At 35.0% G+C, this 53,551-nt stretch carries 41 protein-coding genes and 2 tRNA genes; 28 read left to right on the top strand and 15 right to left on the bottom strand.

What is annotated here, in order from left to right; translation table 11 throughout:
• Both Q0845_RS17365 and Q0845_RS17360 read left to right on the top strand, forming a co-directional pair.
• Nucleotides 1–2,673 (top strand): T9SS type B sorting domain-containing protein (locus tag Q0845_RS17365; RefSeq protein ID WP_298515918.1); only part of this gene is annotated, 2,673 nt, incomplete at its 5' end.
• A gap of 33 nt (nt 2,674–2,706) precedes the next feature.
• Complete coding sequence (locus Q0845_RS17360) at nt 2,707–9,123, top strand: T9SS type B sorting domain-containing protein (protein ID WP_298515916.1); 6,417 nt, start codon at nt 2,707–2,709, stop codon at nt 9,121–9,123.
• Between the two features lie 298 nt (nt 9,124–9,421).
• Here Q0845_RS17360 and Q0845_RS17355 read toward each other — a convergent pair whose 3' ends face one another.
• Together Q0845_RS17355 and Q0845_RS17350 are read right to left on the bottom strand one after the other, a co-directional pair.
• Nucleotides 9,422–10,942, bottom strand: coding sequence for a UPF0164 family protein (locus Q0845_RS17355; RefSeq protein WP_298515913.1), 1,521 nt, complete (start codon nt 10,940–10,942; stop codon nt 9,422–9,424).
• 48 nt (nt 10,943–10,990) lie between these two features.
• On the bottom strand, nt 10,991–12,061 hold the full coding sequence (locus Q0845_RS17350) for a hypothetical protein (RefSeq protein ID WP_298515911.1): 1,071 nt from the start codon (nt 12,059–12,061) through the stop codon (nt 10,991–10,993).
• Between the two features lie 100 nt (nt 12,062–12,161).
• Between Q0845_RS17350 and proS the strand changes: the two genes are divergently transcribed.
• From proS to rpsT, 4 genes are all read left to right on the top strand, one after another.
• On the top strand, nt 12,162–13,640 hold the full coding sequence (gene proS / locus Q0845_RS17345) for a proline--tRNA ligase (protein ID WP_298515909.1): 1,479 nt from the start codon (nt 12,162–12,164) through the stop codon (nt 13,638–13,640).
• Nucleotides 13,641–13,718: 78 nt separating this feature from the next.
• Nucleotides 13,719–13,793, top strand: a tRNA-Glu gene (locus Q0845_RS17340).
• Between the two features lie 70 nt (nt 13,794–13,863).
• Nucleotides 13,864–13,935: transfer RNA gene (locus Q0845_RS17335), tRNA-Glu, on the top strand.
• Nucleotides 13,936–13,975: 40 nt separating this feature from the next.
• Nucleotides 13,976–14,227: a 30S ribosomal protein S20 gene (rpsT, locus tag Q0845_RS17330; protein WP_298515907.1), complete on the top strand. Its 252-nt coding sequence runs from the start codon at nt 13,976–13,978 to the stop codon at nt 14,225–14,227.
• A gap of 144 nt (nt 14,228–14,371) precedes the next feature.
• Here the strand turns inward: rpsT and rho are convergent, their stop codons facing one another.
• On the bottom strand, nt 14,372–16,123 hold the full coding sequence (gene rho, locus Q0845_RS17325) for a transcription termination factor Rho (RefSeq protein WP_298515905.1): 1,752 nt from the start codon (nt 16,121–16,123) through the stop codon (nt 14,372–14,374).
• A gap of 181 nt (nt 16,124–16,304) precedes the next feature.
• Between rho and Q0845_RS17320 the strand changes: the two genes are divergently transcribed.
• Entirely contained in the window at nt 16,305–16,718 is a 414-nt protein-coding gene (locus tag Q0845_RS17320) for a DUF4293 domain-containing protein (protein WP_298515903.1), read from the top strand.
• Between the two features lie 181 nt (nt 16,719–16,899).
• Nucleotides 16,900–17,754 carry a hypothetical protein gene (locus Q0845_RS17315; RefSeq protein WP_298515900.1) on the top strand — a complete coding sequence of 285 codons (855 nt, stop codon included), beginning with the start codon at nt 16,900–16,902 and terminating at the stop codon, nt 17,752–17,754.
• A 99-nt stretch (nt 17,755–17,853) separates the two neighbouring features.
• Here Q0845_RS17315 and Q0845_RS17310 read toward each other — a convergent pair whose 3' ends face one another.
• Nucleotides 17,854–18,351, bottom strand: a complete 498-nt coding sequence (locus Q0845_RS17310) for a metallophosphoesterase family protein (protein ID WP_298515898.1) — start codon at nt 18,349–18,351, stop codon at nt 17,854–17,856.
• Nucleotides 18,352–18,453: 102 nt separating this feature from the next.
• Here Q0845_RS17310 and truA point away from each other — a divergent pair, with 102 nt between their 5' ends.
• Both truA and Q0845_RS17300 read left to right on the top strand, forming a co-directional pair.
• Nucleotides 18,454–19,206, top strand: a complete 753-nt coding sequence (truA, locus tag Q0845_RS17305; protein WP_298515894.1) for a tRNA pseudouridine(38-40) synthase TruA — start codon at nt 18,454–18,456, stop codon at nt 19,204–19,206.
• Nucleotides 19,199–20,989 (top strand): ABC transporter ATP-binding protein, encoded by a 1,791-nt coding sequence (locus Q0845_RS17300; protein ID WP_298515891.1) that lies wholly within the window; start codon nt 19,199–19,201, stop codon nt 20,987–20,989. The genes truA and Q0845_RS17300 overlap by 8 nt, the downstream gene beginning before the upstream one ends.
• A 14-nt stretch (nt 20,990–21,003) precedes the next feature.
• On the opposite strand, the gene cdaA is transcribed toward Q0845_RS17300, so the two are convergent.
• On the bottom strand, nt 21,004–21,786 hold the full coding sequence (gene cdaA / locus Q0845_RS17295) for a diadenylate cyclase CdaA (RefSeq protein ID WP_298515889.1): 783 nt from the start codon (nt 21,784–21,786) through the stop codon (nt 21,004–21,006).
• A gap of 204 nt (nt 21,787–21,990) precedes the next feature.
• Here cdaA and Q0845_RS17290 point away from each other — a divergent pair, with 204 nt between their 5' ends.
• On the top strand, nt 21,991–22,155 hold the full coding sequence (locus Q0845_RS17290; protein WP_298515887.1) for a hypothetical protein: 165 nt from the start codon (nt 21,991–21,993) through the stop codon (nt 22,153–22,155).
• A 107-nt stretch (nt 22,156–22,262) separates the two neighbouring features.
• On the opposite strand, the gene folP is transcribed toward Q0845_RS17290, so the two are convergent.
• The gene (folP, locus tag Q0845_RS17285) at nt 22,263–23,087 is read right to left on the bottom strand and encodes a dihydropteroate synthase (RefSeq protein WP_298515885.1); all 825 of its coding nucleotides are present in this window, start codon (nt 23,085–23,087) and stop codon (nt 22,263–22,265) included.
• 135 nt (nt 23,088–23,222) lie between these two features.
• Here folP and Q0845_RS17280 point away from each other — a divergent pair, with 135 nt between their 5' ends.
• From Q0845_RS17280 to Q0845_RS17215, 14 genes are all read left to right on the top strand, one after another.
• Nucleotides 23,223–24,419, top strand: coding sequence for a BT_3928 family protein (locus Q0845_RS17280; RefSeq protein WP_298515882.1), 1,197 nt, complete (start codon nt 23,223–23,225; stop codon nt 24,417–24,419).
• Nucleotides 24,420–24,428: 9 nt separating this feature from the next.
• Nucleotides 24,429–25,505 carry an ABC transporter permease gene (locus Q0845_RS17275; RefSeq protein WP_298515879.1) on the top strand — a complete coding sequence of 359 codons (1,077 nt, stop codon included), beginning with the start codon at nt 24,429–24,431 and terminating at the stop codon, nt 25,503–25,505.
• A gap of 13 nt (nt 25,506–25,518) precedes the next feature.
• A complete protein-coding gene (locus Q0845_RS17270) occupies nt 25,519–29,622 on the top strand; it encodes a T9SS type A sorting domain-containing protein (RefSeq protein WP_298515877.1) in 4,104 nt (1,367 codons plus the stop codon).
• A 5-nt stretch (nt 29,623–29,627) separates the two neighbouring features.
• A complete protein-coding gene (locus Q0845_RS17265) occupies nt 29,628–33,581 on the top strand; it encodes a thrombospondin type 3 repeat-containing protein (RefSeq protein ID WP_298515874.1) in 3,954 nt (1,317 codons plus the stop codon).
• A gap of 4 nt (nt 33,582–33,585) precedes the next feature.
• Entirely contained in the window at nt 33,586–34,293 is a 708-nt protein-coding gene (locus tag Q0845_RS17260) for a hypothetical protein (protein ID WP_298515871.1), read from the top strand.
• Between the two features lie 17 nt (nt 34,294–34,310).
• On the top strand, nt 34,311–34,880 hold the full coding sequence (locus tag Q0845_RS17255; RefSeq protein ID WP_298515869.1) for a murein L,D-transpeptidase family protein: 570 nt from the start codon (nt 34,311–34,313) through the stop codon (nt 34,878–34,880).
• 1 nt (nt 34,881) lies between these two features.
• Nucleotides 34,882–35,370: a TlpA disulfide reductase family protein gene (locus tag Q0845_RS17250; protein WP_298515866.1), complete on the top strand. Its 489-nt coding sequence runs from the start codon at nt 34,882–34,884 to the stop codon at nt 35,368–35,370.
• Nucleotides 35,371–35,400: 30 nt separating this feature from the next.
• Nucleotides 35,401–36,150 carry a triose-phosphate isomerase gene (gene tpiA / locus Q0845_RS17245; protein ID WP_298515864.1) on the top strand — a complete coding sequence of 250 codons (750 nt, stop codon included), beginning with the start codon at nt 35,401–35,403 and terminating at the stop codon, nt 36,148–36,150.
• 5 nt (nt 36,151–36,155) lie between these two features.
• Nucleotides 36,156–36,995: a 50S ribosomal protein L11 methyltransferase gene (gene prmA / locus Q0845_RS17240; protein ID WP_298515862.1), complete on the top strand. Its 840-nt coding sequence runs from the start codon at nt 36,156–36,158 to the stop codon at nt 36,993–36,995.
• A 10-nt stretch (nt 36,996–37,005) separates the two neighbouring features.
• Nucleotides 37,006–37,281: an ATP-dependent Clp protease adaptor ClpS gene (locus Q0845_RS17235; RefSeq protein WP_298515859.1), complete on the top strand. Its 276-nt coding sequence runs from the start codon at nt 37,006–37,008 to the stop codon at nt 37,279–37,281.
• Nucleotides 37,282–37,504: 223 nt separating this feature from the next.
• Nucleotides 37,505–38,347 carry a M57 family metalloprotease gene (locus tag Q0845_RS17230; RefSeq protein WP_298515856.1) on the top strand — a complete coding sequence of 281 codons (843 nt, stop codon included), beginning with the start codon at nt 37,505–37,507 and terminating at the stop codon, nt 38,345–38,347.
• A 185-nt stretch (nt 38,348–38,532) separates the two neighbouring features.
• Nucleotides 38,533–39,375, top strand: a complete 843-nt coding sequence (locus tag Q0845_RS17225; protein ID WP_298515853.1) for an AraC family transcriptional regulator — start codon at nt 38,533–38,535, stop codon at nt 39,373–39,375.
• Between the two features lie 79 nt (nt 39,376–39,454).
• A complete protein-coding gene (locus tag Q0845_RS17220; protein WP_298515851.1) occupies nt 39,455–39,691 on the top strand; it encodes a hexameric tyrosine-coordinated heme protein in 237 nt (78 codons plus the stop codon).
• A 73-nt stretch (nt 39,692–39,764) separates the two neighbouring features.
• Nucleotides 39,765–39,908, top strand: a complete 144-nt coding sequence (locus tag Q0845_RS17215; RefSeq protein ID WP_298515848.1) for a hypothetical protein — start codon at nt 39,765–39,767, stop codon at nt 39,906–39,908.
• A gap of 131 nt (nt 39,909–40,039) precedes the next feature.
• Here the strand turns inward: Q0845_RS17215 and Q0845_RS17210 are convergent, their stop codons facing one another.
• The 6 genes from Q0845_RS17210 to Q0845_RS17185 all read right to left on the bottom strand — a co-directional run bounded on the left by Q0845_RS17210 (nt 40,040) and on the right by Q0845_RS17185 (nt 45,144).
• Entirely contained in the window at nt 40,040–40,249 is a 210-nt protein-coding gene (locus Q0845_RS17210) for a hypothetical protein (RefSeq protein WP_298515846.1), read from the bottom strand.
• Nucleotides 40,250–40,364: 115 nt separating this feature from the next.
• Entirely contained in the window at nt 40,365–41,243 is an 879-nt protein-coding gene (locus tag Q0845_RS17205) for an AraC family transcriptional regulator (protein ID WP_298515843.1), read from the bottom strand.
• Between the two features lie 33 nt (nt 41,244–41,276).
• Entirely contained in the window at nt 41,277–42,326 is a 1,050-nt protein-coding gene (locus tag Q0845_RS17200) for an NAD(P)/FAD-dependent oxidoreductase (protein WP_298515840.1), read from the bottom strand.
• Entirely contained in the window at nt 42,326–42,622 is a 297-nt protein-coding gene (locus tag Q0845_RS17195) for a carboxymuconolactone decarboxylase family protein (RefSeq protein ID WP_298515838.1), read from the bottom strand. Before Q0845_RS17195 ends, Q0845_RS17200 begins: the two co-directional genes overlap by 1 nt.
• 81 nt (nt 42,623–42,703) lie before the next feature.
• On the bottom strand, nt 42,704–43,453 hold the full coding sequence (locus Q0845_RS17190) for an SDR family NAD(P)-dependent oxidoreductase (RefSeq protein WP_298515836.1): 750 nt from the start codon (nt 43,451–43,453) through the stop codon (nt 42,704–42,706).
• 284 nt (nt 43,454–43,737) lie between these two features.
• Nucleotides 43,738–45,144 (bottom strand): MBL fold metallo-hydrolase, encoded by a 1,407-nt coding sequence (locus tag Q0845_RS17185; RefSeq protein ID WP_298515833.1) that lies wholly within the window; start codon nt 45,142–45,144, stop codon nt 43,738–43,740.
• Between the two features lie 116 nt (nt 45,145–45,260).
• Between Q0845_RS17185 and Q0845_RS17180 the strand changes: the two genes are divergently transcribed.
• Nucleotides 45,261–47,006: a hypothetical protein gene (locus Q0845_RS17180; RefSeq protein ID WP_298515831.1), complete on the top strand. Its 1,746-nt coding sequence runs from the start codon at nt 45,261–45,263 to the stop codon at nt 47,004–47,006.
• 1,434 nt (nt 47,007–48,440) lie between these two features.
• On the opposite strand, the gene Q0845_RS17175 is transcribed toward Q0845_RS17180, so the two are convergent.
• The 3 genes from Q0845_RS17175 to Q0845_RS17165 all read right to left on the bottom strand — a co-directional run bounded on the left by Q0845_RS17175 (nt 48,441) and on the right by Q0845_RS17165 (nt 52,021).
• On the bottom strand, nt 48,441–49,913 hold the full coding sequence (locus Q0845_RS17175; protein WP_298515829.1) for a hypothetical protein: 1,473 nt from the start codon (nt 49,911–49,913) through the stop codon (nt 48,441–48,443).
• Nucleotides 49,914–50,116: 203 nt separating this feature from the next.
• Nucleotides 50,117–50,629 (bottom strand): endonuclease V, encoded by a 513-nt coding sequence (locus Q0845_RS17170; RefSeq protein ID WP_298515826.1) that lies wholly within the window; start codon nt 50,627–50,629, stop codon nt 50,117–50,119.
• A gap of 60 nt (nt 50,630–50,689) precedes the next feature.
• Nucleotides 50,690–52,021 carry an alkaline phosphatase gene (locus tag Q0845_RS17165; RefSeq protein WP_298515824.1) on the bottom strand — a complete coding sequence of 444 codons (1,332 nt, stop codon included), beginning with the start codon at nt 52,019–52,021 and terminating at the stop codon, nt 50,690–50,692.
• 173 nt (nt 52,022–52,194) lie between these two features.
• Here Q0845_RS17165 and Q0845_RS17160 point away from each other — a divergent pair, with 173 nt between their 5' ends.
• Complete coding sequence (locus Q0845_RS17160) at nt 52,195–52,671, top strand: STM3941 family protein (protein WP_298515822.1); 477 nt, start codon at nt 52,195–52,197, stop codon at nt 52,669–52,671.
• The gene (locus Q0845_RS17155) at nt 52,668–53,453 is read left to right on the top strand and encodes a hypothetical protein (RefSeq protein WP_298515820.1); all 786 of its coding nucleotides are present in this window, start codon (nt 52,668–52,670) and stop codon (nt 53,451–53,453) included. The genes Q0845_RS17160 and Q0845_RS17155 overlap by 4 nt, the downstream gene beginning before the upstream one ends.
• Nucleotides 53,454–53,551: the final 98 nt, after the last annotated feature.

The following is a 53,551-nucleotide window of genomic DNA, read 5'->3' as shown; positions in this document are numbered from 1 at the left end:
CCAAATGCGATGGTAGCAGTACAAACGATCTTTGTATTGGCTACCAATGATACTACAGGTTGTCAAAACACCATTACTTTTGATATTCGTGTAAATCCATTACCGAGTCCAACCTTAGATCCAAACGGACTGCTCTTAGCAGATACCTGTGATGATGATAATGATGGTTTTGTAGGTACAGATTTAGATGCACTTGTCACTGCTATTGTGAACATGGAGCCAGATGTAGTCTATAGCTTCCATGAGACAGAAGCAGAAGCGATTGCTAATTTAAATGCGCTAACAAGTCCATATACCAACATTGTGATGGATAGCCAGACATTATATGTACTAGCCACCAATACGGTTACAGGCTGTTTTACAGTGACACCATTACAGATCAATGTGATTCCAATCCCAGAAGTTCCAATCAACATCACTGATTTAGAAGTGTGTGATGATGCAGCAAGTTTAGATGGTTTTGCGATGTTTGATTTGACGCAGACTCAAATGGAGATCTATGGCACACAAACACCAGGAGCTTTAACACTAACTTATCACGAGAGTGAACAAGATGCGATTGATGATGTGTCTCCAATAGTAAACCTAGCGGATTACATCAATATTACAGTGAATCAACAAACGATCTGGGTACGTTTAGAAGACAATGCTACAGAATGTTATGCTATCGGAAGCTTTGATATCATAGTTGTGCCACCACCAGTGCTGGTACAACCAACACCTTTCTCACTATGTGATGATTTAGAAAGTGGCGATGAGAGTGATGAGATCAGTAGTTTTGATCTAACAGATAAGTACACAGAGATCACAGGAGGAGATACTAGTTTAACACTTACGTACTATGCTTCATTAGCAGACTTAAACGCAGATACTCCAATAGCTGATCCAACGGCTTATCAAAACATAAGCAATCCACAGGTGTTATACATCAGAGCAGCCAATGCCGCAGGATGTACTACAGATATCACTATGACACTGAGAGTACTTCCAATTCCAACACCAAACACAATGCCTGCAATCTTAGAGGCTTGTGATGATGATACAGATGGAGATGCAACCAATGGAATCTTAATCTTTGATCTGACACAATCAGAAGCAGAGATTGTCAACAATGAGAGTAATGTAACGGTAAGTTACCATACCACACAGGAAGACGCAGATGCAGATATCAACCCAATAGCTGACCCAACAATGCATGCCGTAGACATGGCAACAGCAGATGTGAACGGACAGGTGATTATCTATGTACGAGTAGAGAGTGATATTCAGATTGATAGCAATATGTTACCATGTTACAAGGTGGTAGAGTTACCAGTAATTGTACATCCGTTACCAGAACTTACAGCAACCGCATTTACCTATGTATTCTGTGAGTATGACAATGACAATGTGGGACAATTTGAATGGGATGTAGTGACAGCTTCATTAGACTTACTAACTGCTCCACAGATGGTGGCTGACTTTACAGTGACCTATCACTTAACAGTGGCAGAGGCATTAGCGGGAACAGGAGCTTTAGTAAACGGTTTTGAGAATATGAGTGATCCACAGACAATCTTTATCAGAGTGGAGAATACAGCAACAGGATGTGTAAACACCAACAATATTGCTAGTTTAGAACTCAGTGTAGAACCAATCCCAACGGCAACGGCGCCAGACACGTATCAACTATGTGCAGTAGATGAGGCAGATCAAGATACAGCAGTGTTTGATCTAACGACTTTAGATTCAGATATCATTAATGGACAATTGAACATGGCGGTTTCTTACTATGAGACAGCAACAGATGCAGATACAGATATCAATGCGATAGCCAATGCAACGAGTTATACCAATACATCGAATCCACAGACCTTGTATGCAAGAGTGAGACAAACCATCACAGGATGTTTATCTGATCCAGTACTAGTGAACTTACAAGTGAACCCATTACCAGTCTTCACATTACCAGCAGATGATATCTTATGTGTGGATGCAGCTACAGGAACGACTCAAGATGGACCATTCATCGGAGAAGACCAAGGAGCAGGCTTTACTTATCTATGGAATACTCCAAATGGAATCTTTAACACCGCAACAGTACAAGTAACCACGGCAGGAACCTATAGTTTAGTGATTACTGACAACAACTTCCCAACAAACTGTAGCTATAGTGATAGTGTAACGTATGAAGCATCCTCAGCACCAGCTAGTTTAGATGTACAGATTACCACACCAGCCTTTGCAGATACACACAATGTAATAGCAACAGCAACAGGAGGATCAGGCGTATATGAATACCAATTAGATGATGGAGAGTGGCAAGAGACAGGAGAGTTCTTAGACTTACAACCAGGAGAGCACACCGTTACCGTGAGAGACACCAATGGTTGTGGAGAACTGGTAAGAACCTTTGAGCTGATTGATTATATGAAATTCTTTACTCCAAATGGAGATGAGTACCATCCAACATGGAACATCATAGGACTTAGAAACCAACCAAGTGCGAAGATTTACATCTTTGACAGATATGGAAAACTATTAAAACAGATCAGTCCAGCGGGAATCGGTTGGGACGGAACCTTCAATGGTTCACCAATGCCATCACAGGATTACTGGTTTAGAGTAGAATATGTAGATCCATTTGATGGTTCGCCAAAAGAATTTATCAATCACTTTACTTTAAAGAGATAATTTATCATATTTGTCTTATATAATTGTAGGACAATGATTTTAACAAAAAATAGCAGCAGGATAAAGAATATTGTACAAGTATTCTTTATCCTGTTTTGTATTCAGCTCAATGCACAATTAATGCCTTCATTGATTGGAGATACAGTTGATATAGGAGGTGATTGCTTTGAAATTACTCAAAATGTAAATAGTCAATCTGGAGCTGTGTGGTCAGGAACACCTGTGGACGTAACAGAAGATTTTGTAGTAGAATTCAGAGGTTTCTTCGGAACAAATGATGCAAATGGAGCAGATGGAATCACTTTTATTCTAAAAAATACACAAACTCCTGAAATAGGGAATTTAGGTGGAGGAATGGGATATGAAGGTATCGGGAATTCTTTGGCAGTCGAATTCGATACTTGGCAAAATAATGAATTAAGTGACCCATTTTTTGATCATCTTGCTATTGTAAGTCAAGGAAATAATAACCATACCGGAGCAACAAACTTAGCGGGACCTGTACAAGCTTCACCAACATCAACAAATATTGAAGATGGAGTAGAGCATATCATTCGAATAGAGTGGACCGCAGCTACAACAACATTAGAAGTATATTTTGATTGTTCGCTGCGTCTTTCTTACACAGGAGATATCATAAATAATCTTTTTAATGGAGTGACGCAAGCCTATTTTGGATTTACAGGTTCTACAGGTGGCGCTACAAACTTACAACGTGTATGTTTTGATTATGTATCTTTTGCAAACTCACTTGCTTTTGGAGATGAAATTATTTGTGGCGGACAATCTTTAAGTTCAGTGGACGCTACCGTTACAGGCGCTACTTCATATTCATGGACGCCAACGGCAGGAGTAAGTGATCCTGCATTGCCAAATCCGGTATTTACGCCAACAATGACCACAACATATACAGTGGAAATCTCAAATAGTTGTGCAGATATCATTCAAGAAAGTTTTACAATCACGGTTGAGCCTTCTCCAACAGCAGATTCAGTAGCAGATATTACAGTTTGTGATGATAACTCAAACGATGGTGTCGAAGAATTTGACTTTACTACACTAGATGCAACAATTTTAGGAACGCAAGATCCTACAATGTTTACGGTGACCTATCATTCAAGTCAAGCGGATGCCGATAACAATGCAAATGCACTAACTTTTCCATATACAAATACAAATCAATGTGAAGATATATTTGCTAGAGTAGGTAATAACTTAGGAGCTACTTGTTATAGTGTAACGAGTTTTGAAATATGTGTAGATGAGCAACCTGTAGCAAATCAGCCTAGTGATATGAATGCTTGTGATCCTGATGCAAATGGTTCGGAAGTATATGATTTTACCATGCAAGAAGCTGCAATTTTAGGAACACAAAATGCTGCCGATGTCAATATTACATTTCATGCCAATGCTACCGATGCAAATAATGATATGAATCCATTGCCAACTTCCTATACAGGAACTGATGGAGAAACAATATTTGTAAGAGTAGACAGTAATACAGCAGGAAATGATTGTTTTTCTATTACTTCTTTTCAATTGTTCTTAGATGCATTTCCAACGGCAAATCCAGTAGCAGATATTGCTGTTTGTGACGATGATACAAATGATGATATAGAAGAATTCGATTTTTCAACCTTAGACGCTACTGTTTTAGGAGCACAAAATGCAGCATCATATACAGTGACTTACCATACAAGTCAAGCAGACGCTGATAATGATATGAATGCGCTGACATTTCCGTACTCAAATACAAATCAATGTGAGCAAATATTTGTTCGTTTAGAAAACAACTCAAATTCAGTTTGTTTTGATACAACAAGCTTTGAAATATGTGTAAATACACAACCAATAGCGAATCAGCCAAACGACATGAGAGCTTGTGATTTTGATGCAAATGGTATGGAAATGTATGATTTCTCTACACAGGAAGCAGCAATTTTAGGAACACAAAATGCTGCTGATGTCAATATTACATTTCATGCCGATGCTGCTGATGCAACTAATGGTATGAATCCATTACCAGCCAATTATACGGGAAGTAATGGAGAAACTATTTTTGTGCGCGTTGAAAGTACAGAAGCTGGAAATGTTTGTATTGCAGTGACTTCTTTTCAATTAATAGTAGATACAGTTCCTATCGCAAATGTCGCTGCAGATATTGCAGTTTGTGATGATAACTCAAATGACGGTGTCGAAAATTTCAACTTTACAAACCTAAATACAACTATTCTAGGAACGCAAGATCCTACAATGTTTACGGTGACCTATCATTCAAGTCAAGCGGATGCCGATAATGACATGAATGCTTTAACGTTTCCATTTGTCAACACAGCACCATGTCAGCAAATATATGTACGTATTGAAAATAACATGAATACCATGTGTTATAGTACTACTGATTTTGAAATATGTGTGTACGAACAACCTATCGCTAATCAGCCAGATGATATGATTACTTGTGATCTAAATAGTGATGGTGTCGAAGATTATGACCTTACAACACAAGAAGCAGCTATCTTAGGAGGTCAAAATCCTGCTAATTTTAATATCTCTTTCCATAACAATCAAATGGATGCTGATAATGATGTAAATCCACTTCCTTCGATCTATTTTGGAGCTGACGGAGAAACTATTATTGTTAGAATTGAAAGTACACAAGCAGGAAATGACTGTTATGCTACAACGTCTTTTAATCTTTTGTTTGAAGAACTTCCTTCTGCAAATGCGCCTACCGATTTAATTGTATGTGATGATGAAACTGCGGATGGTTTTACAGCGATTGATTTAAATGTGAAGAATGATGAAATTTCTGGAGGAATTCCTGGGCTTTCTGTTCGATACTATTTAAACCAAATGGATGCTGAAAATGATACAAACTCGTTGGCAATTCCATATACTAATATTAGCAACCCGCAAACGGTTTTTGTACGTGTAGAAACTGCCAATACAGGATGTTATGTAATCACTACATTAACGGTTTCTGTAGTTGATGCACCGCAGGTTTTTCCAGCGACTCCTTTAGAATATTGTGATACAGATAATGACGGGTTTGGAATTTTTGATATCAGAAGCACTGAAAATCAGATTACAGGAGGAATGTTAACGAATGTTTCAGTAACCTATCATGAAACTCCTGAAGATGCAGATAATAATGTGAATACATTAGCAGATACGTATAGTAACATCAATCCATATAATCAAACCATTTATGTACGTGTTGAAAATGTCTTAACAGGCTGTTTTAATGTAGTTTCTTTAGATTTAATCGTTCATGATTCACCAGAGATTGCTGCTTTAGATGCGACAAGTTTGGCAGAATGTGATGATGTAACTGCTGATCAGATTGCACAATTTGATTTAACAGAAGCAGAGATGGATATTCTAAACGGAGAAGATCCAACCACACATACGGTTCGTTACTATAACACACAAGCAAACGCTGTGGTAGGAACGACGGTTGGAGAAATCAACAATCCAAATGCGTATAGCAACATCCCACCAAGTCCACAAGTGATTTGGGTTCGCGTAGAAGATCAAGTAACAGGATGTTTTAGTATTACGAATTTAACATTGATTGTCAATGAACTTCCAGTACTGATTCAATTACCAGGCTTAGAACTGTGTGATGCGATTACTTTAGATGATCAAATCGAAGTATTTGATTTAACCTCCTTGGCAGAAGACTTAGTCAATAATGTACCAGGCATTAGCTTAATATACTATGGAAGTGCAGCGGATTTAGCAAGTGATACACCAATACTTAATCCATCAGCCTATCCAAATGCGATGGTAGCAGTACAAACGATTTTTGTATTGGCTACTAATGATACGACAGGTTGTCAAAACACCATTACCTTTGATATTCGTGTAAATCCACTACCGAGTCCAACCTTAGATCCAAATGGATTGCTTTTAGCAGATACCTGTGATGATGATAATGACGGTTTTGTAGGTACAGATTTAGATGCACTTGTCACTGCTATTGTGAACATGGAGCCAGATGTAGTCTATAGTTTCCATGAAACAGAAGCGGAAGCGATTGCGAACTTAAATGCACTTGCAAGTCCATATACAAACATTGTAATGGATAGTCAGACATTATATGTATTAGCCACCAATACGGTTACAGGCTGTTTTACAGTGACGCCATTACAGATCAATGTGATTGCAATTCCAGAAGTTCCAATCAACATCACTGATTTAGAAGTGTGTGATGAAGATCCATCTGATGGTTTTGCGATGTTTGATTTGACGCAGACTCAAATGGAGATCTATGGCACACAAACACCAGGAGCTTTAACACTAACCTATCACGAGAGTGAACAAGATGCGATCGATGATGTATCTCCAATAGTAAATCTAACGGATTACATCAACATTACAATAAACCAACAAACCATTTGGGTACGTTTAGAAGACAATGCTACAGAATGTTATGCCATTGGAAATTTTGATATCATAGTTGTTGATGCTCCGAAACTAGTGCAACCAACGCCATTTTCTTTATGTGATGATTTAGAGAGTGGAAGTGAAAGTGATGAAATTAGCAGCTTCGATCTTACAGACAGATATTTGGAAATAGTTGATGGAGATAATGGACTCACTTTAACATATTACGCTTCATTAGCAGACTTAAACGCAGATACTCCAATAGCTGATCCAACGGCTTATCAAAACATTAGCAATCCACAAGTATTATACATCAGAGCAGCGAATGCTGCAGGATGCACTACCGATATCACCATGACACTTCGAGTACTTCCAATTCCAACACCAAACACAATGCCAGCTATTTTAGAGGCTTGTGACGATGACAGCGATGGAGACGCAACCAATGGAATCTTAATCTTTGATCTGACACAATCAGAAGCAGAGATTGTAAACAATGAGAGTAATGTAACGGTAAGTTACCATACAACACAAGAAGATGCAGACAACGACACCAATCCAATTGCAGATCCAACAATGCATGCCGTAGACATGGCAACAGCAGATGTGAACGGACAAGTGATTATCTATGTACGAGTAGAGAGTGATATTCAGATTGATAGCAATATGTTACCATGTTACAAGGTAGTAGAATTACCAGTTATAGTACATCCATTGCCAGAACTTACAGCAACGGCATTTACCTATGTATTCTGTGAGTATGACAATGACAATGTAGGACAATTTGAATGGGATGTAGTGACAGCTTCATTAGACTTGTTAACTGCTCCACAGATGGTGGCTGACTTTACAGTAACCTATCACTTAACAGTGGCAGAGGCATTAGCAGGAACAGGAGCTTTAGTAAACGGTTTTGAGAATATGAGTGATCCGCAGACAATTTTTATCAGAGTGGAGAACACTGCAACAGGATGTGTAAACACCAACAATATTGCTAGTTTAGAACTCAGTGTAGAGCCAATTCCAACAGCAACAGCGCCAGACACGTATCAACTATGTGCAGTAGATGAGGCAGATCAAGATACAGCAGTGTTTGATCTAACGACGTTAGATGCAGATATCATTAATGGACAATTGAACATGGCAGTTTCTTACTATGAAACAGCAACAGATGCAGATGCGGATATCAATGCGATAGCTAATACAACGAGTTATACCAACACATCGAATCCACAGACCTTGTATGCAAGGGTAAGACAAACCATCACAGGATGTTTATCTGATCCAGTACTAGTGAACTTACAGGTGAATCCATTACCAGTCTTCACATTGCCAGCAGATGATATCTTATGTGTAGATGCAGCTACAGGAACCACTCAAGATGGGCCATTCATCGGAGAAGACCAAGGAGCAGGCTTTACCTATCTTTGGAATACTCCAAATGGAATCTTTAATACGGCGACAGTGCAAGTAACCACGGCAGGAACCTATAGTTTAGTGATTACTGATGGAAACTTCCCAACAAACTGTAGTTACAGTGATAGTGTGACGTATGAAGCATCCTCAGCACCAGCTAGTTTAGATGTACAGATTACCACACCAGCCTTTGCAGATACACACAATGTAATAGCAACAGCAACAGGAGGTTCAGGCGTGTATGAATACCAATTAGATGATGGAGAATGGCAAGATACAGGAGAGTTCTTAGACTTACAACCAGGAGAACACACGGTAACAGTTAGAGACACCAATGGCTGTGGAGAACTGGTAAGAACCTTTGAACTGATTGATTATATGAAATTCTTCACTCCAAACGGAGATGAGTACCATCCAACATGGAACATCATAGGACTTAGAAACCAACCAAGTGCAAAGATTTACATCTTTGACAGATATGGAAAACTCTTAAAACAGATCAGTCCAGCGGGAATCGGTTGGGACGGAACCTTCAATGGTTCACCAATGCCATCACAGGATTACTGGTTTAGAGTAGAATATGTAGATCCATTTGATGGTTCACCAAAAGAATTTATCAATCACTTTACTTTAAAGAGATAATTCACATCAAACAAATAGAAAAGAAAAATATAAAAAACCGGAGAAAATTAGCTTCGGTTTTTTTTATGATTTAGATGAAGTCTTTAGAAATGTATATATAAATAGGTCAAGAAGAGTAGAAGTGGAGAGTGAATCTGAGCAGATTCAAGAATGCTGAAAAGTGCATTTATTCGTTTATATAACTTTTAGCAAAGCATTATATCTTATCATAATTCTTCACAAGACAAAGCATAAAAAAACCTCATTAATACTAATGAGGTTTTTTATGGTAAAATGAATCGGTTAAGATGATGTAATATTATAGTTTAAACGTTACTGAAAATGTTACGTTTGAATTTATGTTGTTGATGTTGATACGATCTGTTAAACCAGATTGGAAAAGTTGTGGATTTCTAGCTTGTTCGCTTCTATCATATGCTACATCAAATGACAAGCTTCCAAAATTATATCCTATTCCTAAAGAATATCCTTCTAAGTCTCCTATAGTTGAGTTGTCTTGGAATGGACTTTGTTCAAAACGATATCCTCCACGTAAACTAAATTGATTAATTCTGTATTCTCCTCCAACTCTATATGTTGAAGCAGCCTGTAGTTGATTGTCAATATCATTATTTGCAGCAAGAAAATCATTTGTTGGGCGTAATTTTGCGTTTGAATAGTCTTTTAAAGAATAATCAAAACTAATTAAACCTCTTTTCCCGAATATATAAGCAAAACTACCAGTTAGGCTTCCTGGAGTCACAATTCTATGTTCTCTGTATGCGTTTACTACATTTGGAAAAATGTCTCTTCGTAAAATTTCTGTTGGGCTTGCTGGATTTCTAAAATCAGTACTTAATCCTTGACTTAACTCATCATTTAAGCTGTACCAAGTTGGTGATTGGTATGAACCACCTAAACGAACATTTTGTAATTTTAAGATCGCACCGACTTGGAAAGAAATTCCAACACCATATGTGTATAGTTCGTTAGAAAACTCTGCATATTGCAGTCCAGAAGCAGTATTTACTGGAGTTTCTATCAATACTTTTCGTTCTCTATAGTCAACATCGTGCGAGTTAACATTTAGTCCTAGGTATAAGTTGTCTTTATATTTTGCACCTACATTGAATGTGTACTTTCTGTTGAATCCAGAAGTTTGAACAATATAATCGTGAATAGCGCCATTAGAATAATCAGCATTTGAATTATACGTTGTATTTGCATCATCATCTACATCTGGATTAATTACGAATCCTTCATAGCCTAGAAATCCTTGCTGTGCGTCGAAACCTATGTTTTCACCTAAAAATCGATATGTGTCACTATCACTTTCTCCTGGGAACTGTGCAATATCTCCTAATGCCTGTCCGTTGGCAAACGAAAGAAAATAATCTGCAATTCCTCTAGAAGAGTTTGTTCCAGTAGCAAAAATATTATTGTAATAATTGTCATTATTTTGAACATTCAATCCTAAAGAAATTTTTCCCCAGTCGCCACCTGCTGTGTCATTAAAGACAAATACAATTCCGGCTTGATTCAAATCAAATTCAGATTCGTTTCTGTTTGAAGTTGTTCCAAAATAAGAAACATCATTGTCGTTATTATAATTAGTTAATGATATGGTTACTTCGCTAGTATTAAAAACGGCAGAACCTGCTGGATTTATTGAAAAAGCTGAGAAATCTCCTCCAAGGGCTCCAAACGCTCCACTCATTGCTCTAAAACGTGCTGTCCCATTTAAGTTTTCGGTAGAATACCGAACGACATCATTTAAGTTTTGGGCGTCACTTACAGACATAGCAAGCAAACCTATGCATAGTATGAATACTTTTTTCATAATTTAGTATAGTATTATTTTTAGGGATATAAAAATGTTAATATGGGTTTAGTTTCTTCCGCCTCTTCTTCCTCCGCCACGGCTTCCACCACCAGATGATCTCGATCCACCACCACCAGACGATCTCATTGAAGAACCGCTTGATGATCTTGAAGAAGAGCTATTGACTCTTGATCTGTTATTAAAATTTGAACGTACTGGATTACTTCTAGTAGAACGTGTAGATCTTGTGTTGCGAGTATTTCTTGTTGATCTTACAGTATTACGTGTATTTCGCGTATTTCTTGTAGCGCGTGTTGATCTTGTGTTACGTGTGTTTCTAGTAGCTCTTGTGTTTCTAGTATTTCGTGTAGTTCGAGCATTTGTATTTCCTCTTCTAGAAGATCGACTCGTAGAGTAGCGATTACCATTTCTGTTTGTAGTTCTTGAATAGTAACTTGCTCTTCGGTTAGCTAGAGCTCTACTAGCATAACTTCTTCGTCCTCTATTGTATGCGTATCCGTAGTTTCTGTAAGGAGAACGCCAGTATGGTCCATAACCCCAGTTGCCTCCCCAGCCCCAGTTGTTAAAGCCTCCCCAGCACCAGTTGTTGTAGCCTCCCCAGCCCCAGTTATTCCAACCCCAGCGGTTCCAGCCCCAGTTATTAAAGCCTCCCCAGCCCCAGTTGTTCCAACCCCAACGGTTCCAGCCCCAGTTATTAAAGCCTCCCCAGTTGTTCCAACCAAATTGAGATCCACCATAAACATTTATAGTGATATCATCTGCGGTTTCTCCCCAAGGAGAATAGCTTTCTGAGTATCCAATTGCGTCAACGTCTGTTTCAGGTTGTGGTTCAACATTACCTTGACTAGAATAAGATTCTACATCTGTAAATACATCACCATAGCGATCGTCTGCTTCATACGATTTTTGCTCAAAATAATTTTGATATGCATTATTAGTATTACTATTATTATCGTAAACAACTTCTGCTGTTTCACTTCTTTGTTCACCAGTATTATAAATTCCGTCATCGTACGTGGCTTGCTGGTATGTGCCACAAGATGTTAATGTCAAAAAAGTTATTGCTAAAATATGTATAGCCTTGATGTTGTTTCGTAAATGGTAAATTACTCGCATATCTCCTAAAATTAATTGTTGAACACTACAAAAATAGTTAGTTTTGTCGAAACTATTTTTTATTTAACATATTCACAATATTTGTGCCAAACTACTAAGAATGAGTAAGAAATTAACAAAGAGATCTGAGGATTATTCAAAATGGTATAACGAATTGGTCGTAAAGGCTGATTTAGCTGAAAACTCGGCCGTTAGAGGTTGTATGGTAATTAAGCCTTATGGGTATGCCATTTGGGAAAAAATGCAAGCGCAATTAGATAAAATGTTTAAAGAAACTGGGCATGAAAATGCTTATTTTCCATTATTTGTACCCAAAAGTCTCTTTGAAGCCGAAGAAAAAAACGCAGAAGGCTTTGCAAAAGAGTGTGCAGTAGTTACTCATTATAGATTAAAAACAGATCCAGATAACGAAGGAAAACTGATAGTTGACCCTCATGCTAAATTGGAAGAAGAACTTATTGTTCGTCCAACTAGTGAAGCAATTATTTGGAACACATATAAAAATTGGATTCAATCGTATAGAGATTTACCTATTTTAATAAATCAATGGGCAAATGTAGTACGTTGGGAAATGCGTACACGTTTATTTTTAAGAACTGCTGAATTTTTATGGCAAGAAGGACATACTGCACATGCAACGAAAGATGAAGCTGTAGCAGAATCTTTACAAATGCAAAAAGTGTATGCAGAATTTGCCGAAGATTTTATGGCAATGCCAGTAGTTAAAGGAGCAAAAACTGAAAGTGAGCGTTTTGCAGGAGCATTAGATACGTATACTATTGAAGCTTTAATGCAAGATGGAAAAGCGCTGCAAGCCGGAACTTCACACTTTTTAGGACAAAACTTTGCAGAAGCATTTGATGTAAAGTATGTAACTAGAGAAGGGAAACAAGAATTGGTATGGGCTACTTCATGGGGAGTTTCTACACGATTGATGGGAGGATTGATTATGACACACAGTGATGATGCAGGATTGGTATTGCCTCCAAAATTAGCGCCAATTCAAGTTGTATTCGTGCCTATATATAAAAATGAAGAACAATTTGATGCGATTGCTGAAAAGGTAGCAGAAATTTCAAGTCAATTGAAAGAAAAAGGAATTGCTATTAAATTTGATAAAAGAGATACATTGCGTCCAGGAGCTAAGTTTGCGGAGTGGGAACTTAAAGGAGTACCATTGCGTATAGCTATGGGAGCACGTGATTTGGAGAATGGAACATTAGAAATAGCACGTAGAGATACTTTTGAAAAACAATCTGTAGCACAAGAAGACGCTGTAGCAACCGTTTTAAGCCTTTTAGAGACGATTCAAGAAGATTTATTTGCTAAGGCTAAGAATTTCAGAGATGAGAGCACTACAGTCGTTAATACCTTTGAAGAATTTAAAAATGTTATAGCAAATAAAGGAGGATTTGTTTCTGCACATTGGGATGGAACAGCAGAAACTGAAAACAAAATAAAAGAGCTAACAAAAGCAACAATTCGATGTATTCCATTAGATGCTTTGGAAGAAGAAGGAAAATGTGTATATTCGGGTCAGAAATCGACTAAGCGAGTTCTATTTGCCAAAGCATATTAAAAAAAAGTAAAAAAACTTTTAAAAATAGTTGGAGCATATAAAAATAGTTGTATTTTTGCATCCGCTAACAGAAATAATGGCCCGTTCGTCTAGGGGTTAGGACGCCAGGTTTTCATCCTGGTAACAGGGGTTCGAATCCCCTACGGGCTACCAATTTTTTCTGAAAGTTTTATTTGCAAATTTGAATTTATAGATTAAATTTGCATCCTCATTGAAAAATGATGGCCCGTTCGTCTAGGGGTTAGGACGCCAGGTTTTCATCCTGGTAACAGGGGTTCGAATCCCCTACGGGCTACTAAACAGATAAGTTTAAAAAAAGATAATTAAGAAGAGAGATGGCAAATCATAAGTCAGCATTAAAAAGAATTAGAAGTAACGAGACGAAGCGTCTAAGAAATAGATATCAGCATAAAACGACTCGTAACGCTATTAAGAAATTGAGATCTGTTACTGATAAGAAAGAAGCTGAAGCTTTATTCTCTAACGTAACTTCTATGATTGATAAGTTAGCTAAGCGTAATATTATTCACAATAATAAAGCTGCAAACTTAAAATCAAAATTAGCAAAGCACGTAGGTACTCTTTAAGAAAAAGTACTTATCTAAAATATATAATTAACTCCAATTTAGTTGGAGTTTTTTTGTACCCTATTTTTACCTAATATCTCAAAATGAAAAAGCTGCTCAATATGTATTGAGCAGCTTTTTATATTTTATGATACTATCTTTTAATTATCCATTCATGGAAATTAAAAACTCTTCGTTGTTTCTAGTTTGTTTGATACGTTGATTAATGAATTCCATCGCTTCTACAGGATTCATATCAGCTAAATATTTACGCATTACCCACATACGTTGAATCGTGGTTTCATCAAGTAATAAATCGTCTCTACGTGTGCTTGAAGAAGTAAGATCAATAGCAGGGAAAATTCTTCTATTAGAAATCTTACGATCCAATTGAAGTTCCATATTACCAGTTCCTTTAAATTCTTCAAAAATTACCTCGTCCATCTTAGAACCAGTTTCTGTCAATGCAGTTGCAATGATAGATAATGATCCACCCCCTTCAATATTACGAGCCGCTCCAAAGAAACGTTTTGGTTTGTGTAGTGCATTTGCATCCACACCACCACTTAATATTTTACCAGAAGCAGGTTGTACTGTGTTGTATGCTCTGGCCAATCTTGTGATAGAATCTAATAGAATAACTACGTCATGACCACATTCTACCAAACGCTTTGCTTTTTCTAAAACAATATTTGCCACTTTTACGTGATCAGAAGCCTCTTTGTCAAACGTTGAAGCAATAACTTCTCCTTTAACATTACGTTGCATGTCGGTAACTTCTTCCGGACGCTCATCAATTAATAAAACTATTTGATATACTTCAGGATGATTTGCAGCAATAGCATTTGCAACATCTTTCAGTAACATAGTTTTACCTGTTTTTGGCTGCGAAACAATCATTCCTCTTTGTCCTTTCCCGATAGGAGAAAACAAGTCCATGATTCGTGTAGAAATTGTACTTTGACGTTCAGCCAAATTAAATTTTTCATCTGGGAACAATGGAGTTAAATGTTCAAAAGCAACACGATCTCGTACTACTTGCGGATCTAAACCATTTATTTTGCTCACTTTAATTAAGGGGAAATATTTTTCTCCTTCTTTTGGAGGGCGAACAATTCCTAATACAGTATCTCCAGTTTTCAACCCGAACAAGCGAATTTGCGATTGTGATACATAAATATCATCTGGAGATGATAAATAATTATAATCAGATGATCTTAGGAATCCGTATCCATCTTGCATGATGTCAAGTACACCTTCGCTTTCAATAATTCCGTCAAACTCAAAATCAGGTTCGCGGTAACGATTACGTTGGTCTTTATTCCCGTTATTTTTATGTGAATGATCTTTCTTGTTGTGTTTATTCTGTTGTGAATGATCTTTCTTATTGTTGTTATTGTTGTTTTTGTTGTTATTGTTATTCTGTTGCTTCTTATTATTATTGTTATTATTGTTGTTATTGTTTTTTGCAACAGTAGCAGTATCTGAATTATCACTTTCAGGTTTTTTAGAATCTTCTTTTTTAGCCTGTGGTGGATTATTTTTTTGATTCTTATCAGATGTCTTACGAGCAGGTTTGTTTTGTTTAGAAGCCGGTTGTGGATTAGGTTTTTCAGAAGGAGTAGGCGTAGGTGTAGGCTTTTTTTGTTGCGGAGCTGCTGGTGGAGTCGCTGGTTTTTTATCGGCTCTTTGGTTAGGCTCTCTTTTAATACGCTTTCGTTTAGGTGCTGGATCTTCTGATTTTGATTCGGTTTTTGTAATAGGTGCAACCGACTCAGGATTAGTAGCTTGAAGGTCTAAGATTTTATAAATTAAATCTAATTTTTTTAAAGTTCTATATTTTGGAACGGATAAAGCCTTGGCTATCTCCTGTAATTCAGGAAGTTTTTTACTTTTTAATTCTGATATTTCTAACATGTATTGGCTTGTAATGAATTGTTTTTTGAAAAATGAGTAGTGATGATACTCGCTAAGAAGTGTGTAAATCTATTAATAACAATAGATTATGAATTATCTATGCAATAATACAAATTTATTTTAATAAACAAAATAGTATTTTATGAAAAGAACTATTATTTTTGTGATCCAATTTTAAGATATGATCCAAAGGATACAAAGTTTATACATGTTATTAGTCGCGGCAATTGCGGGTGGTCTTACATTTGTGTTCAGTTTATATACATTAGAAAATGAAGTAGAAGTATTTGCCAAAGATGACCTTGTGTATTTAGGTTTATTTATGGCGTCTGCTGCATTGGCTTTGATCACCATCTTTTTATTTAAAAATAGAAAATTACAATTTGTGTTGAATCGTTTCAACATCTTATTTCACCTTATTTTATTAGGGATATTTGTATATCGAATGCTAAACGTATCTGGAGAGATTGAAAAAATCTCTGAGAAAGGTATTGGGGTCGTTCTTCCTCTTATTTCTATCGTTTTATTAGTGCTCGCAAACCGAGCAATTAAAAAGGATGAAGACCTTGTAAAATCTGTAGATCGATTACGATAAACCTAACATCTTAGTAATCTTAGTGCGTAAAACTCCAAAGTGTCAAAGCTTTGGAGTTTTTTAATTTAAACAAACCAAGTAAAAATACGTACATCTAAAAATCAAGAAAAACACGTTAAAATATCCACCAAATCGATTGTAAGTTTATGCAACTTATTAACCTAACATAAAAATATTAATTATGGGACTTACAGCATCAATTTATGGAGGTGGACCTTTTTACCCAGGTGACAACTCTGCTTTGCCAACAATTAAAGAATCAGGATTTACAACAGTAGTTTGTTGGGCGCTTCATGTGCGACCAAATGGCGACATTGCTTATAATGATACGCTTATAATAACAAACGGTCAGTATGTTGGCGATTCATCTTGGGGAGATCAATTAGAAGAAATAAAAAAAGGAGGAAGCGTTAATAGAATACTTTTCTCAATAGGAGGATGGGAAACCAATGATTTCTATCATATCATGACTTTATTAAATACGCAAGGTGACGGACCTTCAAGTATTTTATATAAAAACTTTGAAACATTACGTCATGTGATTCCAGCAATTGACGGAATTGATTATGATGATGAAGGAAATTATAATATCAATACAATTACAAGATTTAGTCGCATGTTAGCAACAATTGGATTTGAAGAAATTACATTCTGTCCATATACAAATAGCCCATTTTGGATTAACTGTTTGGTAAGTTTAGAAAAAACAAATCCAGGATTGGTAACAGGATTCAATTTACAGTGTTATGCAGGAGGAGCTTATAATATTGGAAACGTAAAAAGTGGTTGGATTGCACCTTTGCAAGCCGCTATGGGGAAAGGTTTTGACGCAGCAGGTTTTGTAGACCCAGGATTATGGTGTAAGCACGGAGATGGTTGTACGCAAGGAATGGACCCAAAACAAATTAATAGCCAATTCACAAAGTGGAAAAAAGATAAAATCACAGGTGGATTTATCTGGTTATACGACGATATTGAAAAATGTGGAAACGATCCAGCAGCATATTCAAATGCAATCTTAAGCGGGTTAAGTTAAAAATACGAGTATATATAACGATAAAAACCTCAGCAACATGCTGGGGTTTTGTTTTTAAGAATGAGCTGTATTTAATATAATTACAATAAGAACTAAAAATTAATGTCTATTTGCGAGTTCAATAATCTCTAAATCTTTGATTTTATCGTTATCAATCACAAAACGTAGCATGGTACGTACTTTATGAAAACCGTGTTTTCCGCAGGCACCAGGATTCATGTGTAGTAAATTCAGTTTTTTGTCAAACATTACTTTTAAAATATGCGAATGCCCACAAATAAAAAGCTGTGGCGGATTTTGACGAATTTCATCGCGCACACGCACATTATATTTATTCGGGTAACCGCCAATATGTGTTATCCAAACATCAACACCTTCACACATAAAACGATTATGTTCAGGAAATTCCATACGCGCTTTATCATTGTCAATATTTCCATACACACCACGCAATGGCTTTAATGCTTTAATAGTATCTGTCACAGACAAATCGCCAATATCACCTGCATGCCATACTTCATCTGCATACTTTACATGTTTTAAAATCTGATCGTCAATATGACTATGCGTATCAGATAATAATAAAATTTTCTTCATGAAATTTCTCCTTAAAAGTTTGCTAAATAATTCAGAATTCACACAAACTAATGAATTATAACTTATCTTTGTGAGTCTGAAACAAAAGTAGCAAATATTACCTTGAGATACTTCATTGAACTTTCTTATAATGGCAAAAATTATCACGGTTGGCAAAATCAACCGAATGCTATTTCAGTACAAGAAGTTATCGAAAAAGCCTTGTCTACTTTATTACGATCAAGCATAGCAATTGTCGGTGCAGGAAGAACAGATGCAGGTGTGCATGCCAAACAAATGTATGCGCATTTTGATACCGACATACCGTTTGATCCTTCAGAATTAACATTTAAGTTGAATTCGTTTTTGCCAAAAGATGTAGCAATTCATAAAATTCATTCTGTTCATGAAGAAGCACATGCGCGATTTGATGCCACAGGAAGAACCTATGAATATTGGATTGTTTCACAAAAAAATCCGTTTCACATTCAATCAGCACATACCGTTTTTAAAGAGTTGGATATAGATGTAATGAACGAAGCGGCAAAAGAATTATTCAACTACAACGATTTTAAATGCTTTTCAAAAACACATACAGATGTAAAAACCTATATCTGCAAAATTGAAAAAGCAGTTTGGGAACAAAAAAATGAATTACTAGTATTTACCATTTGTGCCGATCGTTTTCTGAGAAATATGGTTCGCGCCATCGTTGGAACACTATTAGAAGTCGGATTAGGAAAATTATCCATAGCAGAATTTAAACAAATAATTGAATCGAGAGATCGAAGCAAAGCGGGAACTTCGGTGCCTGGAAAAGCTTTATATTTAACCGCGGTAACATACCCAACAGAAACCTTTACAACCAATGGCTAAAGTAACAGGAAAAGTATTTGATATTGGTCTTTTTAAAAGATTATTGACCTATACATATCCTTATAAAATAACCTTGTATTTTGTAGCAATTGCGGCAATACTTTTATCTGTATTTGCGGTTGGACGACCTGTTTTATTAAGGGTAACTGTTGATGATTATATTCTTACCAAAGACAAAGAAGGTTTACTCATCTATATCATATTGATGTTAGGTGTATTATTGTTGGAAGTAATTTTTCAGTTTTTATTTGTCTTCTATGCAAATTGGCTTGGGCAAACGATTATTAAAGATATTCGACAAAAATTATTTCATCATATGCTTCGCTTCAAAATGGCATATTATGATACCTCTTCGGTAGGACGTTTGGTAACACGTGCGGTAAGTGATATAGAAACCATTGCCAGTATATTTAGTCAAGGATTATTTGTCATTATAGCCGATTTGTTAAAAATGCTGGTCGTTATGGGCGTTATGTTGTGGATGAGTTGGAAGTTATCTTTAATTGTATTTGCGATTCTTCCATTGATAATCTATGCTACACGTGTATTTCAAAAAGCCATGAAATCTGCTTTTGAAGAAGTGCGTGCGCAAATATCGAATCTAAATTCTTTTGTGCAGGAACGTGTAACTGGAATGAAAATAGTACAATTATTCTCAAGAGAAAAAACAGAATATAACAACTTTAAAGAGATTAATGAAAAGCATAAAAAAGGGTGGTTAAAAACCATTTGGTACAACTCTATATTCTTCCCAATTCCCGATTTGGCAAATTCTATTGCTGTTGGTTTAGTAGTTTGGTACGGAGGATTAACGGCAGCAACCATTGTTACAACAGAATTAGGTAATGGTAACTCTGCAGAACTAGGAAATGTGTTGGCATTTATCATGATGATAGGAATGTTATTTAGACCATTACGTCAAATCGCAGATAAATTCAATACCTTACAAATGGGAATGGTAGCAGCAGGACGTATTTTTGAAATTTTTGATACCGATAGCAAAATTGAAGACAAGGGTACTATTGAAACCTTAGACATCAAAGGAAATTTAGCATTTAAAAATGTGCACTTTTCATATATAAAAGACGAAGAAGTGTTGCACGGAATTACATTTAATGTAGAAAAAGGACAAACCGTAGCAATTGTTGGTGCCACTGGAGCAGGAAAATCTACGATTATCAATTTATTGAATCGTTTTTACGAAATTGATGCTGGAACTATTACGATTGACGGAACAGATATTACAAAGGTGAAATTAGCCGCTTTGCGCGAAAAAATTGCGGTAGTATTGCAAGATGTTTTCTTATTTGCAGATACTATTTTGAATAATATCACGCTAAAAAATCCAGCGATTACGCGAGAAACTGTAGAAGAAGCTGCAAAACAAATTGGTGTGCATGATTTCATTATGAGTTTGCCAAACAATTACGAATACAATGTAAAAGAACGTGGAAGCATGTTGTCTTCTGGACAGAGACAATTGATTTCATTTTTACGTGCATATGTCACAAATCCTAGAATTTTAATTTTGGATGAAGCAACTTCATCGGTAGATTCGCACTCAGAACAATTGATACAAAACGCAACAGATACCATTACACAAGGAAGAACTTCTATTGTCATTGCGCACAGATTGGCAACGATCAAAAAGGCAGATACAATTATTGTGATGGATGCAGGAAACATTGTAGAGCAAGGTTCGCATGAACAACTCTTAAAAATTGATAACGGATACTACAAAAACCTATACGAAGTGCAATTCATTCAGCAGGAAGCGGTATAATTAAAGAGTTTATCCTAACTCAAATCATTCTGAATCATTTCTTGAAGCTTGTCAACATCTTGATACAAGACAAATTCTCCATCACGGATGTATGAAATTTGTCCAGTTTCTTCGGAAACAACCAATACCAAAGCATCTGTTTTTTCGGTAATTCCTACGGCAGCTCTATGTCGCAACCCAAAACGTTGTGGAATCATAGTTTCTTTAGAAACAGGTAAAATAACACGTGTTGCTGTCACACGATTTCCTTCAATAATAATAGCGCCATCGTGCAACGGACTATTCTTAAAGAAGATACTTTCTAGCGTAGGAACATTTACGTCCATTCCCATCTTATCACCAGAATTTTTTACGAAATCTAACGAGTTATTACGTTCTATAACAATAATAGCTCCTGTTTTTGTGGAAGACATTTTAGTGCATGCAGTAATAATAGCTTCTACATCAGTATCTGTATTAATCTCTTGTTTTAAGAATTTAAAATGTTTCACAAAACTACGTTTCGTAGCAAAGTTTGTAGAACCGACCATCAGTAGAAACTTTCGAATCTCTTGTTGAAAAACGATAAAGAGTGCAATAATTCCTCCTTGAATAAATCCACCAAAAATATTGCTTAACACTTTCATTTCTAGTGCTTCCGTAATCTTCCAAATCACAAAAATAATAACGATTCCGACAAAAATATTAATAGCAGCAGTTCCTTTGACAAGCTTATATACATAGTACAAAAGCACTGCAACGAGAATAATTTCGATGAAGTCTAACAGTCCAAAATTTAAAAAACTAAAAAAGTCCAATGTGAGTTTTTGCTATACTAGAAAGTAAAAATAACAAATATTATGCAATAGCAACGAAACTATAAAATAAAACGAATTATTTGTTTGAGTAATGGTGCAAATGCTATAAAATGTTAAAAACGAATCTATAAAACGAAAATACAACAGTTTTGGTGTAAAAATTCTTATCTTTAAATATCATTCAGTCAAAAAACATTTTACATTATGTTACACAAAATTTTAAAAATTGACGGAGTTTTAGCGCTAGACAAAGCGCAACAAGACAAAATTAACGGAGGTAAAAGACAATGTTACAGCAACGGGACTTGTTTCGATTGCGGACATTACTGCGCTGAAATTCAATGTTGTCTTTGTGATCCAGATCTTTAAAAACTAAGAAACACACTAAACAGCTGCCTAGAAGAAATTTTAGGCAGTTTTTTTATGGACAAAACCCAAAACCCAAAACCAAAGACCCAACACCAAAGACCTAACACCTAACCAAACATCCCTACCAACTTCACACATTCTACCGCTTCTTTCACGTCATGCACACGTAAAATAGAAGCGCCATTTTGCAAAGCAATCGTATGCAATACAGAAGTTCCGTTCAAAGCTTCTTGCGGCGAAATTTCCAGTACTTTATAAATCATAGACTTTCTAGAAACTCCTGCCAATACTGGACAATCTAACATTTCAAACAATCGCAATTCCTTTAAAATCGTATAATTATGCGCAATGGTTTTTCCAAAACCAAAACCAGGATCTACAATCAGGTCTTTAATCTTGTGTGAACGTGCCATCGCAACTTTTTCAGAAAGCTCGTGCAAAATATCTTTTACAACATGTTCATAACTAGGATTTTGCTGCATTGTTTTGGGAGTTCCTTGCATATGCATCATAATATAAGGCACGCCAAGTTTGCCAACGGTTTCCATCATTGCAGCATCTAAATTTCCTGCAGAAATATCATTCACTATAGCAGCGCCAATATTGATAGCAGCTTTGGCAACTTCGCTACGAAACGTATCAATAGAAAGAATGGTTTCAGGAAATTCTTTTAAAATCAATTCCAAGATAGGCAATAAACGTTGTTTTTCTGCTTCCAAAGAAACATGCGGCGCATTTGGTCGCGAACTATACGCACCAACATCAATAAACGCAGCGCCATCTGTCAACATTTTTTCTGCTTGTGCCAAAATAGAAGCGGCATCCTTATACATACCACCATCATAAAAAGAATCGGGAGTTACATTCAAAATCCCCATCACTTTCGGTGTTTCAAGCGATACTAATTTTCCATTACAGTTTATACTTTGCATACATAAATACCTTTAAAATGAACTTATGTCCTTTTCTTTTTATAAATTGGTAATTTTGGACGAAATTTACATAAAATCTTGCGCATCGCATAACAATTAGATGGTTTGCGTAAGAACTATCATAAAAAAATTACAATGGAAAATACAGGAGAAGCGCAAAATTCAAAATTTAAGCAAATTTGGCTACAAATTGTAAAATACAAAGTAGCTTTCTTCAATACAATATACGGAAAAGTACTCACGATACTTTCACAAGTTTTTGTGGGAGGATTGTTTATTTTTTCAGGCTTTATAAAACTCAATGATCCGGTTGGGTTTTCATTTAAATTGACAGATTACTTTGCAGAAGATGTATTAAATCTTGAGTTTCTTTCGCCATACGCCTTATGGATGGCTGTCTTTTTAGTCATTCTAGAAGTCATTTTGGGTGTGATGATATTACTGAGTTTGTTTAAAAAACCAGTATTATGGAGTTTATTAGGATTGATCGTTTTCTTTACCTTCTTAACGTTCTACTCGGCGTACTTCAAAAAAGTAACAGATTGTGGTTGTTTTGGTGATTTTTGGAAGTTGACTCCTTGGGAAAGTTTCTGGAAAGATATTATTCTGCTAGTAGCAATTTTAATTCTTTTCATGGGAATTAAGAATATCAAGCCAATTTTACCACAAAAAGTAAATATTGGAATCGCAGTCGTGAGTTTGTTGGCGTGTATTTTCTTTGGAAGACATGTATTAAATCATTTACCAGTATTCGATTTTAGAGCGTATAAAATAGGCACAAATATCATGGAGGGAATGACGTATCCGCCAAATGCTAAGAAAGATGTCGTAAAATATACATGGACATTTGATGTAAACGGTGAAGATGTCGAAGTGACTACACTAAGTGCCAATTATCCTGAAGTGGAAGGCGGAACCTACAAAAGTGTCACAAGTAAAGTTATAGAAGAAGGATACGAACCACCAATTCACGATTTCTCCATTGAAAGTTTGGATGACGGCGATGTAACCGAAATGATGATGGAAGAAGAAAAACTCATCATGGTTATTGTGTATAATTTAGACAAAGCTGATGAAGCAGGCTTCTTTAAGGTGAAATCATTTACAGATAAAGCGATTGATGCAGGTTATAAAGTCATTGGTTTATCGGCTGCAGATCCTGATGCTTTAAAAGATTTATCTGCGATTATGGAATTCAATTTTGATTTCTACTTAGCAGATGAAACAGCTTTAAAAACGACTGTGAGATCAAATCCTGGAGTTATGAAAGTTGAAAAAGGAACCATCACTGGAAAAGCACATTACAACGATTTTGATACTATCAAACTGTAAATACAATTCTTGGGAAGATACATATTACATAAAATTGGCTATGCATTTCTAACACTTTTCGGAGTGGTTACAGTGATTTTTTTCTTGTTCAATATTTTACCGGGCGATCCTGCAAAAATGATGCTTGGACAAAATCAAACTGAAGAACAAGTTGCTGTGGTGAAGAAAAAATATGGTTTTGACAAACCTATATTGACGCAATATGCATATTACCTCAACGATTTATTGCCGATATCTTTTCATTCTACACAAGAAGATGATTATACGTATTTGTCGGATAAAAAATACAGTGCTGCGAAACTATTTACTGTTGGGAATACAACGATGGCATTAAAACTTCCGTATCTGCGGGAATCCTTTCAAAAATCGGGAAAAAGTGTCGCACAAGTCATCAAAGAAACCTTGCCCAACACCATTGTGTTGGCAGTAGCAGCTATCAGTATTGCCATGTTGCTCGGAATCATATTCGGAATCATTTCCGCTTTGTACAAAGACACTTTCTTAGACAAAATGATTCAAATCATAAGTACTTTAGGAATGAGTGTGCCTTCTTTCTTTAGCGCCATATTATTTGCGTGGATATTTGGATTTCTATTGCATGAATTTACAGGATTAAACATGACAGGAAGTTTGTATGAGGTAGATGATTTTGGAGAATCTATCAGTATTCGTTGGAAAAACCTCATCTTACCAGCCATTGTTTTAGGAATACGTCCGTTGGCCGTTGTCATTCAACTCATGCGAAATTCATTATTAGAAGTCTTCAACCAAGATTACATTCGAACGGCACGCGCCAAAGGTTTGAGCGAATTTAAAATCATACGAAAACATGCTGTGAAAAATGCTTTAAATCCAGTAATTACAGCAATCTCAGGTTGGTTTGCTTCCATGTTGGCAGGAGCCGTTTTTGTAGAATACATCTTTGGTTGGAACGGACTCGGAAAAGAAATTGTTGATGCTTTAAACAGTCAAGACTTGCCAATTATCATGGGCTCTGTATTAATAATCGCTTCCATGTTTGTAATTATCAATATTTTAGTAGATATTGTATACAGTTACCTCGATCCCAAGATACGTTTAAAATAAAACAACCATTCCAATGAAAAAAATCACACTATTTATAGTGCTATTTCTTGGTGTCTATAATTTGCATGCACAATGTCCAACAGGAGATGTGTCTTTAAATGGTCAAGCACAAGTAAACGGCTTTGCCGGTACATTTGGTGGATGTACAGACTTACCAGGGAATTTGATCATTAGAGGGAACGTAACTGATTTGAGCCCATTGAGCTTTATTACTTCGATACAGGGAGGCTTAAGTTTTCAAGATACGCATATAATAGAAGAAATTTCAGGTTTTGACAATTTGGTAACTATAGGAGGCAGCCTATATTTTTCAAATTTGTTTTACGATGATAATACAACAGGATTTTACGATAATCATCTTGAGTTAATAAGCGGATTCAATAGTTTAACAAGTATTGGGGGAAATCTTGAAATACAACAGACAGCAACTATTGCGGTTGATGCATTTCACAATTTAGAAACGATAGGAGGAACTTTTAGAGTGATAGAAACTAGGTTTAATAGTTTTTTAGGACTTACATCACTTGAACGCATCGATGGAGATATTAATTTTAGATGTACAACCATCACAGAAGAAGAAGTAAATGAATTTAATGATTTTACTTCACTAATATCCATAGGAGGCGATTTGTATATCCAAGGAACTATTCATTGTGGGTTAAAGAGTGTGAGATTAGATTTTTTATCCAATCTTACTTCCATTGAAGGCGATTTATCAGTCAATTTAGCTAGCTTACCAAGTGGATTAACTTCAATAGAAAATGTTGAAGGCGATCTACTTTTGTATGGAGTTCGGTCGTTTACGACACTTCCAAATATTACAACTATAGGCGGAGATATCAAGGCTTCAGGTCTTGTTGAAGATACTGGAAATTACTTCATATACGCAAATACAGACATATCTTTAAATTTTCCGAATCTTCAGAGTTTAGGCGGAAGTTTGATAATTTCAAATGGTTATGAAACGGAACAAGATGTAAGTGAAATTAACTTTGATAATTTGACATATTTGGGAGGAGATATTGACATATCAGGAGGTTATACTTATTATCCGTATGATCCCCCGTCAAGTCCAGATGAATTGATCGAAATAAATGAAGGGACGCAAATAGGGCAAATTTCTATGAATTCCTTGACACAGATGAATGGTTCTATTATAGTTGATTATTTGCCAAGAACAATGTCTACCTATTCTTTTTCTATGAATTCATTACAAACCATAGGAGGCAATCTAAAAATGAACCGAAGCCCTAACGTCTTAGAATTTCAAAATCTATACGAAATTAGCGGAAACTTTGACTTGTCCAATGCTTCAGACGGACCAGGTAGTTTTGAAAATTTTGTTCCAATATTACATACCGTTGGCGGAGATGTTGAGATAGCATACGCTTTTCAAAGCTTAGAAGGTTTAGAGTCGATTCAAAATATTGGAGGACAATTGATTATTGGATCTGGTCCTCAAAATTGTGCAGCAATTTGTGAATACATAGCCAATAATACCAATTTCAATTTAGACAATGCTTCTGTATTGTGTGTTGATTCAGCTGCAACTTGTTTTGCATTCGAAATAGAAGGAGTTATATCATTCGATTCAGGATTTAATGGATGTACAGCCGATAATTTTCCATACGGAAATGTAGAAGTTGTTGCTTTTGACGGTACCAACAATTATTCAACTTTTACCAATGCTAATGGAGAATACTATATGGTTGTGCCAGAAGGATCTTATACTGTTTCTGCAAATATTCAAAGTGCAATAGATATAAGTCCGATATCTCAAGACATAACTCTTACAGAAACAAACAACACAGAAATTGTAGATTTTTGTGCCTCATACAACACAATAATAGACGATATCTCCATAACAATAATTCCAGAAAATGATGCAATGCCAGGCTTTGAAGCGCGGTATAATGTAGTTGTAGAAAATCAGGGAACAACATTACAAAGTGGTACAGTTGAACTCTTATTTAATGAGACAAATCTAGATTTTACTTCAGCTACAATTACGCCTATTACACAAACAACGAGTTCACTTACGTGGGATTATGCCAATTTAATTCCAGGTGAGACAAGGTCTATTAGAGTCTTTTTTGATGTATTACCACCACCAATAACTGATATTGGAAATGTATTAATCTTTACCGCAAATGCACCTTTGACAGGAGATGTAAACCCTATTGATAATCAAAGTCGTCTTTTCCAAACGGTAATCGGTTCTTTTGATCCCAATGACAAAACAGTACTAGAAGGAGAACATTTGTTGATTGAAGATATTGACGACTATTTACACTATGTTATTCGTTTCCAAAATGAAGGAACGGCACCAGCAGTGAATATTCGTATTGTTGATTTTATGAGTGATTTGATCGATTGGGATACCTTTGAACCTGTAGATGCTAGTCACGATTATGCTGTAGCCTTAGTAACGGGAGAAAATCAAGAATTGGAATTCTTCTTTAATGATATTTTTCTGCCAGATAGCACAACTGACGAACCGAATAGCCATGGATATATAGCATTCAGAGTGAAACCCAAAAACACCGTACAAATTGGAGACATTATTGATAACAGAGCCGCAATCTATTTTGATTTTAATTTGCCAATCATAACAAACAAAACGGAAACACGCATAGTAGAAGATACGGATGATGATGGAATCTATAATTATCAAGATAATTGTCCAGACACTCCAAACGATGATCAGGCCGATCAAGATGATGACGGAATGGGTGATGCTTGCGATGATGATATGGATGGAGATGGAATATTAAATGCTGACGATAATTGTCCACTTATCGCAAGTGACAATCAAAATGACAATGATAATGATGGATTAGGAGATATTTGCGATTATGATGATGACAATGATACAATTTTAGATGTAGACGATAACTGTCCGTTTATAGTAAATACTGATCAAAATGACAATGACCAAGATGGTTTAGGAGATGCTTGTGATGACGATGATGATAATGATGGAATTTTAGATATTGATGATAATTGTCCGCTTATTGCTGGCGACAATCAAAATGATAATGATGATGACGGTTTTGGGGATATTTGCGATGACGACGATGATAATGATACTATTTTAGATGTAGATGATAACTGTCCTTTCGCTGCAAATGCAGATCAAAACGATAATGACAATGACGGAATAGGCGATCTTTGTGATGATGATACGGATGGCGACGGAATTCTAAATGCAGATGATAATTGTCCTTTCATAGCGAACCCGAATCAAGAAGATTTTGACGAAGATGGTGAAGGCGATTTATGCGATGATGACGATGATGGTGATGGAATCTTAGATGTAGATGATGATTGTCCATATTACAGTGGCACTTCCGTAGATGGTTGTCCGTTTACACTTCCTGTAGACAATTATTTAATACAAACCGAAAGCGAAACCTGTGCAAGTTTAGATAATGCAAAAATTGACATCAAAGCAATCGCAAATCACAACTATGAGGCAGACTTAAAACGCAACGGAATACCTATAAATCTGCCAGTAAACACTTTTACAGAAGATTTACTCATTGAAAACCTTGACGCAGGAACCTATGAACTTTGTTTTAGCATTTCAGCCGAAAACTATGAGCAATGTTTCACGGTAATCATCGGCGATCCAGCGGAATTGAATGCGAACTCAGCATTATCTAGAAGTAACGAATACACAATAGACTTAATAGGAGCAACGAACTACAGCATTTTCATCAATGGAGAAGAACACACAATCATCGCTCCAGATGAAAACACAACAGTAACGTTCACAAAACAACTAACAAAACCTGTAAATACGGTTGAGGTTCATACAGAAAAAGCGTGTCAAGGAAAGTTCACAGAAATGGTAAAAACCATTGAAAATATAGATTTCACAATGATACCAAACCCAACAACTGGCGATATCTTTATCACGTCAATTATTGGAGATAAGGCAACAAACGGAACACTGAATATTTACGATGTATCAGGAAGAGTCATTTCTACGGAAGTGGTACAATTCCCGATACAAAACAAACATATAAAAACAAACAACTTAACAGCAGGTGTTTATTTTATCACATTAAAAACCGAGAATTATAATAATACCAAAAAGCTAATCAAACAATAAAAAAGATGATGAAAAAAATAGTATTGCTATTTATTATTACATTGACATATACCAACCTCTTACGAGCCCAATGTCCAACAACGGATGTCATGCTTAGTACACAATCTGAAGTAGATAACTTTGTGGCAACCTATGCTACAATCTGCACTGATATTCCAGTGAGTATTACAGTATCAAGTAGTAGTGTTACAGATATTAGTGGCTTGGGATTCATTACTTCTGTTGATGGATCATTTGAAATTTTGAACACTAACCATAGTGCTACTATTGATTTTAACAACTTAGTTTCTGTAAGTGGAGACCTAAAGTTTGAATACAATCATGCCGTAGAAATTATTTCAGGGTTTAATAGTCTAACAACTATAGGCGGTACATTATCCTTTCGAACGAATGAAGATTTAGAAGAAATCACAGGTTTTAATAGTTTAGTAACTGTTGGAGGATCTGTAACATTTAGTCATTTTTTTGATTCTGATGTATCTCCAATCGTTCCAAGTATGAATTTGATAAATGGCTTCAACAATGTTGAAACTATTGGAGGAAGTCTTTTCTTAGGGCTTTCCAGAAGAATAACTTTTAATGCTTTTAACAACCTAGAAACTATAGGAGGAGGTTTAGGATTCAGTAGAACGTATTTTCATGATTTCACAGGACTAACACTTTTGGAAAGAATAGAAGGTGGTATTGGCTTTTCTTGTGTCAATTGGGATGATGATGATGTGAATGCAATTAATAATTTTACTTCATTAGAATCTATAGGAGGTAGTATTGGTTTGACAGGAATTTTTGATGAATGCACTACGAGTGTGGGACTAAATTTTTTAAACAATCTTAGAACAATTGAAGGAGATATCACTTTAGATTATGCAGGAATACGTTATGGATTAGCAGGACTTCAAGTTGTTGGAGGAGATTTAGATTTTAATGGCGGAAGAGCTTTTCCTAGTAGTTTACCTCAACTTCAAACTATTAATGGAGACATTACTTTTGGAATAGATGCGCAATCTTTCATAGGAACAAGTGCTTCTTTAAATTTTCCAAATCTAGAAACTTTAGGTGGAGGAATTACAATAGGAGAAAATTCTGGAGTAGGAGCAATTAATTTAAATAGTTTATCATTTATAGGAGGAGATATGATTTTTTCTGGATATGACGTATATGTAGGTACTATTAATATAAACACACTCACACATATGGATGGGTCTATTTTATTTCAAAATATTTTAGACTTATCATCTCCAATTTCTATGAATTCATTACAAACTATAGGTGGTAGCCTCTCTTTTATAGGAGCATGGGGAAATACAGGAAATATAAGCTTTCAGAGTTTATATGCAATCAATCAAGATTACAGAATTAGAATTACTGAACAATTTACAACTATAAATATGGCTCCAATATTGCATACTGTTGGAGGCAATGTTACTGTGGAAGAAAACTGGCAATTGGGAAGCTTAGATGGTTTAGAAAGCCTGCAAAACATTGGGGGAAATCTAATAATTCAAAATAATTTTGGTTTAACCGACTGTTCCGCAATTTGTGAATATGTTTCCAATAACACAAATTATACTGTTGATAATAATACCTTAGAATGTATTACTTCTCAAACTTGCACGAGTAATACAATTGAAGGAACCATTTTGCAAGATTTTGATCTAGATGGTTGCTCTGCTGCAGATTTTCCTTTAGAAAATATTTCTGTTGTTGCCTATGATGGAATAAACTATTTTACCACATTTACCAATGAAAATGGTGAATATTCTATAACAGTTCCCGAAGGTTTGTATTCAGTATATCCAAATTCAGAGAGTACAATTGATATGACACCTGAATCTCAAAATGTAACTTTTACGGGAAGTGACAATACAGAAGTAATTGATTTTTGTGCTACGTTCAATGCATTAATAGATGATATATCGTTAACTATCGCACCTGTCTATATTGCTGTGCCAGGTTTTGAAGCACGATACAGCATTGTAGTAGAAAATCAAGGAACAACTATTCAAAACGGAACCATCAATTTTACGTTTAGTGATGCAAAACTAGATTTTACTTCAGCAACCATTACACCAACAACACAAGCAACTAACTTACTAACGTGGGATTATACAAATTTAATTCCAGGTGAAACCAGAAGTATCATAGCCTATTTTGATGTATTGCCACCACCAACAAACAATATTGGAGATATTCTAACCTTTTCAGGAAATGCGCCATTAGCATCAGATGCGAATCCAAATGACAATCAAGACAATATATTTCAAGTCGTACTTTCATCTTTTGATCCAAATGATAAAACAGTTTTGGAAGGCGAACATGTACTGATTGAAGATGTAGATGAATATTTACACTATGTCATTCGCTTTCAAAATGAAGGAACATCGCCAGCAGTAAATATTCGTATTGTAGATTTTATGAGCAATTTGATTGATTGGGAAACCTTTGAACCTGTTGATGCGAGTCATGACTATTCAGTTGCTTTAGTAACGGGAGAAGATCCAGAATTAGAATTTTTCTTCAATGATATCAACTTGCCAGATAGTACAAACGATGAACCCAACAGTCACGGATATATTGCGTTTAGAGTCAAACCAAAAAGTACTGTGCAAGTTGGAGATATTATAGATAATAGAGCGGGAATTTATTTTGATTTCAATGCGCCAATCATCACCAACAAAACAGAAACACGTATTGTGGAAGATACTGATAGCGATGGAATTTATAACTATCAAGATAATTGTCCAGATACACCAAATGCCGATCAAGCCGATCAAGATAATGACGGAATGGGCGATGTTTGTGATGATGATACGGATGGCGACGGAATTCTAAATGCAGATGATAATTGTCCGCTTATTGCTGGCGACAATCAAAATGATAATGATGATGACGGTTTTGGAGATATTTGCGATGACGACGATGATAATGACACTATTTTAGATGTAGATGATAACTGTCCTTTCGCTGCAAATGCAGATCAAAATGATAATGACAATGATGGAATGGGAGATGCTTGTGATGAAGACGATGATGATGATGGAGTTCTAGATGTAGACGATAATTGTCCTTTCACAGCGAACCCAAATCAAGAAGATTTTGACGGAGATGGCGAAGGCGATTTATGCGATGATGACGATGATGGTGATGGAATCTTAGATGTTGATGATGATTGTCCGTATTATAGTGGCACTTCCGTAGATGGTTGTCCGTTTACACTTCCTGTAGACAACTATTTAATACAAACCGAAAGCGAAACCTGCGCAAGTTTAGACAATGCTAAAATTGACATCAAAGCAATCGCAAATCACAATTACGAAGCAGACTTAAAACGCAACGGAATACCTATAAATCTGCCAGTAAGTACCTTCACAGAAGATTTACTTATTGAAAACCTTGACGCAGGAACCTATGAGCTTTGTTTTAGCATTTCAGCCGAAAACTATGAGCAATGTTTCACGGTAATCATAGGCGATCCAGCGGAATTGAATGCGAATTCAGCATTATCAAGAAGTAACGAATACACAATAGACTTAATAGGAGCAACGAACTACAGTATCTTCATCAATGGAGAAGAGCACACAATCATCGCTCCAGATGAAAATACAACAGTAACATTTACGAAACAGTTAACGAAGCCAGTAAATACGGTTGAGGTTCATACAGAAAAAGCGTGTCAAGGAAAGTTCACAGAAATGGTAAAAACAATCTCGGACGCAAACTTTATCATGCTACCAAATCCAAGTAGTGATGCTGTATACCTAAGTTTACTAAATACAGGCGATGTCACAAATGCGAGTGTGAGCATATATGATATATCAGGAAGATTGATCATGACAAAAACGATCAAAACCCCTGTGAACAGTCAAAAAATAGACATAAAAGAATTAAAAACAGGTGTGTACTTTGTACAATTAGCAACCAGCGAAAATACATTCACACAAAAACTAATAAAGAAATAAATAGATGAAAAATTTTTTAGGACTTTTCGCAATAATAGTCATGGTAAGTTGTAGTTCTGGAGATTCTGATCCAGCGCCAGCGCCAGAAAACAATACGCCTACAGCGAGTAGCTATATAGAACCCAATAACAATGCTGTATGTACAGGTGAAGAAATCTCTGAAACTGAAATTAGAGTTGATTTTCAGTGGAATGCGTTTCAAGATGTAGAAGATAACAATCTAGAATATACATTCTCCATCAGAAATTTAACGACGAACGCAATTGTTGCTACGGAAAATTTAACAGGAACTTCTACCAGTATTACTTTAGATAAAGGAACTTCCTATTCTTGGAATATTACCGCAACCGATAGTGAAGATGCTTCTGTAACTGGCGTAACATGGCAGTTTCAAACACCTTTCAATACGATATCAAACTATTTGCCATTTCCAGCAACACTCACAAGTCCAGACAATGGAGCAACAGTGACCACAACGGATGTCGTACTCACTTGGGAAGGAAACGATCCAGATGATGGAGAAACCGAACTCTTAGAATATGCAGTCTATATTGATACTGTAAATCCGCCAGTAACGCAAGTGGCAATGATGTTAACCGCCGAAACGCACACAGAAACCTTAACAACAGGAATATATTATTGGAAAATTGAATCAAAAGATCCTAGCGGGAACATTTCCAATTCAGAAGTACGACAATTCATTATAGAATAAATAGCGATAAAATTAATATGAAAGTTTTTAGATTCTTTTTCGTCTGTATTGGTATCATAATATGTGCATCGTCTTGTAAAAACAAGCATGAAAATCAACAGCATAAAGCTGAAAAAACACCTATAAAAAAGCTATTGCCCGATGGAACGCCAATACGTATTCTTATCGATAAAAGCGATTATAAACTTTCTGTATTTGCAGCAGATACTTTGGTAAAAGAATACCATGTTGTTTTTGGAGGAAATCCAGTAGATGATAAAGAAAAAGAAGGAGACAAACGAACGCCCGAAGGTGTATTTGGTGTACGAGACAAATATCCGCATCGCAATTGGTCAAAATTTATTTGGATAGATTACCCAAATGCAGAATCGTGGAAAAAGTTCAATCAGCGGAAAGCAAATGGCATCATAAAAGATGGAGAAACCATTGGTGGCGAAGTCGGAATTCACGGTGTGCCAGACGGAATGGACAACATGATTGATGAAAAACGAAATTGGACCTTAGGTTGTATTTCTATGAAAAACAAAGATGTCAATGAAATCTATCCATATATTACCAAAAAGACAAAAATTACCATTCAAAAATAACATGAAGGCTATCATACAAATGTTGATACTTGCGGTTGTTCTCGTAAGCTGTCAAAAGGAAATATTAAAAGAATTTCCTCCAGAAGCGTTACAAGAAACGATGCTTTCTATAGATGGAGAAACGAATACTTTTGAAAACATTTTAGCAAAATACAAAGGAAAAACTATTTTTGTAGACATTTGGGCTTCATGGTGTCGCGATTGTTTGGTGGGAATTCCCGGAATAAAAGAAATTCAAAAAAATAATCCGCAATTAACATACCTATTTATATCTTTAGACCGAAAAGTACAGCAATGGAAAGCTGGAGTCAAAAAGCACGCGCTTGTCGGCGAACACTACTTTCTAAAGTCAGGAATGAAAGGTACATTTGCAAAAGCTATTGCAGTCGATTGGATTCCGAGATACATGATTATCAATCCCGATGGAAGTATCAAACTTTATGAAGCCATCAAAACAACAGATGAAGCATTGCTAAAAGCATTAAAATAAAACGTAAATAGGTCAATAAAAAATAATAAAATGAGACGTAAAATAGTTGCAGGAAACTGGAAAATGAACAATGATCTTTCAGAAACGGAAGCATTACTAAATGATTTAATTGCACAAGTACCAAATACAGATGTAAATATCATGGTAGCGCCAACTTTTGTAAATCTTTTTCAAGCGTTTAACGTGTTAAAAGGACACAACATAGAAGTAATTGCTCAAAACATGCATCAAGAAGCTAAAGGCGCATATACAGGTGAAATTTCAGCTACAATGCTAAAGAGTGTAGGTGTAAATACTGCGATACTTGGACATAGTGAACGCAGAGCATACTTTGATGAAACAGACGAATTACTAGCTAAAAAAGTAGATGCTGCATTAGCAAATGACATTCAAGTTGTTTTCTGTTTTGGAGAAGAATTAGAAGATCGTAAAGCTGGAAATCATTTTACACTAGTTGAAAGTCAGCTTAAAAACGCACTATTTCACTTAGAAGCTTCAGCTTGGAAAAATATAGTACTTGCCTATGAGCCAGTTTGGGCTATTGGAACAGGAGAAACTGCTTCGCCAGAACAAGCACAGGAAATGCATGCGTTTATTCGTAAAACGATTTCAGAAAAGTTTGGAAGCGATGTTGCTGACGAACTATCAATATTATATGGAGGAAGTGTAAAACCAGCAAATGCCTCAGAAATCTTTGCAAAAGAAGATGTAGACGGTGGATTAATTGGTGGAGCTTCACTAAAAGCAGCAGATTTTGTTGCGATTATAAATGCATTCTAAAAAATATGTCTACAACTTATATTGGATATACCTTCAAAGTATCACCTGTACAACCCGCTACTGAAATACTAATAGCAGAACTAGGTTTTGCAGGCTTTGAAAGCTTTGTAGAAAATGAAGAAGGTGTCAATGCGTACATTCAAAAAGAAGATTGGCACGATGCGATTTTGGATGAAATTCAAATACTAAAAAGTACAGAATTTACCATTAGTTACCAGCAAGAAGAAATTGCACAAGTCAATTGGAATGAAGAATGGGAAAAGAATTTTGAACCTATCGAAGTAGATGGGAAATGTGTGGTAAGAGCACCTTTTCATGAAAAACCATCGGTTGCGTACGACATTGTAATTGAACCCAAAATGAGCTTTGGAACTGGACATCATGAAACTACGCATATGATGTTGCAGCATATCTTAAACACCGATGTAACGGATAAAAAAGTATTAGATATGGGTTGCGGAACTGGCGTATTGGCCATTTTAGCTGAAATGAAAGGAGCCAAGCCATTAGATGCTATTGACATTGATAATTGGTGCTATTTAAATTCGCTTGAAAATGTAGAACGTAACAACTGTCACCATATATCTGTATATGAAGGAGATGTTGCTTTGTTGGAAGGAAAAAGCTATGATATCATTATCGCAAACATCAACAGAAACATTCTATTGAATGATATTCATCAATATGCAGCTTGTTTACATGAGAACGGAATTCTCTTCTTAAGTGGTTTTTATACCGAAGATATTCCTATGATTACGGATGAATGTGTAAAAAACAAGTTAAAATTTGCAGACAAACTCGAAAAAAACAATTGGGTTTCGTTAAAATTTGTAAATTCGCAGTAAAATATTGAATATGAGTACACAAGAAAAAATTCAGGAAGAAATACTGACCTTAGAAGATGTACAAAAGAACAATGAAATTGTATTATACAATGATGATGTAAATACTTTTGATCATGTCATTGAAACGTTAATATACGCATGCGATCATACTGCTGAACAGGCAGAACAATGTTCTATAATTGTTCATTATAAAGGAAAATGTACGGTGAAGACAGGAGAGTATAAAGACTTAAAACCAAGATGTAGTAAATTGCTAGAAGCTGGACTTTCCGCAGAAATAATTTAGGTAAAGTAAAGATTTTTAGCATATTAGATATCAATAGGCGCTTTTTGTAAAGCGCCTATTTTTTTGATAAATATTTAACAATAGCGCATAAATCTGTTAATTTTTTAAATATCTTCAATCTTTTTAACATATTATTAGGAATTATTTAACTGAATTTATAGTTTTGTCATGTGTTAAAAATCGCTCCAAACAATTATTAACATTAACCGAAAAAACTTCTAAAATGAAAAAATTTAAAAATTTAGCATTGCTAATGGTAATTGCTATGGGGCTTACTTTCACATCTTGTAGTAAAGACACTAACACAGTAGACGAAGAGCAAGATACTGCTATCGGAATCCCACAAGAAGTACTACAAAAAGCACAATCCCTACACTTCAATGTATATGATATGCAAGAGGTTTCAATGGAGAAACCAGGAGGTAAACTTGAAGAAGGATATATGCTAGAAGGTGATATCTTCATGACTCGTGACCAAATAATGAACATGGAATTGGGAGGAGATATTACAAGTAAACAATACCGCACAAATAACTTAGTAAATGATGGTGTAATTACAATCATCGGATATACAGGAAATAATTCAAACGGACTTACACAAAAAATGCGTACAGGACTTCAATGGGCTGTAAACAACTATAACAGATTAAACTTAGACATTAGCTTCCAATTAACTTATGGAACTAACTGGCAAGATAAAGATATGGTAGTTTTCCAAGTACCAGGTGGAGCAGGTGGATCTGCAGGTTTCCCTTCAGGAGGAGCACCAAACCAATTTGTACGTATCAATTCAGGATTAAATAGTAGTCTTTATGACAACAATGTACATGAGCATGTAATCGGACACGAAATTGGACACTCAATCGGATTCCGTCACTCAGATTACTTTAGCAGACAAAGTTGTGGACAAAATACAAACGAAGGAAGCGCTGGAGTAGGAGCAATCCACATCCCAGGAACTCCAACAGGATGGGACCCAACGTCTCTAATGAATGCTTGTTTCAGTTCTTCAGAAGATGGAGAGTTCAATAACAATGACATTACTGCATTAAGATTCTTATACTAAAAACCGCTTATTACAACTGTAATAATTTATAACAAAAAATAAAAAATCGCGAGTGATTTTTAACACAGAAAAGGCGCCTAACCAGCGCCTTTTTGCTATTTATAAAACAATAGTTTATAAGTGAATAAAAGAAAACAATCATATAAAAAAGAAGTGCATGTATAAATAAAATACATTTGTAATACATGATGCATGCACTCTATAATAAAAAGAACGAAAAGATATTAACGGTATCCATTATCGCAAATGACTCATTTTCAGCTCTCTTTAAAAATCCAAATTTTTATGGAGTCTTTTTCTTTACTGATGCCAATTGTACCGTAACTACCGATGGGAACGAAAAAGCAATTGCGAAACAGAATATCTTATTTTACTATCCGTATCAAAAACTACAATTCAAAGGAAATTTTGAAGGAGTATGCATTCAGTTTCATCCTGATTTTTTCTGTATCGACATTCATGCAAAAGATATTGGTTGTCAAGGATTATTGTTCAATAATTTTATGAATGATACCATATTGCGCTGTTCTCAAATAGAATATGACGATTTATGTAGCTATTATGCTAAGATACAAGCGGAACTATCACAGAAAAATATTGGGCAACAAGACATGATAGCAAGTCAATTAAAAATGCTTCTCATACAAGCAGTTCGCTATAAAAAAGGAAAACAAAAAATTGAATCTGCAAGGAAAGAAAACATACATTATCAAATAGAAAAATTGATAGATGCGCATTTTATCAAAGAATCTTCTGCCGAATTTTATGCAAAAAAAATAGAAGTATCTGTCTCTACGTTCAATCGCTTATGTAAAAAATACTTCCAAAATAGTTTTGTAACACTTCTCAATTTAAAACGCATTGCTAGTGCAAAAAATAAGCTATTTCTAACCAATAATTCCATCAAAGATATTGCTTATGAAGTAGGCTATAACGATCCTTTATATTTTAGCAGAGTTTTTAAAAAACATACCAATATTTCTCCAAAAGAATTCCGAAAACAATTGAAAAACAACCGATTGATTTAATTGTCCATGTTTTGATTCAATCGTCCTTAAGAAGCATATAATTTCCATATTATATTTACTTCAAACTAAAAATAATACAATGGAATCACCAGAAATATGGCTGCATAGCTTGCAAACCTCAACGCCACAAGAAGGATATGAACTTGCCATCAAACTCTCCAGGATGGGCGTAAAATCCACACAACCAAATGTAGAAGTATTAAAAAAATTACGACCAGAATACGCCAACAATCCAACTGGTCTTACCATGGCGTCACATGTCATTGCTGTTAATTTCCAAACAGTTGCTGCAGCAAATGATTATTGGAAATCATAAACTTTTTAAAAACAACAATTATTTTGGGTAATGATTCGTTCTTTACAGACACTATTAATTAAATAATATTTTTATGAAAAAGAACAAATTAATTGCAAGAGCAATACCAAAAACACAAATGTTTAGTGTAAAAGGCGGAGCAGAAGGTTCCGGAGAAACTGTTAAAGAAAAGTTTAAAAAAGCAGATAGTGGCGTACGAAGTGATGTAAATTTTTAGCTTTTTGCGATATGAAATAGTTATAAAATTCACTTCATTCCTAATTTGATAGACACAGTATAAGTATGTCACAGATCTACAATGAAGTGAATTTTACTAGGTTTTTGAAAACAATTTAATTTTCAATACTTCTAAAACTCTATATCGCATATACAAATTTGCCATCCGCTATACGATTCTGGATCATAGCAAACTCCTTGTGAGCCATTGCAACAACCAGTTCCTCCTTCACAAGGACCTTCACAAGTCCCAGCTGGCACTACGCCACCGATTTTTGATTGTTCTAACTTGGAAATTGATTCTTTGCTGAGTTTCAGTTTTCTAAATTTACTTTTTTTCATAATGTGAAGAATATTAGGTTTATCGCACTAAATGTAGTGTATATGAAACCGCACGCTATCGTACATTTTGTAGTATTTATGAAAGAAAAATCAATAAAATGTATGTCGATATATGTTAAATGACTTCATTTCTAAAATTTGTAGGTGCAATTCCCACATGCCTTTTAAAGTACTTTACAAAATAAGAAGGATCTTCAAAACCTACTTTAAAAGCAATTTCACCAATTTGTAAGGAAGTAAATTTTAATAAACGTTTTGCCTGTAAAACGATACGATCTGCAATAATTTGAGAAGCTGATTTTTTGGCAATTTCTTTGGTAATAGTATTCAGCGTTTTGGATGAAATGTGTAAAAGTTGCGCATAATCAGCTACCGAAAGTCCTTTGGAATAATTTTCTTCTACGAATTCTTTATACTTTGCGAATTGCAATTCGTAATGACTGTGAAATGTCAATTGACGATATTGTTCTTTTTGATGAACACGTTCCAAATTGATTAACAAAGCCTTCAAAGAAAATCGAATGCTGTCTTCATATCCAAATTGCGATCGGTTTGAAAGCTCTCGCGATATCAACTTTGTATGTAAATGAGCCGTTTCAGCAGTATCTTCATCAATAACATATTGTGGATTTTCTTGCGAATTGAAAATGTGATACTTTAAAAAAACATCTACATCATTGTGCATAAAAAAACTTTCGTTAAAATGAATAAGCAAACCTTGTACGGCTAAATTATCATCAAAAGCATGAATGCGATCTTTGGCAATAAAGAAGATCATATTTTTTTGAATTTCATACGATTCAAAATCAACACAATGTGTGCCGCCATCTTCAAAAAACCAAATAATCTGATAATAACTATGTGAATGCGGAATTGCAGCTTTTTCACAACTTCGCTTTCGGTATGCCTGCAAATCATACATCTCAAACTGAAGTTTCTCAGGATGTGCTTTATGCAAATGGTACTGCGCGATATTTTTTATAGAATCTTTCAAAAATCAATTAAAAATACAATAAGTTTTTAATATTTATTCTTGCGATAAAATTTTCTCTGCAACTTTCAAACCACTAAACACAGCGCCATCCATATAACCACCGTGAATAGAAGAGGTTTCTGCTCCAGAAAATAACAATTTTCCGTTGAGGTAAAATTCCTGAAATTTCGAATTTCCATAACGCGGACTCATGTAAATAGACTTAATATCACTAGAAGCTGTAAAACCATCTTGCGACCAATCTTTTTCTTCGTAGGTGACATAATTCAGTACTTCGTCTCCCAAATATTTTTGTAAATAGGCTAAAATTTTAGCTTTTCGTTCTTCCTTAGAAAGATCGCGCAAAGCTTCATTGACAAATCCCATTAAGGCAAATGTCTTTTCGTCTGCGCAACAATGATCGTACAATTCGGTCACACAACCAATTTGCCCAATAAGCGTTCCCGAAAACCCTTTGACTTTCCAAAAAGGAGTTTTAAAAGTCAAACCTACTTTCATAGCATTGCTCATCCATGTATGCGTATTTTTCATATCGTGTATCAAATGAGCAGGCAATTCGGGCGAAAATATAATGTTTGTAGCGATTCTTGGCGGAATAGTTACAATGACTTTATCTGCTATATAATTGCCATTATTTGTGGAGATAAAAATTTGATTATCAACTTCTTTTATTTCAGAAACAACAGTATTCGTGTGAATTTGCTCAGTATAAAAAGAAGCCAATTTTTCAATCAATGCAGCAGATCCACCAGCAATTCGAAATGCTGATGGATACTTTGGATCGTTCTCAAAATAATGTGCAGGAGCCATAGAATTGTATACCAAAACACTTTTCCCATCACTAAATTGATGAAACTTTTCAACGGCTACTTCTTCTATAAGGCTTGATAAATTTTCATGATGATTCTGAAACCAAGTCGCACCAAAATCAATATGATTCTCAGTCATAATACGACCGCCAATACGATCTCTGGCTTCCAAAATCAATACATTGGTTTCTCCCTTTTGATGTAATTTAAAAGCGGTTGTTAAACCAGACAAACCAGCGCCAATAATAATATATCTAGCTTTTTTTTGCGTCATTAGTGTTCCATTAAATGTGTTCCGTGTACTACGGCAGCACCAGCACGTAAGGCAGCAGCAATAAAAGTAACTTCTGCCAATTCTTCTTGGGTTGCGCCAGCGTCAATCGCATGTTTTTTATGAATTTCCAAACAATACGGACATTGTGTAGTCAAAGCTACAGCAATTGCCATTAATTCTTTATATTTTTTCGGAATGATTCCATCTCCAAGTGCAGCCTGATCTAAGGTTTGGAATGCTTTCATAGCAGCAGGCGCGTTTTTTCCTAAAGCACCTAACTGCTTTAAGTTAGTCATATCGTACATAATTGTTTTTTTAAAGATTAAAAAAGGCAAAGCCTATAAAACTTTGCCTTGAATAGAAAGTTGTTCGTAGAATTAATTTCTTCCAGACATAACGCCACCATCGGTATCCCAAATAGCACCAGTTACCCAAGAAGCTTTATCAGACAATAGATAAGAAATCGTATCTGCTACATCTTGTGCTTTTCCATTACGTCCAATTGGATGGAATCCATGGAAATTTTGCAAAGCGTCATGTGCTTCTTGTTTTCCTCCAAAAACACTTTCGTATACAGGAGTTTCCACAACTGCAGGAGAAACCGCATTCACACGAATTTTATGATCTGCCAATTCCATTGCTAAATGCTGTGTCAACGAATGCAGCCCAGCTTTTTGCATAGAATACGCTGAAGAAGGCGTTGCTTTTACCGCTTGTTTTGCCCACATAGAACCTACATTGACGATGGCACCACCATTTGTCAAACTCATTTTCTTAGCAGCAGCTTGTGTAATAAAGAAAAAACCGCGGTTTAAATCTTGGTATGAATTATAATCAGCAACCGTATGATCTAAAAAGGCTTTTGGTCCAAAAATTCCAGAAGCATTCACTAAATAATCTAAATTATCCAATCCATTGATTTTTTCATTCAACGCCTCAACTTGTGTTGCATTGGTAATATCTACTTGATGTGTGTGTAAATTTCCGTCAGCTGCATTTTTAAATGCTTCTAATTTTGTGGCGTTTGTACCAACTACGTGTACCTCAACACCTTCATTTAATAAGTTTTGTGCAGTTGCTCTTCCAATTCCACTACTACCACCTATAATTAATGCTCTTTTACTCATGTTTATATCTTTTTTTATGATTTATTTTTTATAACATGACAAAAGTAATCTGCAAGAAGAAGTACAAATAGTACGTATTAGAAAATGAATGGTAATTTTGGGAAAGTAGTTGTTTGAAAAATAAAAATAAGAACCGAAATGGCTATTGAAAGTTAGTAATTGTCACTATGAACACAGTCGAGAAGTTAAAGTACGAATATCGTTTTTATGGAATCTTGACTGTGCTCAATTTGACATTTAGATAAGAATATCTACTTATTTTTGAGTGTGTGATGTAATGTTTATTAGAGTGTAGACGGACAAACAAATTCTGTCAAAGGAATGTCTGTCTGTTTAATTGCAGCAAATCCACCAGCAACATCGGTTACTTTGTGAAAACCACGTGCTTTTAAGATAGAAGCAGCAATCACAGAGCGATATCCACCAGCACAATGAATATGATATGCTTTGTTTGCGTCAACTTCATTCATGTTTTTATCAATATAATCGAGCGCAAAATGTTGTGCATCTTCAATATGTTTTGCTTTATATTCGCCAGCTTTACGAACATCTAAGATATTTAAGTCGCTGTTTTTAGTACGATTTGCAAATTCTTCAGCCGAGATAGAAGTGATACTTGTAGTTTCTCTTCCACTAGCTTTCCATGCTTTGATTCCTCCTGCTAAATATCCTAAAGTATTGTCATACCCAACTCTAGAAAGTCGTGTAATAGCTTCTTCAGATTTTCCTTCCGGAACTACTAAAACGATAGGTTGTTGTAAATCTTTAATCAAAGCGCCAACCCAAGGAGCAAAGCTTCCGTCTAAGCCAATAAAAATACTATTCGGAATATGTTCTCTTAAAAAGTCTTTTCGATTACGAACATCTAATACCAATGCATTTTCTTCGTTGGCTAATGCTTCTAACTTTTCTGGAGTTAAGGCGATATTTCCTTTTTCTAAAACAGTTTCAAAAGTAGCATATCCAACTTTATTTAAAAGTGCGTTTTTAGCAAAATATTGTGGTGGTGGCGCAATGCCATCTAATACTTCCTTTACAAACTCTTCTTTAGTCATATCGGCACGCAACGCATAATTGGTTTGCTTTTGTTCTCCTAAAATACCAACGGTTTCTTTACTTAAATTCTTTCCACAAGCAGAACCAGCACCATGTGCAGGATATACAATAATATCATCTGCTAAAGGCATGATTTTCGTACGAAGTGAATCAAATAACATTCCTGCTAAATCTTCTTTGGTTAAATCTGATTTAATGGCCAAATCTGGTCGTCCAACATCACCTAAAAATAAGGTGTCTCCAGAAAAAATAGCATGTTCCTTACCGTTTTCATCCATCAATAAATACGTGGTAGATTCTAAGGTGTGACCTGGCGTGTGTAAAACTTTTATTTGAATATCTCCCAAAGAGAATACTTCATTGTCTTTGGCGCTATACATTTCGTAATCTGTCTTTGCATTTGGACCAAAAACAATAGTTGCGCCAGTTGCTTTTGCCAAATCTAAGTGACCTGACACAAAGTCTGCATGAAAGTGCGTTTCAAAAACATACTTGATTTTCACGCCGTTAGCCGCTGCTTTGTCAATATATGTTTGAGTTTCTCGTAATGGATCAATTATTGCAGCTTCTCCATTAGACTCTATATAATACGCACCTTGTGCTAAACAACCTGTATATATTTGTTCAATCTTCATTCTTATGATTTTACGATTACAAATATAACAAACATTATGATTGCGAGTGTTGTACACGGTTGGTATTAATTTGTTAAAAATTGCATGTCCTTTATGTGAATACTGCAATAAAAAGCATGTTAAAACGCTATATTTATCCAGAAATTACTATGAAAATGCCTACGAAAAAGTTTAAAATATGTATTACCATGGCTGGCGCTGTTTCAGCAGGAGCCTATACCGCTGGTGTGATTGATTATTTATTAGAATCATTGCATTTGTGGGAAAACGCTAAAAAACGCAATCGAGAACTTGGGGAAAATCATCCTGAGTATGACGATTCTATTCCGATGCATGATGTAGAATTGGAAGTGTTAAGTGGCGCTTCGGCAGGTGGAATTACTGGAACGTTGACAGTATTGAGTTTGTTGGACAAAGATCATCGTTTTGTAAATAAAGACAATCCGAATGGAGAAAATAATGTCTTTTACCAATCTTGGGTAAAAATGGCAGATACTGATACGGAAACGTCTTTGATGAAATTGTTGAATATAGATGATTTGAAAGTTGACGAATATCCAGAATCATTATTAAATGTAGCGCCTATAGAGACCATTGCAGACAATGCGTTGAAAACAAATGATCATGTGGCATTTCCAAATTATGTTTCCAAAAGTTTAGACTTGGTGTTGACAACGACCAACTTGCGCGGATTGAACTTTAATATTGATTTTAAAGATAGTGAAAGCGTAATTACCAATCACGGAGGATTTTTTCGGTATAAAATAGCAAATGACGAACATAAATCAGGAATTCCTGAACATGAAGACTCTTTATATTTTGTATTGGATTTAAAGGATAAAGAACATGTGAATTATTTGAAAAATGCCACATTAAGTACTTCTGCTTTTCCTATTGGATTAAAATCGCGAGAAATTACCATTGCGCATGAATATGTAGCACGTTATCCAAAATATTTATTTGATAGGAGTGAAGGCATTCGTGTTGATTTGAAGAAAGATGATGTATATAAATTTAATTCTGTAGATGGCGGATTGATTAACAATGAACCTTTTGGTATTTGTATGAAAGTACTCATTGAAAAAAATGAAACCATTCGTGAAGATGATAATTATGCCATTATGATGGTAGATCCTTTTCCAAATCAAGATCACGATTTAGATCCGTATGATAGCAAGCGTGATATTATTTCTATTGCGAAAGGAATGTTTAAAGCATTGCGAAATCAGGTGATGTTTAATCAAGATGGAATTTTAGAAGCTTTATCTTTAAGCAATCGAACCAAGTTTTTGGTAGAACCCAAACGAAAACATAAAACAGCAGAAGGATGGATTCGTTCCAAAAAAGATTTAGCATCTGCACCTTTAAGTGGTTTTGGTGGATTTTTAGACGAATCGTTCCGTGAACATGATTTTCATTTGGGAAGAAAAAATTGCCAATCGTTTTTACGTTATTATTTCGCGGTAGAAAATAGAAATATTGTCAAACGATTTGGCGCACAAGTTACGGAAGCAGCTAAAGATCGTTTTTCGTATAGTGATAAAGATGATTTAAATAAAGAGCCTAAATACTTTCCAATTATTCCCGACATGCGAGCATTGCAAGTCATCAATAAAAAGTTTGATACAAATACGTATGGAATAGATGCGAATTTAGAATATCCGAAGTATCCAAAATACAATATGGAAACTTTTGATAAGGTGTATAAAAAACCTATTAAAAAACGAATTCGTACCATTATAAAATCGCTCACTAAAAGTGGTTTTTACACCTTTGCTTTTCGACTTCTTGGACAACGAAAAGCATATAAAGTTGTTCGTAAAACCATCGAAGATAGTTTGGATGAAAGCGGACTTTTATAAGTTTTTCTTTTTCAAAAGAAGATGTATTTTTTAAGGACAAATCGCCTTTAAACATCTTAATTCCAAATTTAAATTCCGATTCTTATCAACAAATTCATGAAAAATAGGGTCTCAGAACGACTCAGTTTTTTTATGAAAAACATGTAAAAAAATAAGTTGTTAGAATCTGGTAATCAGCAATTTAAAGTCTTAAATATTTGCCCGTAATTTATAAATTACGTGTGCATTTTCTTTTATCATACAAGTACTTTGTCTAAGTTTACCGTAGGTTTTTTAGGTTATTTATTCTTCAAAAGATAAAATTTACATGATTACATGTAAGTCCGCTTAAAAGGAGAATATATTTCTTATGCAAAAAGGAGTGTTGGGGGACACTCCTTTTTTGTTTTTCTACACAAAACATAACGCTTATTTTTATTTTTTAACGCTTACAAAGTAATTTACGACTTGTACGGTATCTTTTACTACATTAGATCAAGTTTCAATGAGTATTTTATTGAGGTTTATTATTCTACAAACAGAAAGGAGCGTTGGGGAACGTTCCTTTCGCTTTTTATATAAAGTATCTTGTATGGTGCTTTTCAATATGAAAAACAATGGTAAAATGTCTGTATGTGCTTGTAAACTATATATATACTAATATCACTTACGTAAACTTTCTTTAAGAGTAGTTTTATTGCAGTAATTCTTTATATCTAATTTCTCTTTAATTGTATGTGCATAAAGTATTAACTATCTGATTCTCTGGTAAAAAGATTTTAATACCACACTTGTCGTCAAAATACTGTCATTCGTCTACACTATGGTATCGACTTATCGACTTTTGAGAATCTATTTAATACATCCCTCTATATTTGTTGCATATATTTAGTATTACGATAATTACAATCTGGTAAATTGTAAGATATAAAGAACTTTTAATGCCCCAAAAGTTCTTTTTTTTTGTTTATATATTTCGTGTACGTTTCTTATAATTTTTTCTTCGTTTGTTAGTTTAACGAACTATTACGACCACTTATCTATATATAATTATATTTTCATCGACTTTGTTCAAAGTAGAAGAAATACTAAAGTATATTTACACTGTTACTATTTAGTATTGAAGTGTTAACAATCTGATAAATTGTTTAAAATATAAAAAAAGAATCCTTTGCCCTGAGGATTCTTTTTTTATTTGTGCATATTTCAAAAGGTGAATTTTAGCGGATTTAGGTTTAATCGTCGAATAAAAAATACCATTCATCTATATTACCTATGTAATTGATCGACTTTGTAAAGAGGTTGAAACTTATACGACTATATTTACATCATAATATTTAGTATTACGGTATTTAACAATCTGATAAATTGTATAAAAATAAAAAGAGAATCCTTTGCCCTGAGGATTCTCTTTTTATTTGGGAGCGTTTTTAATATACTAAATACTGATATATTTTATTTCTTTGGTTTCAAGAAAGCTTCTTGAAATTCTCTCACTTTCAAAGCATGAATCTCTTCCTTAGATTTTCCTTTTTGATGTTCTAAGTACCCATTAAATGCGTGACTTAAGTATAAAGGAGATGTTGGATTTCCACTACTAAAACTCTTAGCACTATGACATGATAAGCAGTTTGTTAAGTTGCTAGCGTCAATACTACTTAGGCTAGATTCAAACGTTTGTGTATAGGTTTCCATAGATATATTAGCTGAGTTTAAAGAACCTCTAGCTACCGATCCTGGTGTTGCATTTCCAAGGTTGTATCCTTCGCTTTTTAATAATGCTACTTGTTCGTCTGGAGTTAAACCATCTGTATTGATCCAAATAGAACCTGTATATGCATAGTTATTCCAAACATCTGTTAAGTTCTTAGCTACACACTGATCAATAGTACTGATGTTATTATAATTTTCAGGTTCGGATTGACTCGTTTCCATGAAATTTGTTGTAGGATCGCTTCCTTCAACTCTAGGAACACCATATTGGAAAAGTGTATACGCTTCACTCTGTACTTTAGGAGACGATCCGCTCCAAGTAATTCCATCAAGGTTAGAAACACTTCCTTGTTTGAATAATAATTTTTCTACATCGGCGCTTGCTGTACCTTTTGTCCAATTAAAAACTGGTGCTAAATTGTTATGTTCAAATGTTGCCCAAATGAATTCTGGATGATTTTCAACAACACCAACAACATGCATTCCTAAAAGTGCTACTTCTGTAGTAGTGCCATCAATACTAGCATTTGTTATGTAGTAGTTTGCCAAATCAGATTGTGGTATTGCTGTTGTTGCAACCCATGATGTTTTGAGTTCAAAAGATCCCACAGGATACACTTTTGAATTGTTAGCATCTAAAGTTCCATTTAATAATTGATCTCCATAGGTTGTTGCCGTTTCATACATTGTATCATTCATAAAAATAGCGTAGTACACGGTTGCAGAACTTCCATTATTAAAACTTGGATTGGATTCTAAAATTCCTGCCGAACCTGCTTGTTTTTCTTCTGAAGCAGAAAGCGCCAAAGAAGTTCCACTCGGAACCGTCACAGGATTCATATAAGGATCAATTTGTGAAATGCTTGTATCTCTTAAAAACAATGGTGTATTATTACTATCTGGGACAGTTAACCATAAGAATTTTTGCCATGACCATTGGTGAAAAATACAATTTGTAGTTTCACTAGCAGCAAATGGACTGTTTGCTCCTTCGGCTGGTGCTGGTGTTTGCGTATGTGGAAACCAATTTGTTTCACATTCACAGTCACTATCAGACGTATCAGCATCCGCTAAGTCGTAATTTGCTTGTGCTTTGGCTTTGGTCGTAGTTGTTTCTGCATCTTTTTTCTTGTCGTCTTTTTTCTTTTCATCACAAGAATTTAAAAGAAAAAAAGCCATGCATAGAAATGCAGTAGTTTTTAATAAGGTCTTCATTTTGAATTAGGTGTTAATTTGGTTGGTGTTAAGGTATTTTCTTAAAATTCAAATTTCATAAAAAAAGGCTACACGTACTAGCGTATAAATACTTGATTTTACAATCAAAACTTGAATTATCAACCAAAAAGTTAAGGAAAAAGGAGTTAAGAAGGAGTATAAATAGTAAGTGTAACTGTTTGATTTATAGTTTTTAAAATAATTTACGATGCTTCTATTTCAGTACGAGAAATTGAATCAACCAATTTTAAAATTGTAGGCATTCTATGCGATCCGTGAAGTAATTTTATATTGTCCAATACGGTTTCTTTATCAATTCCAATACACGATACAAACAATGGACTTTCGCTGGAACCTCGTTTGATAGGAGTTGCTACTTTTTCTGTGTGAATGAATGATTTTTTGGCAATACCAATGATGGGAATTTTTTTATCGAATGCTTCCCATACATAACCACCTAAGCCATACTTTTTATCATTATGTACAAAAACATGTCCATCAACAATAATAGCTTCAAGTGTATCCAATGGAACTTGTTGCAACACTTTTACAATGCATGGCAATTCTCTCTTATAAAATTCTCCGGGAATGTACGGTTCTACTTCTGTAATAATATCAGTATAAATCTGTTGCGGAGTTTCATCTTCCCAATTAAACACAACACAAACAGCTTTTGCATACGTTTCCTTATAATGAATATCAATAGCGGCAATCATGCTGTAAAGCTATTAAATTTATAAAAGAAAACCGCTAAAGTAACTTAGCGGTTTGGTATATTATTTTTTCTGTCTAGGATATCGCAAATCTTTTGCTTTGATTTCATAGTCAAACGCTTTATTTCCATCGGAATCGTATATGGTTAATACCAACACACGATCTCTTCGTTTCCCTGTAACTTCCATAATTCCGAAGTTACGCTTGTAAAACGTTTTGTCTTTTATTTGAAGCGTATTGCCTTCATCTCTTGGTGAATGTGTTCCGGCGGTTAAAGGAGAGCACGTAATATCGATTAAAGGATAAGCAGCTTCACGATCTAGTTTTGAAATTTCGGTATGATGTCTGTCGCCACTAATAAAAATGACACCTTCAATTTTGGCTTTATGCAAGCGTTCTAGCAGTTCTGCTTTTTCTGTTGGATAGGTTGCATAGTTTTCAAATTTTGCCACATCACTAATCACTTGTCCGCCATTCACTACAATTTTGAAAGTAGCTCTACTTTGCGTTAATGCGTCAATTAACCAATCGAGTTGTTGTTGTCCAAGATAGTCTTTGTCTTTGTTAGGATCTCTATTTGGCGCTCTGTGGTAACGATCGTCTAGCATAAAAAACTCAATATCATTCCAAGCAAAATGTTGCGTTACACCACCATTTCCAGCAGCATTGGTGTTTAAATTTCCCCAATAATCATTAAAAGCTGCTTCCGTTATTTTTTTATTCACATAACTACGATCTGCATCATTTGGACCATAATCATGATCGTCCCAAGTGGAATAATGATGCACACTTCCTAGCAACGCTTGCAATTCTTTTGTAGCACGCGTATGCTTATAGCGATGGCGAATGCCTGCATTGGTCATAAAATCTGGCGTACGCAAATACATATTATCACCAACCCACAACATTAAATCGGGATCTTTTTGTAAAATAGAATTAAAAATTTGGTATTTATCGCCGTATGGTTTTGGTCGATCGTCTTTTGCTTCATTAATAAAACTACACGAGCCTAATGCTATTTTAAAATTTGGCGGGTCCGTTCGGTATTGCCATAAGGTTTGTGTTTGAAACTCCAATTTATAATCTCTTGGAACATGTACATTGTTGATGTATAATTTATACTTATATGTTTTGCCGTATTCAACTTGATTTGGCGTTAATTTCGCAATAAAATCACCTGCTTTTGTCGTTACAACAGATTCTGTAAACTTTTCCGTTTCATTATCAGCAAAGTATCCAATTTTCACCTCAGCAGGAGCTGTCGTTTGCACCCAAATTAGCGCTTCTCTAAAATCAGAATAGCCAACCATGGGACCTGATTGTAATAGGTTTTTTTGAGCAATAGCAATAGTTACACTCAAAAAGCAGAGAAGTATCGTAAAAATCTTTTTCATAAAAAATGTTCTATTAAGGCTGTAAATTTCAGTATAAAATTACACAACTAGTTTAAATCTAAGTTATGAATTGCAATAATACTATTTCTTATCCATACAAAGTCAAAACACGTGTCGATTCCTAAATTATGCATATTTTTAACAAATACAGTCGCATCACAGAATTTTTAAGCATGAAAACACCGTTACTTTTTTATAGAAATCCAAAACGAAGAAAGAAAGAATTATTTTTTTCGGTATTGATCATTGTAATCTCAGTAGCTGCGATACTTTTTTTGGCTTCTGCGTTTGTGTATATCTTTTTTGGAATATTCACTTTCGTGGGATTGTACTTATTGAATGCATATGCTCAAAACAAACCATCTGTAATTGTGAGCGAAGAAGGAATTTTATGTTCTGTGAATGGTGTCGGAATGATTTCTTGGGAATTTGTTGATGGATTTACCATTAAATCAGGTTTTAATTTTGAAGCACTTGTGATTGTCTTAAAAGATCAGGAAGTCTTTTTTCGAGATAAAAATAGTATGGTGAAAAACCTGATGAAATCAAATGTACGACGTTTTGGAAGTCCAGCGATTATTCCTGAAACTGAATTTCATGTATCGTTACAAAACGCAATGGGAATGATTGAAAATTATAGAAACTCATGAAAAAAATAGTACTATTCTTAAGTGTTTTTTTTACGGTTTATGCGACAGCATGCTCATGTGATCCAATTGGTATTACAGAGAAATACATACAATCGGATTTTGTAGCCAATGTGACTATTGTGAAGATTTATCCAAACGAAAAAGGTAAAGAATTGTATAAAGCCGATATTAAAATTAATACGCTTTACAAAGGTGCATCATTGAAGTCTATATATGTTGCAGGAAATAATGGCGGAATGGGATCGTCGTGTAGTATTTTTATTCCCGAAAACACTAAATTAATTGCGTATGCTGGTAAAACAAAAGATGGAAAATATGTAATTGGAATGTGTTCGGGATTGATGTATTTGGATTATTCAGGAGCGTATCGAAAGAAAACTAGGAAAACAGCAAAAGGAATGAAAAGTCAACGAAGAGAGTTGGCTATTTTAAAACTCTTCAAAGAGAAAAATATAACTCGAACAGATAGAGTACTTTATCAAGGAAAGTCAACACTTTTTAAAGATTTAGATCAGTTTAAAGGAATGCACTTAAAAAAGACAGCTGCTTTTTTTGAGTTGACATTTTCAAGCGATGTAAAGGTCAAATCTGTAAAAATGATTGATGGCTTTAATGCTCCCGTTGATAAAAAACTTCTTGAAATATTAAAAAAAAGCTCTTGGACTAGCTTTTATAATGGAGAGAAAAACAAAGTTCCTGAAAATAGCAAATTCTTGCTTGGAATTTATTTTTACGAGAGCGAGGCTGGATATATGAGTTTTTTGAGTTGTTTTTATCTTTAATTCTTCAATAAAAAAAGACTAATCATCACAAAAACGATGATTCCTGCAATAGCGCAGAAAAAACCAGCGATAAACCCTTTTAGATATAATAACTTTTT

This window comes from uncultured Kordia sp., from assembly GCF_947489565.1.
GTDB lineage: Bacteria > Bacteroidota > Bacteroidia > Flavobacteriales > Flavobacteriaceae > Kordia.
Note: the sequence above shows the minus strand (reverse complement) of the source record. Positions and strands in the feature narration are given on the sequence as shown.

Bases quoted from the DNA above. Each gene is read 5' to 3' on its own strand.
- Q0845_RS17360 (WP_298515916.1), top strand. From the start codon at position 2,707: ATGATTTTAACAAAAAATAGCAGCAGGATAAAGAATATTGTACAAGTA.
- Q0845_RS17355 (WP_298515913.1), bottom strand. From the start codon at position 10,942: ATGAAAAAAGTATTCATACTATGCATAGGTTTGCTTGCTATGTCTGTA.
- Q0845_RS17350 (WP_298515911.1), bottom strand. From the start codon at position 12,061: ATGCGAGTAATTTACCATTTACGAAACAACATCAAGGCTATACATATT.
- proS (WP_298515909.1), top strand. From the start codon at position 12,162: ATGAGTAAGAAATTAACAAAGAGATCTGAGGATTATTCAAAATGGTAT.
- rpsT (WP_298515907.1), top strand. From the start codon at position 13,976: ATGGCAAATCATAAGTCAGCATTAAAAAGAATTAGAAGTAACGAGACG.
- rho (WP_298515905.1), bottom strand. From the start codon at position 16,123: ATGTTAGAAATATCAGAATTAAAAAGTAAAAAACTTCCTGAATTACAG.
- Q0845_RS17320 (WP_298515903.1), top strand. From the start codon at position 16,305: ATGATCCAAAGGATACAAAGTTTATACATGTTATTAGTCGCGGCAATT.
- Q0845_RS17315 (WP_298515900.1), top strand. From the start codon at position 16,900: ATGGGACTTACAGCATCAATTTATGGAGGTGGACCTTTTTACCCAGGT.
- Q0845_RS17310 (WP_298515898.1), bottom strand. From the start codon at position 18,351: ATGAAGAAAATTTTATTATTATCTGATACGCATAGTCATATTGACGAT.
- Q0845_RS17300 (WP_298515891.1), top strand. From the start codon at position 19,199: ATGGCTAAAGTAACAGGAAAAGTATTTGATATTGGTCTTTTTAAAAGA.
- Q0845_RS17290 (WP_298515887.1), top strand. From the start codon at position 21,991: ATGTTACACAAAATTTTAAAAATTGACGGAGTTTTAGCGCTAGACAAA.
- folP (WP_298515885.1), bottom strand. From the start codon at position 23,087: ATGCAAAGTATAAACTGTAATGGAAAATTAGTATCGCTTGAAACACCG.
- Q0845_RS17280 (WP_298515882.1), top strand. From the start codon at position 23,223: ATGGAAAATACAGGAGAAGCGCAAAATTCAAAATTTAAGCAAATTTGG.
- Q0845_RS17270 (WP_298515877.1), top strand. From the start codon at position 25,519: ATGAAAAAAATCACACTATTTATAGTGCTATTTCTTGGTGTCTATAAT.
- Q0845_RS17265 (WP_298515874.1), top strand. From the start codon at position 29,628: ATGATGAAAAAAATAGTATTGCTATTTATTATTACATTGACATATACC.
- Q0845_RS17260 (WP_298515871.1), top strand. From the start codon at position 33,586: ATGAAAAATTTTTTAGGACTTTTCGCAATAATAGTCATGGTAAGTTGT.
- Q0845_RS17255 (WP_298515869.1), top strand. From the start codon at position 34,311: ATGAAAGTTTTTAGATTCTTTTTCGTCTGTATTGGTATCATAATATGT.
- Q0845_RS17250 (WP_298515866.1), top strand. From the start codon at position 34,882: ATGAAGGCTATCATACAAATGTTGATACTTGCGGTTGTTCTCGTAAGC.
- tpiA (WP_298515864.1), top strand. From the start codon at position 35,401: ATGAGACGTAAAATAGTTGCAGGAAACTGGAAAATGAACAATGATCTT.
- prmA (WP_298515862.1), top strand. From the start codon at position 36,156: ATGTCTACAACTTATATTGGATATACCTTCAAAGTATCACCTGTACAA.
- Q0845_RS17235 (WP_298515859.1), top strand. From the start codon at position 37,006: ATGAGTACACAAGAAAAAATTCAGGAAGAAATACTGACCTTAGAAGAT.
- Q0845_RS17230 (WP_298515856.1), top strand. From the start codon at position 37,505: ATGAAAAAATTTAAAAATTTAGCATTGCTAATGGTAATTGCTATGGGG.
- Q0845_RS17225 (WP_298515853.1), top strand. From the start codon at position 38,533: ATGATGCATGCACTCTATAATAAAAAGAACGAAAAGATATTAACGGTA.
- Q0845_RS17220 (WP_298515851.1), top strand. From the start codon at position 39,455: ATGGAATCACCAGAAATATGGCTGCATAGCTTGCAAACCTCAACGCCA.
- Q0845_RS17215 (WP_298515848.1), top strand. From the start codon at position 39,765: ATGAAAAAGAACAAATTAATTGCAAGAGCAATACCAAAAACACAAATG.
- Q0845_RS17210 (WP_298515846.1), bottom strand. From the start codon at position 40,249: ATGAAAAAAAGTAAATTTAGAAAACTGAAACTCAGCAAAGAATCAATT.
- Q0845_RS17200 (WP_298515840.1), bottom strand. From the start codon at position 42,326: ATGACGCAAAAAAAAGCTAGATATATTATTATTGGCGCTGGTTTGTCT.
- Q0845_RS17195 (WP_298515838.1), bottom strand. From the start codon at position 42,622: ATGACTAACTTAAAGCAGTTAGGTGCTTTAGGAAAAAACGCGCCTGCT.
- Q0845_RS17190 (WP_298515836.1), bottom strand. From the start codon at position 43,453: ATGAGTAAAAGAGCATTAATTATAGGTGGTAGTAGTGGAATTGGAAGA.
- Q0845_RS17185 (WP_298515833.1), bottom strand. From the start codon at position 45,144: ATGAAGATTGAACAAATATATACAGGTTGTTTAGCACAAGGTGCGTAT.
- Q0845_RS17180 (WP_298515831.1), top strand. From the start codon at position 45,261: ATGTTAAAACGCTATATTTATCCAGAAATTACTATGAAAATGCCTACG.
- Q0845_RS17175 (WP_298515829.1), bottom strand. From the start codon at position 49,913: ATGAAGACCTTATTAAAAACTACTGCATTTCTATGCATGGCTTTTTTT.
- Q0845_RS17170 (WP_298515826.1), bottom strand. From the start codon at position 50,629: ATGATTGCCGCTATTGATATTCATTATAAGGAAACGTATGCAAAAGCT.
- Q0845_RS17165 (WP_298515824.1), bottom strand. From the start codon at position 52,021: ATGAAAAAGATTTTTACGATACTTCTCTGCTTTTTGAGTGTAACTATT.
- Q0845_RS17160 (WP_298515822.1), top strand. From the start codon at position 52,195: ATGAAAACACCGTTACTTTTTTATAGAAATCCAAAACGAAGAAAGAAA.
- Q0845_RS17155 (WP_298515820.1), top strand. From the start codon at position 52,668: ATGAAAAAAATAGTACTATTCTTAAGTGTTTTTTTTACGGTTTATGCG.